At 65.6% G+C, this 57,671-nt stretch carries 42 protein-coding genes and 3 pseudogenes (1 of these 45 running past the window's edge); 12 read left to right on the top strand and 33 right to left on the bottom strand.

From position 1 onward, the window contains the following. The 23 genes and pseudogenes from QTI17_RS31405 to QTI17_RS31295 all read right to left on the bottom strand — a co-directional run. Nucleotides 1–3,128: the 5' portion of an eCIS core domain-containing protein gene (locus QTI17_RS31405; RefSeq protein WP_286537792.1), read on the bottom strand. It extends 133 nt beyond the left edge of the window; 3,128 of the gene's 3,261 nt are visible here — the first part of the coding sequence; it begins with the start codon at nucleotides 3,126–3,128; the stop codon falls past the left edge of the window. A gap of 5 nt (nucleotides 3,129–3,133) precedes the next feature. Further along, complete coding sequence (locus QTI17_RS31400; protein ID WP_286537790.1) at nucleotides 3,134–3,970, bottom strand: hypothetical protein; 837 nt, start codon at nucleotides 3,968–3,970, stop codon at nucleotides 3,134–3,136. 12 nt (nucleotides 3,971–3,982) lie between these two features. Next, a complete protein-coding gene (locus tag QTI17_RS31395) occupies nucleotides 3,983–5,407 on the bottom strand; it encodes a hypothetical protein (RefSeq protein WP_286537789.1) in 1,425 nt (474 codons plus the stop codon). 8 nt (nucleotides 5,408–5,415) lie between these two features. Beyond that, nucleotides 5,416–7,518, bottom strand: a complete 2,103-nt coding sequence (locus QTI17_RS31390) for a phage tail protein (protein ID WP_286537788.1) — start codon at nucleotides 7,516–7,518, stop codon at nucleotides 5,416–5,418. After that, nucleotides 7,515–9,446, bottom strand: a complete 1,932-nt coding sequence (locus QTI17_RS31385; RefSeq protein ID WP_286537787.1) for a putative baseplate assembly protein — start codon at nucleotides 9,444–9,446, stop codon at nucleotides 7,515–7,517. The genes QTI17_RS31390 and QTI17_RS31385 overlap by 4 nt, the downstream gene beginning before the upstream one ends. After that, the gene (locus tag QTI17_RS31380) at nucleotides 9,443–14,680 is read right to left on the bottom strand and encodes a baseplate J/gp47 family protein (RefSeq protein WP_286537786.1); all 5,238 of its coding nucleotides are present in this window, start codon (nucleotides 14,678–14,680) and stop codon (nucleotides 9,443–9,445) included. The genes QTI17_RS31385 and QTI17_RS31380 overlap by 4 nt, the downstream gene beginning before the upstream one ends. Further along, nucleotides 14,677–15,096: a GPW/gp25 family protein gene (locus QTI17_RS31375; protein WP_286537785.1), complete on the bottom strand. Its 420-nt coding sequence runs from the start codon at nucleotides 15,094–15,096 to the stop codon at nucleotides 14,677–14,679. Before QTI17_RS31375 ends, QTI17_RS31380 begins: the two co-directional genes overlap by 4 nt. Nucleotides 15,097–15,100: 4 nt before the next feature. Continuing rightward, the gene (locus tag QTI17_RS31370; protein WP_286537784.1) at nucleotides 15,101–15,397 is read right to left on the bottom strand and encodes a PAAR domain-containing protein; all 297 of its coding nucleotides are present in this window, start codon (nucleotides 15,395–15,397) and stop codon (nucleotides 15,101–15,103) included. Nucleotides 15,398–15,410: 13 nt separating this feature from the next. Then, entirely contained in the window at nucleotides 15,411–16,055 is a 645-nt protein-coding gene (locus QTI17_RS31365; protein WP_286537783.1) for a phage baseplate assembly protein V, read from the bottom strand. Beyond that, nucleotides 16,052–17,164 (bottom strand): phage late control D family protein, encoded by a 1,113-nt coding sequence (locus QTI17_RS31360; RefSeq protein WP_286537782.1) that lies wholly within the window; start codon nucleotides 17,162–17,164, stop codon nucleotides 16,052–16,054. Before QTI17_RS31360 ends, QTI17_RS31365 begins: the two co-directional genes overlap by 4 nt. Then, on the bottom strand, nucleotides 17,142–17,840 hold the full coding sequence (locus QTI17_RS31355; RefSeq protein ID WP_286537781.1) for a CIS tube protein: 699 nt from the start codon (nucleotides 17,838–17,840) through the stop codon (nucleotides 17,142–17,144). Before QTI17_RS31355 ends, QTI17_RS31360 begins: the two co-directional genes overlap by 23 nt. A gap of 3 nt (nucleotides 17,841–17,843) precedes the next feature. Next, entirely contained in the window at nucleotides 17,844–18,722 is an 879-nt protein-coding gene (locus QTI17_RS31350) for a hypothetical protein (RefSeq protein ID WP_286537780.1), read from the bottom strand. After that, nucleotides 18,719–19,150: a phage tail protein gene (locus QTI17_RS31345; protein ID WP_286537778.1), complete on the bottom strand. Its 432-nt coding sequence runs from the start codon at nucleotides 19,148–19,150 to the stop codon at nucleotides 18,719–18,721. Before QTI17_RS31345 ends, QTI17_RS31350 begins: the two co-directional genes overlap by 4 nt. Before the next feature lie 10 nt (nucleotides 19,151–19,160). After that, entirely contained in the window at nucleotides 19,161–19,334 is a 174-nt protein-coding gene (locus tag QTI17_RS31340; RefSeq protein WP_286537777.1) for a DUF6760 family protein, read from the bottom strand. Beyond that, nucleotides 19,334–19,723 (bottom strand): hypothetical protein, encoded by a 390-nt coding sequence (locus QTI17_RS31335; protein WP_286537776.1) that lies wholly within the window; start codon nucleotides 19,721–19,723, stop codon nucleotides 19,334–19,336. Before QTI17_RS31335 ends, QTI17_RS31340 begins: the two co-directional genes overlap by 1 nt. An 11-nt stretch (nucleotides 19,724–19,734) precedes the next feature. After that, complete coding sequence (locus QTI17_RS31330) at nucleotides 19,735–20,178, bottom strand: phage tail protein (RefSeq protein ID WP_286537775.1); 444 nt, start codon at nucleotides 20,176–20,178, stop codon at nucleotides 19,735–19,737. Between the two features lie 12 nt (nucleotides 20,179–20,190). Next, nucleotides 20,191–21,633 carry a phage tail sheath family protein gene (locus QTI17_RS31325; RefSeq protein ID WP_286537774.1) on the bottom strand — a complete coding sequence of 481 codons (1,443 nt, stop codon included), beginning with the start codon at nucleotides 21,631–21,633 and terminating at the stop codon, nucleotides 20,191–20,193. A gap of 150 nt (nucleotides 21,634–21,783) precedes the next feature. Then, nucleotides 21,784–23,049 (bottom strand): hypothetical protein, encoded by a 1,266-nt coding sequence (locus QTI17_RS31320; RefSeq protein WP_286537772.1) that lies wholly within the window; start codon nucleotides 23,047–23,049, stop codon nucleotides 21,784–21,786. A 24-nt stretch (nucleotides 23,050–23,073) separates the two neighbouring features. Further along, entirely contained in the window at nucleotides 23,074–23,763 is a 690-nt protein-coding gene (locus QTI17_RS31315) for a hypothetical protein (RefSeq protein WP_286537771.1), read from the bottom strand. Then, a complete protein-coding gene (locus QTI17_RS31310; protein WP_286537770.1) occupies nucleotides 23,760–24,344 on the bottom strand; it encodes a Pvc16 family protein in 585 nt (194 codons plus the stop codon). The genes QTI17_RS31315 and QTI17_RS31310 overlap by 4 nt, the downstream gene beginning before the upstream one ends. After that, a complete protein-coding gene (locus tag QTI17_RS31305; RefSeq protein WP_286537769.1) occupies nucleotides 24,344–26,884 on the bottom strand; it encodes an ATP-binding protein in 2,541 nt (846 codons plus the stop codon). The genes QTI17_RS31310 and QTI17_RS31305 overlap by 1 nt, the downstream gene beginning before the upstream one ends. Then, nucleotides 26,881–27,075, bottom strand: a complete 195-nt coding sequence (locus QTI17_RS31300) for a hypothetical protein (protein WP_286537768.1) — start codon at nucleotides 27,073–27,075, stop codon at nucleotides 26,881–26,883. Before QTI17_RS31300 ends, QTI17_RS31305 begins: the two co-directional genes overlap by 4 nt. Before the next feature lie 58 nt (nucleotides 27,076–27,133). Continuing rightward, nucleotides 27,134–27,577, bottom strand: a pseudogene (locus tag QTI17_RS31295) (Tn3 family transposase); the annotation flags it as partial. 187 nt (nucleotides 27,578–27,764) lie between these two features. On the opposite strand from QTI17_RS31295, the gene QTI17_RS31290 reads away from it, so the two are divergent. Continuing rightward, entirely contained in the window at nucleotides 27,765–28,925 is a 1,161-nt protein-coding gene (locus QTI17_RS31290; protein ID WP_286537766.1) for an IS30 family transposase, read from the top strand. 89 nt (nucleotides 28,926–29,014) lie between these two features. On the opposite strand, the pseudogene QTI17_RS35155 reads toward QTI17_RS31290, so the two are convergent. The 3 genes and pseudogenes from QTI17_RS35155 to QTI17_RS31265 form a co-directional block, all read right to left on the bottom strand. Beyond that, nucleotides 29,015–31,951, bottom strand: a pseudogene (locus QTI17_RS35155) (Tn3 family transposase). Nucleotides 31,952–32,314: 363 nt separating this feature from the next. Continuing rightward, nucleotides 32,315–34,264 carry a sensor histidine kinase gene (locus tag QTI17_RS31270; RefSeq protein WP_286537762.1) on the bottom strand — a complete coding sequence of 650 codons (1,950 nt, stop codon included), beginning with the start codon at nucleotides 34,262–34,264 and terminating at the stop codon, nucleotides 32,315–32,317. Further along, nucleotides 34,174–34,917, bottom strand: coding sequence for a response regulator transcription factor (locus QTI17_RS31265; RefSeq protein ID WP_286537761.1), 744 nt, complete (start codon nucleotides 34,915–34,917; stop codon nucleotides 34,174–34,176). The genes QTI17_RS31270 and QTI17_RS31265 overlap by 91 nt, the downstream gene beginning before the upstream one ends. Nucleotides 34,918–35,013: 96 nt before the next feature. On the opposite strand from QTI17_RS31265, the gene QTI17_RS31260 reads away from it, so the two are divergent. The 4 genes from QTI17_RS31260 (at nucleotide 35,014) to QTI17_RS31245 (ending at nucleotide 44,949) form a co-directional block, all read left to right on the top strand. Further along, complete coding sequence (locus QTI17_RS31260) at nucleotides 35,014–36,057, top strand: serine hydrolase (protein WP_286537760.1); 1,044 nt, start codon at nucleotides 35,014–35,016, stop codon at nucleotides 36,055–36,057. After that, nucleotides 36,057–42,299, top strand: coding sequence for an autotransporter outer membrane beta-barrel domain-containing protein (locus QTI17_RS31255; RefSeq protein ID WP_286537759.1), 6,243 nt, complete (start codon nucleotides 36,057–36,059; stop codon nucleotides 42,297–42,299). The genes QTI17_RS31260 and QTI17_RS31255 overlap by 1 nt, the downstream gene beginning before the upstream one ends. A 197-nt stretch (nucleotides 42,300–42,496) precedes the next feature. Beyond that, a complete protein-coding gene (locus QTI17_RS31250) occupies nucleotides 42,497–44,071 on the top strand; it encodes a serine hydrolase (protein ID WP_286537757.1) in 1,575 nt (524 codons plus the stop codon). A gap of 530 nt (nucleotides 44,072–44,601) precedes the next feature. Next, entirely contained in the window at nucleotides 44,602–44,949 is a 348-nt protein-coding gene (locus tag QTI17_RS31245) for a hypothetical protein (protein WP_286537755.1), read from the top strand. Between the two features lie 236 nt (nucleotides 44,950–45,185). Here QTI17_RS31245 and QTI17_RS31240 read toward each other — a convergent pair whose 3' ends face one another. From QTI17_RS31240 to QTI17_RS35270, 6 genes and pseudogenes are all read right to left on the bottom strand, one after another. After that, complete coding sequence (locus QTI17_RS31240; RefSeq protein ID WP_286537754.1) at nucleotides 45,186–46,037, bottom strand: toll/interleukin-1 receptor domain-containing protein; 852 nt, start codon at nucleotides 46,035–46,037, stop codon at nucleotides 45,186–45,188. Next, complete coding sequence (locus QTI17_RS31235) at nucleotides 46,025–46,609, bottom strand: hypothetical protein (protein WP_286537753.1); 585 nt, start codon at nucleotides 46,607–46,609, stop codon at nucleotides 46,025–46,027. Before QTI17_RS31235 ends, QTI17_RS31240 begins: the two co-directional genes overlap by 13 nt. Nucleotides 46,610–46,694: 85 nt before the next feature. Continuing rightward, nucleotides 46,695–47,657 carry a transposase gene (locus tag QTI17_RS31230; protein ID WP_286537751.1) on the bottom strand — a complete coding sequence of 321 codons (963 nt, stop codon included), beginning with the start codon at nucleotides 47,655–47,657 and terminating at the stop codon, nucleotides 46,695–46,697. Between the two features lie 296 nt (nucleotides 47,658–47,953). Continuing rightward, the gene (locus tag QTI17_RS31225; protein WP_286537750.1) at nucleotides 47,954–48,196 is read right to left on the bottom strand and encodes a hypothetical protein; all 243 of its coding nucleotides are present in this window, start codon (nucleotides 48,194–48,196) and stop codon (nucleotides 47,954–47,956) included. A 121-nt stretch (nucleotides 48,197–48,317) separates the two neighbouring features. After that, nucleotides 48,318–48,716, bottom strand: a pseudogene (locus QTI17_RS31220) (transposase); the annotation flags it as partial. Further along, the gene (locus tag QTI17_RS35270; protein ID WP_503011149.1) at nucleotides 48,694–48,774 is read right to left on the bottom strand and encodes a hypothetical protein; all 81 of its coding nucleotides are present in this window, start codon (nucleotides 48,772–48,774) and stop codon (nucleotides 48,694–48,696) included. The gene QTI17_RS35270 and the pseudogene QTI17_RS31220, both read right to left, overlap by 23 nt. Before the next feature lie 571 nt (nucleotides 48,775–49,345). Here QTI17_RS35270 and QTI17_RS31210 point away from each other — a divergent pair. The 6 genes from QTI17_RS31210 (at nucleotide 49,346) to QTI17_RS31185 (ending at nucleotide 56,540) form a co-directional block, all read left to right on the top strand. After that, nucleotides 49,346–50,581, top strand: a complete 1,236-nt coding sequence (locus tag QTI17_RS31210) for an IS4 family transposase (protein WP_286537746.1) — start codon at nucleotides 49,346–49,348, stop codon at nucleotides 50,579–50,581. A 473-nt stretch (nucleotides 50,582–51,054) separates the two neighbouring features. Next, nucleotides 51,055–51,231, top strand: coding sequence for a hypothetical protein (locus tag QTI17_RS31205; RefSeq protein WP_286537745.1), 177 nt, complete (start codon nucleotides 51,055–51,057; stop codon nucleotides 51,229–51,231). After that, entirely contained in the window at nucleotides 51,228–54,032 is a 2,805-nt protein-coding gene (locus QTI17_RS31200; protein WP_286537743.1) for a CHAT domain-containing protein, read from the top strand. The genes QTI17_RS31205 and QTI17_RS31200 overlap by 4 nt, the downstream gene beginning before the upstream one ends. Before the next feature lie 17 nt (nucleotides 54,033–54,049). After that, on the top strand, nucleotides 54,050–54,829 hold the full coding sequence (locus QTI17_RS31195) for a hypothetical protein (RefSeq protein WP_286537742.1): 780 nt from the start codon (nucleotides 54,050–54,052) through the stop codon (nucleotides 54,827–54,829). 194 nt (nucleotides 54,830–55,023) lie between these two features. Further along, complete coding sequence (locus tag QTI17_RS31190; protein ID WP_286537741.1) at nucleotides 55,024–55,878, top strand: 4a-hydroxytetrahydrobiopterin dehydratase; 855 nt, start codon at nucleotides 55,024–55,026, stop codon at nucleotides 55,876–55,878. 224 nt (nucleotides 55,879–56,102) lie between these two features. Then, on the top strand, nucleotides 56,103–56,540 hold the full coding sequence (locus QTI17_RS31185; protein WP_286537740.1) for a hypothetical protein: 438 nt from the start codon (nucleotides 56,103–56,105) through the stop codon (nucleotides 56,538–56,540). Between the two features lie 244 nt (nucleotides 56,541–56,784). On the opposite strand, the gene QTI17_RS31180 is transcribed toward QTI17_RS31185, so the two are convergent. Then, nucleotides 56,785–57,072: a hypothetical protein gene (locus tag QTI17_RS31180; RefSeq protein ID WP_286537737.1), complete on the bottom strand. Its 288-nt coding sequence runs from the start codon at nucleotides 57,070–57,072 to the stop codon at nucleotides 56,785–56,787. On the opposite strand from QTI17_RS31180, the gene QTI17_RS31175 reads away from it, so the two are divergent. Beyond that, nucleotides 57,059–57,421: a peptidoglycan-binding domain-containing protein gene (locus QTI17_RS31175; RefSeq protein WP_286537736.1), complete on the top strand. Its 363-nt coding sequence runs from the start codon at nucleotides 57,059–57,061 to the stop codon at nucleotides 57,419–57,421. The genes QTI17_RS31180 and QTI17_RS31175 overlap by 14 nt on opposite strands. The last annotated feature ends 250 nt before the right edge of the window (nucleotides 57,422–57,671 follow it).

Here is a 57,671-nt window from a genome sequence, read left to right as displayed (position 1 = left end):
TTGGGATCGCTGGCTACACTGCGCATGGCCGCTACGTCGGCCCTCAACTCGGTCTTGAGCAGACTGACCACAGCCTTGCGTTGAGTGGGTTTCGCATCGCTGCTCTTGACCTCTTTCGCTGCTGCCGCGAGGAAGTCGTTTTTGGTTTTCGTGCCTTTACCTGCGTAGGTTCGCCCCGCCATGTGACGGGACTTGTGGAGATTGATGGAGTAGCCCCTCTGCGCGCGTCCGGCGGCACGTTCCAGCATCTTGCCATTGGGCTCGACGCTGTCGAACTTCGCGGCTGCTTCCAGGATCGCTGCCTGCGGCTGATGGTCGGCGGTGAAATCGTCGCCCGGCGGTTTCGGCGTCGAGCCGTAGGTGCCCGCCAGCCCTTCGAGCAAATACTTCTCCTTCAGTTTGCCGAAGTCGCGGTCGTCCCCAATCAGCAGGCGCAAGGCATCCGAAACCGCCACGTTTCGTTCCAATAGGTTTTGGTACCGCCCCGAGAGCTGTTCTTCTGTCTTGCCCGCCGCGGTTTGAGTTGCGATGTCGTCGATGATCCCTTGCGCAGCGTCCATTGCGGCTTTGCAGTTCTCGATCTTCTTGGAGTTGTTCTTTTCGAACTCGGGGCCCTTCAGCTTCACGTACTCGTTCAGGAAGTCGCGAGCGGGTTGCGGTGCACTCTCGATGGTCAGGCGAGGTTTCCCGCCCTTGTCGGTCACAGTAATGGAGTGCGACTTGCCCTTGTCATCGGTGAACCCAGCCTTTGCCTTGGCCCAGCCCAAAAGAGCCTTGGCACCCTTCTTGATGCCACCCAGCAACTTTTTGCCCGCATTCACGATCCAGTTGATCAGGAAATCCAGCGCCTTGTCGATCGGTGCTCGGATCTTCTTGATGATCTCCATCACCTTGTCGGCGATCTTGCCGAGCCCGAGGAAACCGGCGAGGAAGCTGATGGCGAGCGTGAGCAGTCCGGCCAGCACGCTTTCCACCTTCTTCGCCGCACCGTCGATCTTGCCGGCCACGATGTCCATCATCGAGTCGAGGAAGGCCTTGGCGACCTGGATGATCTTCGAGAGCTTGTCGATGAAGACCATGATGGTGTCGTAGATGCTGATGATGGCTTGGATGAACGCGCCGCCCGGAATCAGGAGGCTGATCACTTTCAGGACTGCCTTCTTGACGATGGTTTCGACCACGAAGTTCGTGATGGCGCCGATGACCATATCCTTCAGATTGGCGAGTTGCTCCTTGATCTTGTCCCAGGCAGCCGCCGGACCCTCGGTGACCAGCGCCATCACGATGTCGAAGCCGCCTTCGAGCACCTTGACCGCAGTCTCTCCAATGGCCTTGACCAGTTTCACGCGGATACTCGCCCAGGTGAGTCCGAGCACCGACAGCGCAAACTTCAGGATTTCCTTGATGTCGAGTTTCTGCGGGATGTACACACCGGGCAGCGAACCGGTGAGCCACTCGATGAGCGCCTTCTTGAGGTGCGTGCCGATGTTGTCCGCGAATTTCTCGAAGCCGAGCTTTCCCGCCCTGACGAGATTGCCGACGAAGGCGATCGGATTCTTGAGAATCTGCTTGAACGATTCGCCGACTTTCTGTAGGTAGGGAACCGCCGCCGGCGCGAGCACTTCGAAGATAATCTCGAGCAGCTTCCATGCGGCCTTGCCGGCCCAGCCTAGGAACTCGAGCACGAAGCTGCCAAAGACAATCGCGATCTTCGCGAATGCGCGCGGCACGAGGATCATGTCGATAACCTGCAGCGCCTTGAAGGCAGCGACGAAGGTACCCGGAATGGCGCGCACAAAGCCCATCAACTCGTTCATCGCGCCCTGGAACCAGGCCCAGCAACGCGGGATGGCATTGGCCTTCTTGATGTTCTCCCAGATCTCCTCTTCGCCGATCAGTTTCATGAAACCGCCGATCAGCGTCTCCGCATTGCGGGGCACCGCCTCGCCAGTCACGGGGTCTTCGCCCAATACTGCCTTCAGCAGGTCGTATCCCTTGGTGCCCTCCGCAAGCGCGGCCAGCGGCAGCAGGATCGCTTCGCGAATGAACTGGACGATCTCGGTGGCTAGGTCGGCGACGAAGGTCTTGATGCGTTCGATGGGCTCCGTGAAGATGCGCCTGGCGCTTTCCCACAGATCGCCCCAGCCCGGCACCCAAAGAATGTCGGTTGCGGAGATACCGTCGATGAACTTGCTGATCGCGCTCTTGAACGCGCCGCCCACCATGTTGAGCGTACGCAGCTTCTGATCCACCCAGCCGCCGATCTTCTCGAAGATGCCGTGGCTCTCGAGGGCATCGCCGATCATCTTGCCGCCGGGGATGAACTCGATGACCGCGCGTAGCACATTGCCGGCGCTGCGATCGGCGGCTGCCAGATTGATCGGGTTCATGCCGAGCACGATGCAGAACATGCGGAAGCCCGGGATGTTGTTGGCCTTGTCGGCGAACCAGTCGAGGATGCCGCCGGCGCGATGCCGGGTCGCCGCGGGGCGCTCGCGCACAGCGGGTGTTGCCGGCGTCGCGGACTTCGGTGCCTGAGAGACCGCCCCTTGCTGGATGGTGTGCGTGAGCTCGTGCGCGATGAGTTCCTTGCCGGCCGGAGTGTCCGGCTGGAACCTGCCCTTGCCGAAGTGGATGTCGCGGCCCGTCGTGAAGGCCGCAGCGTCCAGCTTCCTCGCCTGGGTCGCGGCGGCTTCGCCGGTGTGCACGCGTACGCCCCCGAAATCGGCGCCGAAGCGCGGTTCCATAAACTTGCGCACGGGCGCAGGTAGGTTGCCGCCACCTCCGCCGCCCGGTGCCACAGCTTGGGCCGGCTTGGGATTCAGCGCGGGCGAGTTGGCCGCCGAGGCGCGGTGAATGGTCGTCGTGGAGCGCGCACTCACCGGCGCGGTGGACACGGGCGTGCCCATTCGCATCACGGCGCGAGCGGTGCTGTGGGCTTCGACTTCGGCGCGGTCGTTGGGCGATGAGACGTTGGCGAAGCGCTGGATGAACGCGCCCGCTGAGAGAGAAAGGCTCGGCGCATGCTTGATGGGGGACGCGGCAGGTCGCGGCGCACGCGTCGGCGAGGGCGCGGGTCTTTTGTCGGCGAGCGCCGGCGCGAGTTGGGGTGCGCGTGCGAACGCCACGGTGATCAGGCTCCCTGTCTCACCTCACGCAACAGCGGATCGCTCATCAGCACCGGTCGCACGAAACGCCGCACGCTGTGGTCGACCTTCCAGATATTGCCATCGGTGCTTGCCTTCGCCAACACGATCCACTCGCATTCGCAGCAATCGCAGGGGCATTCACCCAGATAGTGCTTGTCATAGCACGCGCCTGTTGCTGTGCGCTGGTTGCACAAGCACGGCGTGTTCGGAAGCGGCCATGTCTCCTTGGTTGGCTCGGTCGATGTGGGGGGTGTGGCGGGTGCAGCGGTCGCCTTGGCGCCGGATTTCTTGGTAATCGGCGTCGACTCGCCCGTCGCGGCAGGAGGGGTGAGCGCGGCGCAACCGCAGGAGCAGGGGGGGCGATTCGAAAAAACACACAGCTCATACTGGTCGCGTTCTCGCGTGCAGACCGACGGCGGGTCGTCCTCGTCGGGCGTACACACCGCGGTGCGCGGTGCGCAGCATTTCTCTTTCTGCTTCAATGCGATCCACAGCTCGTTCCCGACCGCGACCTTGCACACGTCGATCTCGATGGTCACGGACTTGGGCAACTCGACCGGGTCGCCCAGGCAGTCGAGCGCGAGTCCCTTGTCCACGTCGATCTTGAGCTTGCCGCATTCGAGCTTCGGCGGCTTCACTTCGAGGCCGCACAACACCCCGCAGCCGAACAGCGTGCGAAACATCATCCGGCTCAGCGCCCGCGTGTACGTCACGCCGGCGGTGAGGTCGTCGTCCTGCAAAAGAAGGCCTTCGGTGAAATGCGGGCGAATCAGGCTCGAAAGGCCGCGCTGGCAATCGCCGAGTTTGAGTGTGTCGTTCATGATGGCCTGCCTCTAGATGATGTTGGAGTTCTCGGAGTCCGTGACCTCTTTCCTGGCGATCAGGAACGTCGAGAAGAAGGTGTCGCCGGGCGTTCCGTTGCCGGTGGGCGCGCTCTGCAGGCCGCGGGCATTCGCGTCGACCATCTGGCCGTTGCAGTCGAGCAGGTAGTCACCGCGTACCGTGATCTCGAAGCGCGTGATGCCGGAGCTGAACACCGAGTTTCTGTCGAAGGCGCCTTTCGCCCAACTCGCATCGACCACGATGCGCGCCTTCGTCGAATAGCCCGTGGATCCGGCCTTGTCTGTCTCCACGTCCACGATAGGCACGCGCAGCGTGCGGCCCCAACCGTCCTCGTCGTCACGCGCGATCAGGGTCATGGTGAAGCAGTCGGGCTTGATGGTCGCGACATCCACCGGGCGCGAGAACTCGACCCGGAAGTCGGTCATGCCTCCGTCACCGAACTTGGTCGTGAACTCATCCAGACCGACGATTCCGTTCTTGTTGCGATGCCAGTCGGACCAACTGATCGAAGAGATGTGCGTGAGATCGCATCCGCGGATCAGGTCGAACAGCAGATCATTGCGTTTCACCAGTCTGCGGGGTCCGCACACGTCGGTGATGTCGCTGAAGGTCCAGTCCGCGCATTGGTCGCGGCCGAGTTTCAGACAGGCGAGTGGCACGCCATGTCGAAGGTCGACCCGCAAGCCCTTCGAGATCGTGGTCAGCGAGCAGCACTCTGGCGTGGGGTCGAGCTGGAGCAGGTGCTCGCACAGGCAACGGCAGCCGCCGCGCTCCGTCGGCTTGTGCTCGCCTTCCGGGCAGCACGGGCCGCGGCTGCAATCACACTTGAGTTCGCAGCGCTGTTGGCGACAGCATTCCGCGCAGTCGACAGGCGTGAGCGAATAGCGGATCGTCTCGCAGACCTGGTCCCACTCCTGGCCCTCGCATTGGCAGGGATCGCGCACCGCCACCGGCGCGATCAAGCGCTCGGCGTAGTGGGCGTGCAGAAGAAAGTGCTGCTCGCCGGGTTGAGATGGCCACGGAAAGTTGGGGTCGCGCTTGCCGCTGTGTTGTTTGGGTGGCTCCAGGTAGTGGCCCTTGGCATCGAACGCTAGGCAATCGGCGACTTCCAGCGGCAGCTTGCCGACCTGCAGCAACTCGCGGCCGCAGGGGTCGAGCGCGAATCCTTCATCGGCGACCAGGCGCTTGCCGCCGTCGCCGCTGCATCGGTCGTCGTCGAGCAGGTCGAGCTTGAATCCGTACACCACCCCCCAGCCATGCATGGCGCGGTTGAGCAGCCTGCGCCGCTGTTGCTGGAAGTCCTGTTCGACCGTCCAGGTGTCGGGCGTGGTCCGCTTGTTCGGATAGAAGCGGTTGCGCCGGCCCGAGTCGCAAGTCTGATCGCAGCAGCCATCGTCGGTTTTGTCAGTGCTCATCTCTCACCTCATGACCAAAGTGTTGGCGAACGCCCGGCGGGCAGCCGCGCGTGTCCGGTAATGGCGTCCCTGCCCAGGCGCGGTTGCGGCGCCTCCACGAGAAGCTGTCCCTCGGGGTCGGCATCGAGCGGCTGAGCGTGCCAGCGCAGCTCGACACGCAGGTTCCCCGGCAGCGTTGAATCCAGCAGCCGCGTGAGCCAGGGCCGGGATGCGCGCTGCGCGGCACCGTCCACGTACAGATCGATGCGCAGCCGCCCGGCGAGATCGCGCGTGGAACTGGGCATTGCGCCGGCGCAGGGCAGGCGGGCGGTGCCGAGAATGGCCTTGCGAGACAACACCGTGGCGCTGCGGGGCAGGCCGGCGAGCAGCGCAGGCAGCGCGCTGCCCCGGCGCGCGCCGCCGCCAAGGGTCACGAATCCGAAGTCCACGTCCAGGTCGGAGATGCGAAAACGCGGTGGCTGCCCTGGGAACAGGCTCTGGAGCAGCAGCGCCAGTCCGCCGCGGGTACCGCGCTCGGCGGCGAGTTCACCGGCATGGCTCACGATGGCGCGCTTCTGCGTCGGCGTGAGTGCGTCGTCCCAGGGCAGGCCCAACCATTCGGCCAGCTCGTCGAGCCATTCCGGCGGCGCGGTGTCCGGGTGCACAAGACCGCCGAGCGCGCCGATGCGCCGGTCTAGCTCCTGGGAGGTAGCCTCCAACGTGCCGACCAGCGCGCCGAGGAAGTCCCCGGGCTGAGCGGCGGTACGGCGATAGATGGCGGGGAGCTGCTGCAGCATCGCGCTCCCGGCGTAGGAGACGCTCATTCGCGTGAGCGCGGGCAGTGCGGAGCGCGGCGTGGCGCGCAGTGTCACATGCACCCAAAACGCGCCAGCACGCGCATCCTGCAGCGGGAAAGCCATCGGTGGCGCCTGGCTGTCGAAAACGGCGCGTCGCGCGCTGCCCGCGAATGACACCGGCGTGCTCCAGTGATCGAGCGACGCGCTGAGCCACGCAAGCCGTTGCGATGGCGGTATGCGCGCGTCGCGGGTGATTCTGAGCGCGCGTTCGGCGAGCTCAGGGTCTTCCGTCCAGCCGTAGCGCAGCTCCAGCGTGGTGCCCTCGGGCAATGTCGCCCAGGCGTCGACGCGTTGCCACTTGATCTCCGCGTCGCTGTCCGGCGCGCTCAACAGCGGCGTGACGAGCTCGGCCGCGACCGCGGTGGAATCTCCGGCGACCGTTGCGCGATCGTGCACGTCGACGCCGCCGACATGGCTCACGGCGAGCACACCGTGTCCGCCCGCGATGCCGGTGCCGGGCTGCGCCAGCGGCAGACTGTCGATGAGCTCGGCTTCTGAATCGAGCGCGAGCGCATGAGGCGCCGAGCCAAAGTCCGCCCCGTCGACGCCGACCAGGAACACTCGGCCGCGGCCGTCCGAAGACAGAGCGCTCGCGACGAAGCACGGGCTGAAGGCGCCGAGCTGCCGTGTCCACGCCGGCGTGCCTTCGCCGCGCTCCAACGCCACGAGCCGCGTGCCGCCCTCGTCAAGCAGGAAGATGCGCCGCTGGGCCGGTAGATTCGCCATCAGCGTGGGCGCGAGACCCGCGTCGATCCGTGCCAGCGTGGTTGGCGTGCCGCCACAGCGGACCTGCAGAATCTCGCATCGCTGCTGGCGCTCGATCAGGACCAGCAGGCCGGTGCTTTCGTCGGCGGCCAGGTCGATGACGCGGGCGTCGGGAATGTCCAGTACCTGGCGACGCGTGAGTGTGTCGAGCTCGAAAGACTCCAGGGTGCCGGGCGCACTGCCTGCAACCCATATCGCGTCCTGGGTGACCACCATGCGCATCGCCTGCGCGATGGCCAGCGGTGCGGTGCGCTGCTCCGCTGCGGCGTCGCTCGGGAGTGCGCGCAACAGCCGCCCGCCGGCATCGCGCCACAGCAGTTCGCCCGCGCGAGTGAGCATCGGTGCGAACGCGCCAACCGAAGCGAGCGTGCGCGCCGTGCCCTGGTAGGGCGCCTGCGGCCTCAAGCCCGTGCGTGCAGCGCGTGATTCCCGATCGGCGCTCGCGAAGAGGCAGGCGTCCCATTGCGCGGCAGTGACAAAGGAATAGGCGGCGGCGCACGTGGCACTCATCGTGTGCCTCCGGGCGAAGCGCGCACCGCGTCGATGCGGCTCGCGACAAGGTCGAGGCGCGGCAGCTCCACGCGTTTGAGCAGCAATTGCTTCACATCCTGGCCGTCCGCCGACATCGTCAGCGCGACGATGCGACGCACGCCGGGCACGGCGCGAATCATCGCGGCCAGATCACGCGCGCTCACCGGCGCGCCGAAATCGCGCGGCGTGTGATGGGGTCGCGGCACCAGCGTGAAGGCGTCGCGCAGCTTGTTCGTGACTGCCGTCGCGATCTCGTCCGGGTCGCGGCGCGGCAGCACCTCGACGCTGGCATGCAGGCTGAAAGCGCGATAGCCCGGTGCGCGTACCAGCAGGCGTGTCCCGAGCGGCATGCGAGGCAGCAACGCGTTCCGGACCGCGGCCAGCCAACGCGCCGTCTCGGGAGGCTGCGCAGGCTCTTCGGGCATGGCGCGTGCGCGCATCACGAGCAGCGCGATCTCGCGCTGCGCATCCGTCTGCGGCTTGATTGCCGGCACTTTGGCGCGCGCGACCTCCAGGTCCGCGAGCCCAAGCGCGGCCACCTCGATGTCGCCGGCCGTGACCAGCGCATGCGACTCGCGCAGCCGCCGGCGTGCTTCGCGACGCAAATCCGAATCGCTGTTCGCGTCGCTGCCGCCGTCAATGGCCTCGGGGTTCACGCCGAACACGCCGACGATGCCGCGCACCATCCAGTGCTGATTGCGCGGGGTGTTCGCGCCGACGCCGTCACAGTAGGGGTAGTCGATGAAGATCTGACTCTCGAACGGCGGCAGGAACCCGTTGACGCCATTGCCGAACAGCAACGATTCGTCGGCGGTGTCGAGCTGGTAGTCGCGATCTGCAGGTCCGCTCGACGCCAGGTCGTCGACGCGCCGCCATGCGTGCCGTGCACCCTGTTCGACGGTCACCACTGCGAGCGGCGAGACGCCGGCACCGAAGCGCAGGCCCGGCTGCGCGAGGCGAAGGCGTTGCGACGGGAGGCCGAGCGCGGCATGTGCTTCGTTCTTGATCACGCCACCTTGAACGATGGGCAACACACCGGGCTCGATGCGCAGGATGCGCGGTGGCCGCGCAAAGCCGCGCACCGCCGAGATCTCCACGCTGAAGACAGCCGGCGAGTCTGGCACCTGCGAGACGTCGAGCAGCAGGACGCCGCTTTGCATGAAGCCGCGCGTGCCGTCCTCGATCACGGGCAGTTCGATGCGCTCGGTGCCCGCGCGGAGCGTAACCGCGAGCGCGGCGGGGCCGAGCCGTGGAGAAGCGTCATTGGCGGCGCCTGCAGCCGGTGCGTCGACGCGCACGCCGATGGGCCATGCGGCGCCCTGCGCGAGCTCACGCCGCGAAGGGAACAACCCACGATCGCCGTTGCTGGCGAATTCGAGTCGCAGCACGTCGCCAGGCCCGGCGGCCGGACCAAACGGTTCGAAGGCGCGATCGCCATGTTCATTGGTGCGCGTCTGGTCGACACGCTGTCCGTCCGCAAGCCGCGTACGCAGCGCGACGACGCGGCCAGGCGTCCAGAGGATGCGTTGCGTGGGATGAAATGCCGGCGTTTCGCTGTTCGTGGTGCGCACCACCGACTCCGGTTCGAGCACCATGGCCTGCTGAAAACCCACGAAAGGTGAATCGGGGTCACTGCGCTGGGGCCACAGGCTGCCATGGGCGGGTGCCGGCCCGGTGGCGCGCACGCCCAGCAAGGCGGCGTAGCCGGCGCGTTCGTCGCGCCGCATGCGCGCCAGGGAATACAGCTGCGCCTCGCTCACCCAAGCAAGGAGCTCCATGAGCGTGATGCCGGGATCGTGCGCGTTGTAGTCGGTCCAGCGCGGCGCGAGGCTGGGCAGGCGTGAGCGGCCGGCTTCGAGCAGGTCGTCGAAGCGGCGATTGAAGAAGTCGGGTGCGAGCCGTCTCATATCGGCAACTCCAGCGGCTCGAAGTGGATGCGCAGCGCGTCGTCGGCCAGCATCACGAGCTCATCCGCCCGCCATTCCGAGCGCCACGGCAGTTCGTTGCCCTGCGCGTCGATCTCGACCATCTCGATCTGGTCGATGCCCGCCAGATCCGGGGCACTCTCGAGTGCGAACGCGACGTCTTCTTCCGTCGGCGCAACGCCGAGCGGCCATCCGGATGCCGAGACGCCGCCGGTCGCGGTGTCGAACAGTCGCACCAGCGATTGCTTCGCGTCCGCGCCGAGCCGGCCGGCATCGTCGAGGCTCGCGACGCGCAGCGCCAGGCGCAGCCGCAGGCGCCGCACGTGCGGCGCGACGATCGTCACCGCGTCGTGGCCGCCCAACAAGGGGGTGGCTGCGCTCTGAAGCAAGCGCTTGAGCTCTCGACGCTGCGCCGCATGGGGCGCCGGCTGCGGCCCGCGCATGACCACCACCAGCTTGAGGCCCTGTGCGCTGCGGAAGGCGCGCGCCTGCGCGATGTCGGGTGAACTCTGCAACGCCAGGTCTTCGAAGTCGGACGGTGAGAGCGCACGCTCGCGATGGCGCAAACGCGCATTGCCGAAGCGCAGCACGCGCTCATCCGCTTCGGGTGGTGATCCACCCGCAGCGCGGTCGGCGGCGAATGCCGCCTCGACGCTCTCCACAGGCGTGATCAGTTGCAGCGCGGTGCGCGCGGTCACCTTGTTGGCCGGCACTGATTCGCCGCCATCGGCCGCAGGTTCGGCGCGCCGATAGCTGAAGGCCACCACCGCGTCGCGACCGATGGGTGGAATCATGCCGTGCAGTCCGTCGCCGAACTGGATTTCGCCGGACTGCTCGTCGAGCGAGTAGACGCGTTCGCGTGGACCTGCGTCGTCCGAATCAGGCACTTGTCTCCACAGTACCCAGTCGCCTTTCAGGTCGGGTTCGTTCGACTTCACACTGGCGCCGTCCTGGTCCACCAGCTGCTGGCGCTCCTCATCGTCGAGCGGCTCCCGGACCCGCAGTTCGAGGGTGTCCTGGAGCAAGGGCGGCCGCGCGACTTGCACGGTGAGCTTCGGCCGCCCATCGGATGAGCCGAGCGGCTCGCGCGTCAGTGTCTCGGCGGCGGTCGCCCACGCTGCATTGAGATAAGCGCCGCGAATGACGGGTTTCCAGTCGATGTTGGCGGAAGTGCGCGAAGGACGCAGGCGAATCCAGCTCAGCGATCGGCCGAACAACTCGCGCGGGCTGGGCTTGACGGGGAACGACATCGACAGTAGGCCGTTCTCACCGAGCGCGCGCGTCGTATCGCGCACAGTGAGTGGTTCGAAGCGATCTTTCCCCAATGCGTGGACGGCGAGCGGTGCGAAATCGTCATGCGAGCGCTCCTCGACAAGCAGCAGCAGGTTGATGGACTCGCCCACCAGACTGGCGTCGAAGCCCAGCAACAATGACGGTCCGTCCGGGGCCGCGACGGAGGCCGCGGCGGCGCCGGTGCCTTTGACCGCAGTTTGCACGAGTGCCCGCTGGGTGGTGCAGTCGCAGGTGCTCGCGATGGCAGCAGACGCGGAACTGACCGGCGGCAACTCACCCCGTCCTTGCAGGCGCTTCGTCAGCAGGGCGAGCGGTACGAAGGCTTCGATGCTTGCCCCCGGAGTTCTATTGGCATTGCTCTGGTCGCGCAGCGAACCACTGTCCACTGTGAGCACCGCCTCTGGAAACTTCGCTTCTTCCAGCGCGTAGCGAATGCGCATGGCAACCACGAGCGGAGGATGAAAACCGCTTGCATCGCGCTTGACGGTCTGTTCGGTCGAGCCATTCGCATTGGTCGCCGTCACTACCGTGACCTTTTCACGGCCGTAGTCCCCGCCGATCAGGCGCGCGCGGATCCAGTGATTGCTCTTGCCGGACACCTCGGTCGATGCCAGCGTGGGTGGCACGGTGAATTTCAGTCGGCCGGTGCTCTTGAGATTGGAGGTTTCGTCGACGTCGAGCTTGAGCTTCGCCCAACTTGTGCCGTTCCAGTATTCCCAGATGAGTTCGGGGTTCGTACTGGTCTCGCGCAACTGCCGGGTCCACGCGGCAGTTGTCGCGTCCAGCAGGAAACTGACTGGATTTGCCGTGGTGGGTCCAGTCATCCAATTGTGTCTGAGCACGATTCGGCTGGGATGGCCGCCTGCGCTGATGCTGAAGGGATCGCCGACCTGCGCGTTCGGTACGAGGCCATTGAAGGCGAACGACGCAGCGGTCAAATCCGTCACAGTGAGCTTTGCCGTGGTCGCAGCGCTCAACGAAAAGTAGGGCGCAATTTGCGCCGCCAACGTGACGCCGCGGAAGTATTCGATCGGATCGTTGATCGCACCGGGCAGATGCGGATTGGGTGCGAGCGTGGCAACATCGGGATTCGGCCCAAGCGGGTCGCGCGTGACTCGACAGAAGACGCGATTGCCGCTGTTGCCATCAACGACGGTCAGCCAGTCGCCGGTCGCGGTGATGTTGTCACCTGGCTCCAGGATCAATTCTGTCGTCGACTTTTTCTCCCCGTTTTGTCCCGTGCCCGGTACGACACTTCGAAAAGCGCGCAGATGCGGATCATCAGAAACGCCAAATCTTGCGATTCCGTTCGACGTCACAAGCGAGAATAGGAATTTGCCATTGAGACTTGCAACGTAGCCTCCTACCCGCGCGGCCTCAACCGGCGCTGCGCCCGCATCGATCAGGACGAAATCGTTCGGGCTCAGCAGGGAGAGGCTGTCCGTGACTAGCCCTATTTCGAGCGTCGCCGAATCAGAGATGCGCAACTCGGGATTCCAGGGACTGATCCATGCGTCCGCCTGCGTGCCAGGAACGACGACGAAGCGATCGAGAACCACCGGTGCGCCTCCAAACGGCCCGACGTCCTCGGGTGCCATGGATTCGGAGTAGGTTGGCACGGGGGCGCCGTCAAATGGCGTCCAGCTCAGCAGCCAGCTTTGGTCGGCCGCCGCGGCGCTCACCACCAGCGTGACGTTTGCGGCGGCGCCGGTCAGCGTCGCGGGTGCGAGCTCGAGCGATTCTCCCTTGATCTCCGCACTTGCCAGCTGTGCGCTCGCTGGCGGCCTCAATGGGGCCGCAGCCGGTGTGACGGTGCCGTCGGATCGCACTTCGACTGCGGCAACAACGGCAGGCGAATCGGATTCGTGCCAGAACACGCGTACGGCAGTCACTCCCATCCCCACGTCGACCTTGCCGGCGACGGGGACGGTGGTGGCGATGGCACCATTGGTGTGCGGCACACGTCGGCACGTGCCGTTGGCAGCGATGAAATAGACGTTGCGATTTCCGCCGTTGACCACCACTCCCACCAGCCCGTCCGCCGAGTTGCCGCTCCAGACTCCGCCGGCAACTCTGGAGCACACCGGTGCTATCGAACTCAGCTTGCCGACCAGCGCCGCGCCGCCTTCACGTAATGGCACTGCCGCCCATGGCGTGCTCAGAGTGCCTTCGTCGGCGCCGTGCGTGAATAGCGCGCCGTTGAGCAGGGCGAACAGGGTCGCCGGTGCGACGAGGTGCACCAGCCCATCCAGCGACGCGTCGGTGGCGACATTCGCATTGACCGGGCCGAAGGAGATCCAGCCGCTGCTCTCGGGATGAAAAATGCTTTCTTTCCAAACCCACACTGTCGCGTGTGCCGAGACGCCCGTGAAAATGGACTGCGTAAAGAAGCCCGCCGAAGATGCTGTCCACACCGCCGGCCGCCAGGGCGGCTTCTTCGTGAGTGCGATGGGCGCGCCCTCGGCGACCATCGAATTGGCGCGCGGCCTGGGCGGTTGCAGGGGATCGCGGTCCCGAAACTTCGTGATGGTGCCCGAAGCCCCGTTCACGAGATACAGGTGCAGAGCGGAATCCTGGCCGACTCCGGCAACGAATCTGTTTGCAAGAATGCCGGAACGCAATACGCCGAAGGAATTCACAGAGGGATCGGCGAGCTCAAAGCAGATTGAGACCTTCGCGCTCTTCTTCGAAAACGCATCCGCGCATCCGAGCGAGAACGCGTCGAATTGCTTCGGCTCGCGGCCCATCGGGTAGAAGAGGCTGGTGAGCACTAGCGGAATCGCGTTCGTGAATCCTTCAGCCTGGGGCAGTGATTCAGTCGGTGTGCCATCGTCGGGGCAAGGTTTGTCGCTTGCGTCGTGATTGATGATGAGTTTGAGTTCCTCGACGTCGAGCAATGCCTCCTCGCCATCGATGTTGGCTTGCCGTGCGCGGATCCAGCGATTCGCGGCGCTGTCGCCGATCTTTCTCGACTCGATCGATCCGGCCGGCTTTGTCAGCACCACCGAACCTGGCCGTTGCTGGTCCGCGAGTGCCATTTCCACCCAATCTGCGTCGGCGTCGGGCTTCAGCGCGCTCTTGCCCCAGTACTCGAACTTCGCGTCTATGAGGACAGCCGCGTTGGTGATCTCAATGGTCGCCGGCGCTTCGATATCGAGCGCGTCGTTGTCGCCGAGGTAGATCTCATGCGTCTGCCAGTTGCGAGCCTTGCCGAACACATCGAAGCTCGTGACGCGAGTGGCTTCGCTACGGGGTGCCAGACCTGCCGTCGATTGGATTCCTGGCTCGATCGTCACCAGATCGCCTTCGACCGACTTCACCAGATACTGGCTGCCGTCCATCTCAATGAGCACATCAGGCGCGAGTCCCAGTGCGGGGTCTAGCTGCAAGCGCGTGTCGCCGGCATTGGCGAAGTTCTTGAGCGTCCAGCGATCGGGCGAAGGCTCCAGCGGGGCCAGACTGCTCAGACCGCCCGGTGGGAGGAAGTAGCTGTCATGGACCGGGTCGACACCAACCAGTAACTCGAGCCGGCCCGGCACCAGCTTCACATCGCTCTCTGTTTCGAACACCACGCTCGCGCCGTCGACATCGGCCTGCAGCCGCACCGGGTGCGGTGCAAGTACCGCATCGGTGGCGTTGTCCGCCAGCTTGAACGCGACCGGCATCCGCGCCGGACGCGCCGCCTTGCCGCGCAGCGCCAGCCAGTCGAGCAAGCCCAGCGACAGTTTCTCGCCGGCGCGATCCAGCCGCTCCGCCACCTGTGCGCTGAAGCGCGCAGCCACATCGATCAGCGCGGCACCGAAGCCGCCGCCCGACTCGTCGATGTTCCAGTCGCGCACCCAGGCGTGCGCGCGCTCGGTAAGCTCGCCGCGAAAGTCGTCGGCGCGGCGCGCATCGAGCCTGGGGACTTCGCGATCGGTCACCGCTGGCCTCCCTCGCGGAAATAGAACGGGAACACCAGGTTCCCCACCTGGTTGGTCTTGCGGATGCGATAGTCGACTTCAATCGTGAGCCGGCCGTCGGTGAGTTCAGCCGACTCATCGACGTTGACTTCCATGAGTTCGATGCGCGCCTCGCAGCGGCGAAGCGCGTCTTCGATCACCGAACGCACGCGCTGCAGCGTCTCGCTGTCCATGGACGCGAACACCAACTCGTGGATGCCGCAGCCGAAGTTCGGGCGCATCACGCGCTCGCCGGGCACGGTCTCGATGATGATCCGGATCGATTGACGGATGTCCTCCTCGTACTCCGCTTCCGCCACCTGCCCGGTGCGGTGGTCGAGCTTCACCGGCATCCACCAGCCGCGTCCCAGGAAGGCTTTCTGTTCGTTGAAATCCATGATGTCACCCGATGAGCACGGTGAACGCGCCGGTCACGATGGCGTTGGGCGCACCCGCCTCGACGATGCTGTCGCCGACACGCGCCGCGGGCATGCCGCCGATTAACACGGTGGTGCTGCCGACCGCGACCATCCCGCCAAGATGCGGCTTGGCAACGTCCACCAGCGGGCAGGCGTGCGTGTCGATACCCGCGCGCCACGCCGGCATGCCGCCGATGAGCACCGTCGGGCAGCCCGGCCCGGGGCCGAGCGGCGTGCCGTGTGAGCTGGTGTCGCCGACGCGCGCGGCAGGTTGTCCCATGGCTGGTTGCTCCTCAGTTGATCATTACGGTGGCACCGTTGAGCGCGAGCTTGCCGCTGGCCTTCACGTCGCAGGTGCCGGTGGCGGTGAGCTCGATGGACGCGGCCTTGATGGTCAGCTTGCCGCTGGCGCTGATCTCGATGGCGCCGCTCCGGCTGTCGATCTTGAAGTGATTGCCCTTGTCGTCCTGCACCGCGACGCCGTTGTCGTCGATGAGCACCTTCTTGCCGTCCTTGAGCGACAGCTCGAGCGATTTCTGCGATCCGTCGTTGAAGCTCAGGTGATGGCCGGCGCGCGACTGGATGACGCGCAGGTCGTTCTTGCCGTCGCTGTTGGCGAAAGGGGTCTTGGCCTTGCCGCCGAACAGGGCGCCCAGGATGATAGGGAAGCGCAGATCGCCGCGTTCGAAGCAGACCGCGACCTCGTCTCCCACCTCGGGAATCATCGCGAAGCCCCGGCCGTCGCCGGCCATGGGCTGCACGCAGCGCGTCCAGTCGCTTTCGCGCGGCTGGTCGAACCAGGTGTAGCGCACCTTCACTCGCCCCCAGCCCTGCGGGTCCTTGTTCTGCGTGACGATGGCGATGCCGACACCTTTCACGTAGCCGCCGTCTTCGACGCCGGTTTCGGGGGGCGCGGTGCTCACGGCTGCCAGACTCATAGCGCGGTCTCCTTCACCTTAAAGCGGGTGCGATAGCCATTGCCGTCGACCTTGTGCGTCGCCTGCTGGATGTAGTAGACCTTCGAGAACAGCGCGCCGAGGTTGTCCAGCTGCACGTTGCGGTCGGGTCGGATCTCGGGGAGCCCGAGCGCGTCGGCATCGCCTGTCAGGAACTGCTTCGCGCGCTCGTTGAGCGCAGCCTTGGCGCGAGCGTTCGCCTCGGCCTGCGTGAACACGGGCTGGCGCAGGCGCAGCGTGGGTTGCTTGGAGGAATCCTTGACGAACGTCTTGAGCCGATCGCCAGCGCTCCGGGATTTGCCGTCGAGTCCCGATTCCTCGCCCGCCTGCGCCTTGCCGACGATGGTCTCTTTGGTCTTGGGATTCCAGCCGCGCACCTCGACTCGGGTGACCTGCCCTGCGAGGTTGGCTTCTGGCTTGAAGGACAGCAGGCCTTCGCCCCAGGCGAGCCTCACGACCGCGTCCGCCTTGTCCTTCGGCTTGTGAAAATGCAACGTGCGCTGTTCGTCGACATAGATCTCGAAGTGATTGCGGTCCGCGAGCTTCTTCAAGAACTCGAAGTCGCTCTCGTTGTTCTGCTCGATCTGCGTGTGCTGCTCCTTCGTGTCTTCGACTTCGGCGTTGAGGTTGTGGAAGCTCGCGATCTCGTGCACCGCGTCGCTGTCTCGCGACTTGGTCCAGGTGCGAGAACTCTTGCCATTGGTCAGCGGGAAGGAGTTGTCGTAGCCGGCAATCGACAACTCCGGGGTGCCCGACTCCGGGAAATTGGTCGTGATCTCGGTGATCAGCCCGCTCACGATGCGCGGCATGGTGCGCGCGTCGCCATACCCCATGTAGACGTCGACCTGCGCGCCGAAGGTCAGCAGGTCGAGCAGGTTCTTCCCGCGACCGGTGTAAAACGCGCGCTTCTCGATGCTGTAGGCGTCGACCACCGTGAAGCTGAAACGGCTCGCAGCGCCCAGCACCAGGTCCGCCTCCACCTGCGAAATCGCGACGAGCGCGTCACGAATCAGGTCATCCGCGCCCACGCGGATCGAAAAGGCCGGCGCGTAGAACTCGCCGTATTTCCTAGAGAGGGTCGCCAGTTCCACCAGGATTCTCCATGAGAGGGACGATAAGCCAGTCACCGGGAGCGATTTCTCGCGGGTCGTCGAGATCGTTGGCCTTCGCGATGCGGACCCATTCGTTCGGGTCGTCGTACTCGCGCGAGGCCAGCAGCCACAGGCTGTCGCGCCCGACGATCACACGACGCTTGCTCTTGTCCGCCGACTCGCGCCGCGGCTCTTCGAGCTGGCGCCGCAGCGTGCGGTATTCCTTGAAACTCACAGACAGGCTGGCGCGAGCCGGCGTGCCGTCGGGATGGAATCGCGTCACCTTGCGGCCCAGCTTGTCGATGACGGCGGTGAACTCCATCGGACCCCAGTTGAAACGCACCGGCGACGGCGCGTGCAGGTCGCGATCAATCTCGAGCAGCTTGGAAATGGCCTTGAGCCGTGCGAGCAGGGGCTTCTGTTCCTTCTTCTCGCGGGACGTGGGACCTTCCGGATCGGTGTAGTCGTCGAGGAACAGCTCCATCGACAAGGCATCGAGTTCGCCGTTGACGAACTGCATCAGCGGCGTCCCGAGGCCGGGGATCGGGAGTGCCTTGTAGGCGTTGGTCCGCTCGAAGCTGTATTCGGCCGGATTGAACAGCACGCCGATGACCTTGCCCTGGTCCGAGCCAGCGAGGACGGTGATGGTGGCCTTCTTAAGTTGCTGCTGCGCCATGATTCAGATTCCCCGCCGCTCGCGCTCGATTCGCAGTCGTTTCTCCACGCGCCGGATCACGTCGTCGGCCAGCCGGTCGGCGATCGCGGGGTCCAGCAGATTCGCGCGCACCGCTTCGCGTGCCTGGCTCGCTGTGACCGGAGCGGCGACGGGCGGCGCAGCGCGTGCGAAGGCGGTCGCGGGTGCGGCTGTGGACGCTGGGACGCTGATGTCCGTGCCCGCCGTAGCGTCCGTGACCGTGACCGCCTCAGGCAGCGCAACACGCCAGACCAGCGGCGCGACGGTCGATGGCCTGCGTGAGCGGTCAAGAACTGCCTGCTCGGGTGCGGGTGCACGCACGATGAGCGTCGGCAGCGCGATCGCAGCCCGACCTGGACGCCGTGCCGTGGAGGTCGCGGCATCGCGACCTGGAACGGCGGTAGGCGAGGGCGCCGCAGGCATGAGAACCGAGCGGTCCGTGTACGTCGATTCCGTGCGTGCAGTGCCGATCAGCTGCACGCGCTCGCTCCGCAGGATTGAGAACCCGGTCCATTGCCGATACAGATGCGTGTCGTGGATGCGCATGTGATGCAGCGCCAGTTCGCGCCGATCGGTGTGCTTGACGGCGGTGCTGCGGCCGATGAGCGGCGCGGCGGTGGGGCGGGAGGTGGCGGCGGCCACGCGCGGCGTGCCGGGCGCCGTCGCCGCTGCGTAGTGAAGGTGCAGCACCAGGCTGTGGTGCCGATGAACGGCGTGCGCGGAGACGCGCGCAATCTCCGTTTCGGGGCGCCGCGTGCTCCGCGGCCAGCGCAGCAACAGCGGGCGCCACGAGGTGACCGGCGCCACGTGCAGGGCGAGCCGCAGACGTCGCTGCAGGCGGGTGCGCAGAAGGCGCGGCCTCATAGATCCCTCCGCAGGCCGTGGTGCGCAAGTTCGACGCTCTCCATGAGCACCTGCGACGAATACGCGTCGAGATCCGAGCAACTCCACTTCACGGGGAATGCGCTGTCCGCATGCCAGGCCAGTCCCGTTGCCGGCACGCCAGCTTCGGTTTGCAGGCGGATGGATACCTTGCGGCGCACGACATCGCCGTTGGCCACGTCCTGGGTCCATTGCCACAGGTTGGTGAACGCCAGGCCGCGCTCCAGCACCAGCGGCGGGTAGGAGATTTGCGAGACGAGCTTGTGCTCGTAGTCGTTGACTCCGCCTTCGCGAAACGATTCATGCTTGATCTCGCGCGACAGCCCCTTGACGCGCGCGAATGCCGCGCTCGCGATGCCCTCGATCTCGACGAGGAAGCGAAAGCCTCGGAGCGGGTCCAATCGTGCCATATCTGTCTCACTAATCGAACGGGTTCGCAGGCGTGCCGTTGCGCGCACGGTTGACGGCGGAGATTTCCGCGCACCAGCGACGTCGCTCGCGGTGCTCCAGCCGCATGAGATCGCCATGCGACCAGTGGAAATGCATAGCGATGAAGGCCATTTCCTCGTAGAGCGTCTTCACGGGATAGGCCATCAGACTTCCCCCAGCGCGGTCATCCTGCGCAGCGCCGGGCCGCCGCCGTTGACCGCAGGCTTGGGGCTGCCCTGCGCGGTCTCTTCATCGCCGTTGAAGTGTTCGTACAGACGCTGCAGATAGGCCAGGTCGCCGGCGAACAAGCCTTCGATGACGCCGGTGTGAATATCGGCGAGCGAACCCAGGCGCACGATGACGCGCGACAGCACGATGACCGTGAGGTAGGCCTCGTTCTGCGTCACGCGCGGGTCGCGCAGCGGGAGGATTTCGTCCGCGGCGGTGGCGAGCCGCATGACGCCGCGACGGTGGAGGGTGCCGGCGTTGTCGACATAGCCGCGCGGCAGTTCGAACTCGATTTCGGTCTGGAAACCCGGGTTGCCGGTGTTCATGACTGGGTACCTCAGTTCTTGCGCTCGATGCCTTCGTTGACGAATTCGAGCAGTTCGATCATCACTTCATTGCCCTTGGCATTCAGGTCGCTCGGGTCGTACTTGACCGGCCACGCGTCGGTGACGACGAAGCGGGTCTTGTCCTGGCCGGCCTCGTCCTGGACCACGATGGTGATGCGCTTGCGCTGCTCCAGGACCTGCCCGGCCGACACCGCGGCGTGCCAGTTGAACAGGTCGAGCGAGCCGGTGCCGATCGAAATGCCGTACTTGAGCGTGATGTTTCCGTACTTGGTGAGCCCGGAGAGCTTGCGCACGTGCGGCGGATCGGTGCCCTCGCGATAGTCGATGGCCTCGACCATGGTCTCGGCGATGGCGACTTCGCTGAATCCGGCAATGGCGAGGTTGTCGATCTCGAGGCGGAAGCGGAAATTTCGCAAAGGATCATTGCGTGCCATGGTGGCTCCCCGTTAGCGCGGCGCTTCCGCCGTGTTCTGGAAGATGCGGAAGATCACGAACTCCGCGGGACGTACCGGCGCGATGCCGATTTCGCAGATGAGTTTTCCGTTGAGGATGTCGTCGCGCGACATCACGGTCTCATCGCAGGTGATGTGAAACGCTTCCTCTTCCTTGCGTCCGAACAACGCACCTTCGCGCCACTGGGTGCGCAGGAACAAGCGGGTCGTATCACTGACCCGCGCCCACAGCTTCGGTTCGTTGGGCTCGAACACCACCCATTGCGTGCCTTCGTAGATGGAGCGTTCGATGAAGATGAACAGCCGCCGCACGGGCACGTACTTCCACAGGCTGTTGGAGGCCAGCGTGCGTGCGCCCCAGACGCGGATGCCGCGGCCGGGAAAGCGCCGGATGGCATTCACTCCCCGCGGATTGAGCGTCTCCTGGTGCGCGTCGTTGATGTCGTATTCGAGATCGAGCGCGCCGCGCACGATCTCGTTGGCGGGTGCCTTGAAGACGCCGCGCTCGACATCGGTGCGCGCGAACACCCCCAGCATGTGACCGCCCGGCGGGACGATCTTGCGCGCCCCGGTGCTCGGATCGGAGATGGCGAGCCACGGGTAGTAGAACGAGGCGTAGCTGGAGTCGGTGATGGTGGTGCGCGGATCGAGTCCAGTGGGATTGGCGCTGCCCTTGCTGGCATCGATGACGGCGAAGCGGAAGCGCATGCGCTCGCAGTGTCCGATGATCGCGAGCCGCGTGGCCGGGTCGACATCCGGCGCGTAGACCAGCGCGACTTCGCGGTATGGGTCGAGTTCGAGCGCCGCGAGACCCTGCTCTTCGGCGCGTTGCCCCGCAACGGCGCCCGCATAGTCGGTGACGTCGAGGTCACCGCCGTCTTCGCCCTGGTCGGCCAGCAGGCCGTTGAACGCAGCGGGCGCTACTCCCGCCGCGACGCCCGACTTGCGCACCAGGACAATCAGCGCCGAGGCGTCCGGGCCCTGGTTCTTCGGGCCCTTGTCCATATCGATGAAGTTGAGCCGCTTGCCGTAGTAGTCCGGGAGCTTCTCGTTGACGACGAGATCGTTGTAGTCTTCAACGTAGGGGCGCGGCGAACGCGCATCGTTGGCGCTGTCGAAGGGATCGTATATCTCGTCGCCCTCGGCGAAGTACGCGACTCTCAGCCGAAAGCCCACGGGGATGTTGTTCTTGTCGCGCGTGATGCTCTCGCCCACCCTGGCCCACACGCGTTTGCCCCAGCTGCCGGCGCCGGCTGCCCGCAGGAAGAAGTCACCGGCGTCCGCCTGCGCGGGCGTCGCATCCTGGTCGACGAGACGACAGACGAACAATCGCTTGCCGCCGTTCTCGAAGAATCCGCTGGCGGCGTAGGGCAGGAAATTGCCTTCTCCGAACACCCCGCCGAAGTAGCGGGAGTACTCCTTGTAGCTCGTCACCATGAGTGGCTTCGTGGGGCCTCGCTCCGCCGCGCCAAGGAATGCCGCGGTGCTGGTCGGCACACCTTCGATCGGGCGCGGTCCACGCTCGATCTCTTCGATGAATACGCCGGGTCTTAGGTATTCGGGCATGAGAGTTCCTCCGCCTGGTCGTCAGGACGCTGAATTGGGATTGCCGGTGGGCGTCGCTGTGCCCGCGGGTGGCGTCTGGGCCGTTGCGCCGCCGTCGCCGCAGCACTTGGTGGTGGGCGTGCCGCCACCGCTGCCACTGCCGCCACTGCCGCCGCCGTTGGTCTTCGGCTGGTAGTCCTTGCACTCGATCGGCTTGCCAAGGCGAATCTTCGCGTCGGCCGGCAGGCTCTTGATGCGCGCGTCGATGCCGGCCTTGAGGCTGGTGATTTCCGCGTCGACGGCGGCGAATTCGGCACTGGCCTTGGCGAGCGCCGCCTTGGCGGGGCGATACGCATTGGTCGCCAGGCAGCAGATCAGGTCCGGGAACAACTCGGGCTTGATCAGGAAGGGCTGCGGCCCGACCAACCGCTCCCGGATGTTTGACAGGCCGATGTTGGGGCCGCAGCAGTCGTCGCGGGAGTTGGGCTTGTCGCAGCCGCACAGCGCGACGAACTTCTTCTGCACGCAGGTTACGGCGACGTCAGCGGGTGGCGCGATCGCCAGATGCAGCGGCACGATCCTGAAGAACACGTCGTACAGCAGCTTGTTGAGCTCCGGGCCCAGCATCTTGCCCGTGTTGGCCGCGGTGGCGTCTGCCAGGTTCGCCTTCAAGGCGGCGTCGATGGTGGTGAACGGGTCCTGCCACGCCAGCATCACCTTGTTGACGCTGTCGAACGCGTCCGCCTGGATTTCGCGCTCGCGCCACCACCAGTAACGCTGGTCGTAGAGGCTGTTCGTGGTGGTGTAGAGCACGTTGGTGCCCTTGAGGCGCCGCTCATCCGCAGCGATGGTGTTGATGAGCGGGCAGATCTCGCACTCGATTACGCACCACCAGCAGGGCACATTGCAGAGCAGTTTGCGAATCACTTCGCAAATCAGCTTGTCGTTGTCCTGCCAGCGTTTGAGGAGATCCGTGTACGCCTCCGGGGTGTACTTTGCGCTCGCGGCCTTCATCTTGGCCAGGAAGCCTTCGAGCTCCGCCTTCGACTTCTTGGCTTCTTCGCCGATGGCCGCGGTGGCGGCTTCGGCACGGATCAGGTCGTCGAGACAGCCCTTCTCGGGCTCGGGCGCCGGCGGGCAACTGCAGCAGGTCTCGCAGGGATCGGGCGGCGGCGTGAGGGGCGGGGGCTCGTTCTTGTACGGCGGCTTGGTGCAGTCCGCGTCGGGAGCCTTGCCGTGGGGCTGCGGCGCGGGGTCCTTGCCACACTTGGGGTCGGTGTTGGTGTCTTGCGACGAATCCTGTGTCATGGCGGTGTTCTCCTCGAGCCGGTTTCAGACGTTCGTGAACTGGTCCCACGCGAAGCTCGGCACGTCCGCGACGTAGCCGGGGCGGATCTGATGTTCTGGCGAGAACATCGTGACGCCGCCATGGGTGGCGGCGACGCGCACGCGCATGCGACCTTGTGCGTCGGTGCGCGCGACCTGATTGGGACCGAGCCGCACGATCACGGCGAAATCGCCGGCGGCATCGGTCAGGGATGGAACTGGAGCGTCGTTCCAGGCGGGTGGGGGTTGGTTGTCGTCCTGCCACTGCAGCCAGATGCGATCGAAAGGCAGGGCCACCATCGGCAGTGCCGCAGCGGCGCGGACGAGCGTGCCGCGTACGCCGGTGGTGCCGGTTTCGAAGGGATAGGCCGGCGTGGGCGCGAGTTCGACACGGACAACGTCGTACTGTTTGGCCGGCGGCGGCCCGGGCGGCGCGGGAGCGGCCACGCTCGCCGGCAGATAGGGCAGCGCCTTGGGATCGACGCTCACCTCGGTGGGGACGGCGCCGGGCTCGGCCAGCCACACGAAGCGGCCTCCGAAGTTCACGACGGGCTTTCCGGCGAGGCCGGCCACGCGCACTTCGATGCCGTCGCGAATCAACTCGCCGTTGACTGCGTCGATGGCTTCCACCACGAAACGGAGGCGGCGTTGCCAGGCCGTCTCCGGCGGGGCTTTGAGCACGAATGGTGCGGTCATGGCGGGCCTTCCGTGCCGCCCGGCGCGGTGCGCACGCTGTCTTCACCGACCGGCGCGGCCTCGGCGGCCGGCTGAGCGGGATCGATCCACACCGGTGACGCCACGTAGGCCACCGAAGTACGGTAGTTGGCCGCCGGGAACAGGTTCCAGACGCGGCTGATTTCATCGGTACTCAGCGGCTCGAGGGAAACGTGCACGGTTTCGTGGTTGACTGCCGGCCCCGTCAGGTCGGGATCGACTTGAAGCTCGCGTATCGCGTAGCCGAGCGCGCGGAGCAGAGGTTCTTCGCTCTGGCCGGGTCGGGTGCCGACGGTGATGAGGAAGTACAGGTCCAGCGGCAGCGAATCCCGGTAAACGACGATCTGCGGCGGTGTCCTGGCGTCAAGCAGGCGCCTTTCGCGATTGCGCAGACTTGCATTGGGCATGACGCGATACAGGAAAAGAATCAGCGCCGCGCCCGTGGCGTCCGGGTCGTCGAGCGGTCCCACGAACACCGTGCCGGGGACCGTGGATGCGGTGAGCGCGACCTGCAATCGCGCTGTCAGCGCCTGGGTCGTATTGAAGATGGCATCGGCGCTCATCACGCTACCCTGTTGAGCACGATCGGCTCGATGGCAATCGGCGGCAGGCCGAGTTTGGCGAGCTCGGCGCGACTTGCCGCGGCGATGTCTGCCAGCGTGATCTTCCGGTCGGCCGCGGCGGCGAGGAATGCGGCCTGCAAGGCGATCTGCCGGATGTGGCCGCCGGTCAGGTCAAGCTTGCGGGCGAGCTGACGGTAGGCGGCATCATGAAGTTCGTGACTGCCGGTTCCCAGGCAACGACGCCAGATGTCTTCGCGCGCTTCGGCATCGGGGCGCGGAAACTCGACGATGAAGCGAAGGCGTCGCAGGAACGCGGGGTCGATGCTTTGGCGGGCGTTGGTAGTGAAGACCGCCACGCCGTCATACGACTCGATGCGGGTGAGAAGATAGGAGACCTCCTGCGCGGCATAGCGATCGTGGGCATCCTTGAGCTCGCCCCGCTTGCCGAGCAGCGCATCAGCCTCATCGACCAACAGAACGGCACCGCACTGCGACGCATCGCGGAACACCGCGTCCAGGTGTTTCTCGGTTTCGCCGATGTACTTGCTGACCACCTGCGAGAGGTCGATTCGGAGTACCTGACTGTTGAGAGCCTGGGCAATGGCGAGTGCAGACATCGACTTGCCCGTGCCGCTCGGCCCGTGGAAGAGGGCACAGACGCCACGGCCGTAGTTGAGCTGCTCGCCGAACTTCCACTCATCGAGCACCCGTCGCGCGAATTTCACGCTGTCCACGATCTGCCGTAGCTGCTGCTTGCGCTCGTCCGGCAGCACCACGTCATCGATCGTGCAATGGGGCTGGAGGCGGACTGCCATATCCGAAATCGTTGCCGCGGCGACGTCGCGGCAGGCTGCGACGAACCGCTGCGTGCGCTGCGCCGGGCTGTCGTCCGGTTGACCGCGGGCACGTGTCAGTCGCAGCGCTCGCTCCCAGCCGTCGGCTTGCAGCGGGACCTGCTGCTCTAGGGAATCGAGCAACTCTTCGTCAAGGGCGAGGCCCATCTGCTGCGTGGCCGCCTGCAAACTGCGGCGCCGCGCGAGTTGCGGCAGGCAGCTGTCGGGCACCACTTCGATGCGATTGCCGCTCAGCAAGCCGATGCACCACGACAGGTTGGTGCAGATGATCCCTGCGCGACAGCCCATCGCCGAGAAAATGGCCACCAGATGTCGCAATGCGTCTTCGCTATCGGCGGTGGCCGTCACCGTCGTGGCATCGAGCAGCAGCGGCCGACGCGTCAACTTGGCCAGGCGCAATAGTCGCCGCGCGGTTTCGCCGTTCTCGGCAACGTCGAGCGCCGCAATGCGATGGGCCTGTACCCGAAGGAGTGGGTGGTGCAGCAACACTGCGGCGCGTTCGAGCGTCGCGTGCCAAGTGGCAGTCTGATCACCGTTGAACAGCAGCCAGTGCGGATCCCGGCCTTCCGCTGTCGCGGGCAACTGCAGACGCTGCAGCAGGCGCGCGACCGGCAGGACGTCCGGGTCGCTTGTGATCAGGCTCGCACCGGGCCACGCCGTCGGTCGCAGCACGCGGTGCAGACGGACGTCCTGCTCTAGCGCGTCGGGATCTCCCAGCAACCAATCGACGACGGAGCCGTCCAGGCGCAGCGCCTCGTCGGCGCCGGGCAGTGCCGGTCCGCTTTTGGTGTCGAGCAGCCGCCAGCGCATGAGGTTGCCGGACTTGGCGAGATGCTGACGCACCTGCACCGGGTCACCCAGCAAGGCCGCACAGAGGCCCAAGGTGCCGAAACGCCAGGCATCCTGATGCAACAGCCTTGCCATGAAGTTCTGGTAGGCCGAGTCGAGTTCCGGCGCCAGGGCCAACAAGACAAATCGGAACTCGATCGGCGTGAGCGCGAGACGACGCGAAAGGGCTGCAATCGGCTCGGACATGATGTCGGCGTGCGCCAGGGCATCGGTGAGTGCCGCATCGGCCGTCGCGACATCCGTCTCGTTCGGCAGTGCAATGCGCGTCGTGGCGGGTTCGGCGCGCTGCGCATCGACGAGCGGGCCTTGGGTCATGCCATGGGTGGCCATCTCGCCGCCAAGCTCGAATCCGGCACGGCGCATGAGGGCCTGGATCCAATCCAGCGCGGCGGCCAACAGAGGGCGGTCGCCCGACGGTGTCATCGCAGTGACGGCAACGGAGGCATCCGGAAGCTTCAGGCGCGCGACGCGATCGAGCGGAGCGCGTGCGGCGCGTTCCACCAGGTCGCGCAACAAGTCGATCAACGTAACGAGCCCGGCATCCCTCAGGGCCAACCGCACGACGTCACCGGCGACCTCCACGCACATCACGACAAGTCGCATTCGTTCGGTCAACCAACGCAGCTCCTGCTGTCGCACGGTGGCTTCGGGGCCGACGAGGATCAGCGCGCAGACCTGCGAGTCGGGGATGGTCGCGAGCGCGGCGGGCACGTCGGCGAGCTTGAGCACACCGCCGCCGACGACCGCAATATCCGGATAGCTCCGAAGCGCGGCTTCGATGCCGTCGGCCTGAACGTCATGTGGACTGGCCGCCACGATCACACTGATGGTTGTCACTCGATGTCCGGATGGATTCCAAGAGCCATCAGTAAGCCAGCTTGCGCGCAGCGCGCCAATGCTCCGCAAGGGATCGCTGAAGGATCAGTGCCGGGGCGATCCTCGATGCATCCAAAGATGGTTTTCGGGAAGTGGTACCAAAGTAGATCCTCCGATCGATTGACGCGGTCGACCGGCAATTCATCTGACATCGCTCGGGTTTCATGCGAATCACTTCGCGGTCGGCCAGATCGAGGCCGCCGCATGCCTGGCGCGCAGATTGTCGACCTGAGGATCTTCATCGTCCGCCGGGAGCGCCGAGAGGTGCAGTTCATCGTCGATGCGCAGCCCGCCGGAACGAGCGGCGACAGCCACGGCTTGGACGCCGGCATGCACGCGCATCAGGAGCGGAACAAGGAATTCCTCCGGGGTTGGTCGGCCGCGACAGCCGAGCGTAGTTCCGCTTGGCTTCGGCTTGCCAGCGATCGGCGGGCAGGAATAGGCGCTCTCGGCCACGAAACGTCGGGCTATGGTCGATCCACACCGAGCCGTTGCGCACGGACGACGCAGCGCCAAAAGCGTGGCCACTTCCAGCGCTCGAAAGGCGCGCTCCCGGTCGTAGCCCGAGATGGCATCGCGCCAGACCGATCCGAGCTGAGGTGACACGATGTCTGGCAGGCTCCTGGCGTTTCTACCGTACAGATCGTGCACCTTGGTGCTGGAAACCTGCGACGACTCGCTCAAGGGGGTGATCGTATCTTCGGTGCAGATTGATACGGTTGCTCAAAAAAACCTCAATCGCGACAACCCTTATGAAAGCGCCCAATGCCCGCTCTTTGTTGCGGATTCAACCGGTCGATGCAACACACTGAAGCTGCCGTAGGCAGAAGGAGTGTTGCAGATGGCGTACAGGACAAGAACCTACTACACAGACAGCCAGAAGGCATTGATGTGGGAGCGATGGAGGCAGGGATGGACCCTCCATCAGATCGCTCAGCTGTTCAATCGGTCTCACACGTCGATACAGGGAATCCTGTCGCGTACCGGCGGCATTCGGCCGCCGGAGCGAAGCCGTTCATCGATGGCACTGACGCTCGCCGAGCGCGAGGAGATCTCGCGTGCCATGGTGGCTGGCTTCTCGATTCGCGCGATCGCCGTGATCCTTGGTCGAGCCGCGTCCACTATCAGCCGCGAGATCAAGCGCAATGGTGGTCCGGGATGCTATCGGGCGACCCAGGCCGACCAGGCAGCCTGGGATCGGGCTCATCGGCCCAAGCGCTGCAAGCTGGCCGAAAACCGGATCTTGGCGCGCATCGTCACGGACAAACTTGGCCTGCAATGGTCTCCGGAGCAGATTGCGGGGTGGCTCAAACACACTTACCCTTGCGACGAGACCTGCCACGTGTCACACGAGACCATCTACCGTAGCCTGTTCATTCAAGCCCGCGGGGCCTTGAAGAAGGAGTTGCTGCAGCACCTGAGACGAACGCGAGGCATGCGCCGCTCGCGCCATCACACGCAGAAGACCGACGCCCACGGGAGAATCGTCGACGCCGTCTCGATCAGCGAGCGACCGGCCACGGTTGAGGACCGAGCAGTCCCTGGTCACTGGGAAGGCGACTTTCTGTTCGGAAGCTCCAACAGCCAGATCGCCACGCTGGTTGAGCGTCAGACGCGCTACGTGATGCTCGTGAAGGTCACCGGCAAGGACACGGAGACCGTCGTCAACGCGCTGATCAAGAATGCTCGCAAGCTGCCGCAGGAGCTCTACAAGTCGCTCACCTGGGATCGAGGCAAAGAGATGGCGGGCCACAAGCAGTTCACCTTGGCGACCGACATCCAGGTCTTCTTCTGCGATCCTCAGAATCCTTGGCAGCGCGGAACCAACGAGAATACGAACGGGCTGCTGAGGCAGTACCTTCCCAAAGGCATCGATGTCTCGGCATTCTCACAGGCCAAACTCAATGCATTGGCGCGGAAGTTGAACGAGCGTCCCAGGAAGACTCTCGACTTCCAAACACCGGCTGAGATGTTCAGTCAGATCGTTGCATCGACCGGTTGAATCCGCAGTGCTTTCCGTGCGGATTGATACGCCAGCGTCTGAATTCCGGAGCCAACGCCGCGGCTAGGCAAACGGCTCACAGTCGTTGGTCACTGCAGCGTTTTGATACGCGCCCTGCCAGGACGCGGATGTACCAGCGCATCGGCGTAGGGGCCGAGGGCGAAGCTGAACGTGCCTCGGAAATTGATGTGCCCAAAGTGGGCTGGCCCGATGCGGCGCAGCCAGTCGTCCTCCATGGCCACGCCATCCTTTCGCAGCTTGTCGACGACGTCGTTCATGCGACTCGTGTTCCAGGCCAGCACGATGTTCGTCAGCAACGCGTGCGAGCCGGAGATCGCCATCATCTCGTCGCGTCTACGGCCACGCTCGGGCGCAACCTTGCCGGTGTAGATCGCCCGCTGCAACTGGTGAACCGACTCGCCCCGGTGGAGCAGCGTGTGGATCTCCCGACGAAACGCGTCGATGGCTAAGTAGTCGCACAAGAAGAGAGTGCGCAGCAGTCGCCCCAGGTGCTCGGCCGCGCGGTGCAAGGGATCACCGATCGCCGCCGAACCGAGGCGCTGGATCGCCTGTGCCGCCGACACCTTGCCGGTGCGAATCGAGGCGACCAGTCGCAGCAGCCGCGCTCGATCGCGGTCAGCGATACCTGGCGAACAGTTACTGCCTCAAGCTCCTGTGGAACCGCCCAGCCGCGAGGCATGAACAGCTTGCGCTCGCTCAGATTGCGCAATCTCGCGCACAAGTCGAACCCCAGGAGTTTTGCAATGGCCATCGCGACGCTCGTGAAACCGTGCGTGTCGACAGCGATCAGGGAGATACGGATGCGGTCGTTGGTCCGGTTCTGCGCTTCGACACCCTCGACAGCGGCGCCGGCCTGTCGCTCGTTGAGCACGATGGGCTGGTCATAGAAGATGCCCCAGCGGTCGCGCACGTGGGTGTAGATGCCGGCGGCGTAGGTGCGTCGGCGCGGATCGGCCCGTGACGTCCACAGTTGCCTGCTTGCAGCCAGCGCCATCATGTCGGCAGAACCCTTGTCGCCGTCACCCCAGTACGCGGCGATGGGCACGCGGCTCTGGAACTGCGTCACGCAATCGTTGGCTCGACGCAGGCGGCCGGGCTGCTCCAGGGCGCGCATCGCGACTGCGATCTGCGCCACGTCGATCCCGGGAATCATGGTGCTGACGCCCTTGGCGTCGTTGTCAGTGCCGTGGGCCAAGAGTGCGCCGTACAAGGCGAACAGTTCGTCGGCGGAGTCGGCACGGCGGGCGAGCAACGCTTCGCTGAAATGGGTGGCCGCATCGACTTCCATCAGGATGTCGGGCAGTTGAACGTCGCCGATGCGCTGGAACACGGCCTCGCGGGTCTTGCGCGGCTCGATGTCATCGGGCAGAGCGCTCAGCGGCGGAATGTGCAGCAGGCGGTCGCCGCCGATTTCGACGCGTCCGCGCTGGACCGCCTCGGCCAACACGGAAAGGCCGGCGGAGACGGCTGCCAACAACGGCCCGATGAACTCCCTGGGATCCGAGGGGTGCCCCAGGATCTGCAGGTGCTGATCGCGTTTGCCGTCCATTCGTCGTCGCTGATCAGCAGAGCCTTGCGGTCCCGGAAGACCATCGAATGATCGACCCAGACGCTGCCGCGCCGCAGGCTGCGGCGCAACGACATCAGGGCGCAGGCCTCGAAGGCGCGATACCCGGACTTCGGATCCAGATCGTGTATCAGAGGGCTCCAAGCGGCGCCAACTGGTGGGGTCGGCACCGCGTCTCCGAACGCGTCGGAAGCGCCTGCGCTTGCCTCCTGAAGCCTGGACCAGGCTTGCCATTGCGCGAAGCCCCGGTCATCCGGCTTGCCCGCGAAATCAAGGGCGCGCAAGCCGGCGAGGCAGGCATGGACCCGTCGGCTGTCCTCGGCGAGTGACCGACGCACCTGCGCCGCAAAGCTGCCTACCGTCGCGTCGCCGATGTCTGCGAGCGCCGCGCGGGCCTGGAGCACGCGCTCGCGCCAGTCCCTGGCGTCGTCCGCCAGAATGGCTTTGGCCTTCACGGCGCTTCGCAACAACGACGCGTTGTGGCTGGACCGCCTGGCCTGCACGCGCTCAGCTGCTTCCCGAAATAGTTGCTGGCTTCGGCGGGTGGCCTGCAGCAGGGTGGTGTCGGTGAGTTCGAGCAGCGTCACCCGCAGGAAGCAGACGATCTCTAAGTCCTGCCGGTTCCGCTCAATGCGCAGGGTCATCGACGGGCGCCGCAGTTGGACATGGGCGGCATAGGCCTGCTGCTTCGCCAAGGCGATGGCATCGAGCGCCCACTGGTGCACTTCGAGTTCCTTCAGGCTGCGGATCTTCGCCAAGGTTTCGGCCAGGGTGCTCGGTGCATGCCGACCAGGAGGGGCCTTGAGCCACTCCAGGTTCGTCATTTCCTCGCCCTCACGGGCCGTGTACGCCGACTCCCAGCATCGCCGGATAGCAGCCGCTCCGACTGCAGTCCAGATTGCGGCCAACATCCTGGATTCGGCGACCGCAAATGCGGCGCGGGCCCAGTCGACGAGCCTGCGAAAACCAGGAATCAGGATGCAGCGTTCGTACAGCCAGGTACGCGCCGTACCGATGAGGTCGTCCGGTGGGCCGCATGGTCGGACGCGACTGCGAGTAGCTCTTGTAGTTCGACGGTCTTCGTGTCGTCGAGATCCTGCAGGCCCGGGTGGTCCTTGGCCCACCGCTCATGCTTGTAGAGGGTAGGGCGACGCTCGTAGAGCGACCGTAGGCTGGCGATGGTCAACGTGTGCGCGCCCAGGGCGTCGCTGACCGTACGCAGGAGGTTTTTGGGAACGACGGCGACGCGGTTCAGGGGTCGGCCGCTGGCACGCAGATGCAGAAGCAATATCGCCGCCGGCACGCGCCGGTCGGCGCGAAACCGTTCGCACAGCGCCGAGACGTCCGCCTTGGTGAGCGTGAAGTACTGCTCGACGTCAAACTCGGACAGCCTGGCAGGCAGGCTGTCCGCTCCGACGTAGCGATGTGCGAAGGTCATGGCGCAGTCCAAGCCTGTCCGGGAGGAGCGTCAATTTACGCCAACTACAGGTGCTGGACGAATCGCCCACACCTCAAGCGCTCGGAGATGCTCCGGCGCGCACCGTATCAATCTGCACCAAAAATACGATCACCCAGAAGGCGACTGCGGCGCCGAAGCCGCGGCGATCAGCCTGCAATAGGCTCACCGCCAACGACGAGGCTCATCACCCAACTCGCGTTGGGGTTCGGCGCGGCCGCCACGCTGGGAAACGCAGCCCATGCTGCGGATTTCGCACCCGACGATGATGCCCGACCATGGCGCTTCACGATCAGCCGCTACCTCGCGGCCTGCTCACTCCTGGTGGGTTTGCACTTCCAGAGCCTACTTGCCCGCATGTTCCTTCTCTGGCTCGACCGCAACGACGCGCATGCGCAGCACAAGCTCGGTCAGGCCCGGATGCGACTGCACCAGCAAGTCACCGCCGAGACGACGCGCCCGTGCGTGCATGCTGCGAAGACCAGCGCCGCCGACGCGGTCGGGTGCATCGACCATGAAGCCTGTTCCATCGTCACGCACGCCGATTCGGAGCTCGGCTCCCACGCGCGACATCGCGACATGGGCTTGCGTTGCGCTGCTGTGCTTGAGCACGTTGGTCAGCGCTTCCTGGAGGAAACGCAGGAGGTCAAGGTTCTGCGACGGCGGAAGGACAAGGCTGTCGATGCCCGATATCTGCCAGCGGCATTCGATGTTATTTGCCTCCAGAAGACCCGCGAGGCGGTGACGCACCGGCGCCAGCAACTCCCCCAGGGCGTGGACGCGGTCATCGTGGCCGCGGACGTCGATGATCAGCCGAAGGTCGTCTCGCAGGCTCTTGAGCAGGCCGAGCAGTTGGGGCGTCGAGAGGTTCTCGGGCGTGCGCTCCAGCGTCGCGATGCTGCCGACCAGTATGCCGCCGAGGCCGTCGTGCAAATCGCTCACGAGGTTGACGCGTTCGCCATGACGCGCATGCGCGAGCTCCAGCGCATGCCGTTGCGCCAACGTGGTCGCGAGCTCGGCCTTGGCGGCATTGACCTCCTCGATCAGCTCGGTGTTGAAGTTCTCGATGCGCTGTAGGTTGGTCACGAAGTGCCCGGCCTGGATCAGCGCCATGCCGAGCAGCAGCGCATAGGACGACATCGCGGCGTAGTAGACGTTGCTGTCGATGACCTGCGTGTAGGCCAGCAGGTCGTGCCCGGCCGCCACGACCGAGACCGCCATGAACGGGGCGAGCAAGACGACGGCCCGCTCGCGCGTACGCCAGGCCTGCACGATCGCGCCGCAGCCAACCGCCATCGTCAGGAGCCCGCCGACCAGTGTCCATGCCGCGCGATGGGTCGCGAGCGTCGCCGGCCCCAGCGTCCACAGGTCGATCCAGCCGAGCGCCACCACGATCAGCGCCGCGATCTCGAGTCGAGGCTTGCGGCGGTTGCAAAAGCGCAGCGTGAAGACCATGAAACAGAGGCTGAACGCGAGCAGAAGCGACGTGTTGAGCGCCTGCCAGCCATGGTTGCTGGCGAAGGGCCAAGGGCTGGTTGCCACCTGGTTGAAGCCGAAAAACAACCACAGCACCGACATCAGCGCAAACCAGCCATAGGCCGTCTCGCGGCGGCGCATCAGCCACAGCGCGGCGAAGAACGCCGACACCGCGGCGCTGATCGCCAGACCCAGGAACTGAAGGTCGCGCCGCAGGAGACGCTCGCGCTCGTACCGCGCCTGCATCGCCGCCGGGGCACCGAGACTCACCGGGCCCAGGCCCGCTTGGTAGGCGGCGAAACCCGACACCCGAATCAGCAGGGTGTTGGCCCCCGGTCGCAGCAGCGGCGACGCCAACAGCCAGAAGCGTGGCGTGTTCCAGGCCCGCGTCAGCGGCTCGACCAGACTGTGGTCGCGCGCGATCGGCGTGCCGTTCAGCGATACCTCGCCCGCCATGTTAAGGTAGTCCATCAGGAGGCCCGTCTCGTGCGCCTGCGCCGGCTGGTCCCAGCTCAGGCGGTACCAGACCACGCTGTCAAAGCCGGGCCAGCGCGCCGCCCAGCTGTCGGGCAGCGTGACCGGCGTCCAGCCGTCCGCCGGGGGGGCCGGGTCATGCCAGCCATTGCCGCGCGCCGCCTCGACGTGGACCACCGGCATCGGCATCGAGGCCGGCTGCGCCTGGGCCGTGCCGATGGCGATGGCGATGAGGAAGACGCAGCAGGCGCCGATCAGTCCAGCAAGCCATGCTTGCGCGCCTGGTAGACGGCCTCGGTCCGCGAGTTGACGGCGAGCTTGCGGTAAATGTTCTTGGTATGGCATTCCACGGTCAGTCTGGAGATCGAGAGCAACTCGGCCATGTCGCGGTTGCTGAGGCCCTGGGAGACCAGCTCGAGGATCTTGCGCTCGCGCGGGGAAAGCGCCGCCGTGAGCGACGTCGGGACGGGGTCCGCTGCGCGACCAGCCTCGGACGGCGGCACGGCCTCGGGCTGCGGCGAGCCAGGTTGCGCGGTCACCCACGAGAGGATGCGGCGGGCGATCGAGGGATCGATCGATGCGCCACCTTGCTCGATGCTGCGCAGCGCGACGCCGAGCTCGGCATCTTCACGCTCCTTGAGCAGGTAGCCGATGGCGCCCGCGCGCAACGCCGCAAAGATCGTTTCGTCGGTCCGCCAGGCCGAGATCACGACCGCCGAAACGTCCGGGTGACGGTGCTGCAGCCAGGCGATGAGGTCGACACCGCTGCCGTCAGGCAGGCCGATGTCGACCAGCGCGATGCCGAAGGGCTGCTTGCCGAGCAGTTCCCGTGCGGCGCCGACGCTGTCCGCGATGGCGATCTGCCGGGCGTCGACGCCAATCCCAGCCAGAACGAAGCGCAGGCGCTCGCGCATCGCCGGGTCGTCCTCCACGATCAAGGTCGGACTCAGGGCAACGGGGTGGACAGCCTCGATCGAGGCGAATGCAGCGGAAGTCATAGAGAGGCGAGGGCGGCAGCTTTTACCTATTCTCGGGGATTGAAGGCAAGTGTGACCAATCGTTACGCTTTGGGGTTTCCCGTTTCCCGTAGACAGATGCAGCCCCTCTCCGAACCCCCAACCTCACTCTCGCCTTCACGCCGGCTCACGCTGAAGCTCGCGGCCTCGGCGTTCGCCGCGCAGGTCATGTCCGGCTGCGGAGGCTCCGACGCCGTGGCGGGTCCGGTCGCGCCAACCACTCCGATCGCTGTGACCGAGGCGGTCAACGGCTTCGGGGCACTGGCACCCGACGCCACACATTGCCTGGTCCAGGTCGAGGGCCCCGCCGGTATGTGGAGCGCCAGCTGGCAGCCCGATCGCCAGTTGTTCGTCGGCAGCGCCGTCAAGACCTTCATGTTGGCGCAGACGGTCCTGGACATGGCTGATCTGCGCAACGGCCTGAACGGCGCCACGCAGCAGCCCGTGAGCGACAAGGTGCGCTCTCCGGGCAGCCCGGTGCTCCAGTATCTGGACGGCACGCTGTCGATGCGCAGCGTGCTCGAGGCCATGATCGCGCACAGCGACAACACGGCAACCGATATTGCGCTGGCGGCAGCGACGCCAGCCCGCGTGCGTCAACTGATCGCGCGGGCCGGGCTCGCGAACACGCAGATCCCGGATTCGACGCGGCAACTGTTCTCGTACCTGGCCGGCGCGCCCGCCGGCGTCGACCTGGGCTGGGCCGGACTCATGGCGACCCCGGACCCGAACCCGAACGCGCGTCCGGCGGTCAACGATGTGCAGTCGATGCGCAGCACGGCCACGGAGCTGGTGAACTGGTATCGGCTGACCCTGGCCGAAGGCTTCTTCCCGAACGCCGCCGCGCTCACCGAGTACAAGCGCATCCTGGCCATGGCCGATGCGATCGCGGTCATCGTGCCGCCCGACATCGCGGCCTTCGGCAAGGGCGGCAGCATCGACTGGGAAGGCTTCCACGCGCTGTGCTTCGCGGGCCGCATGGTGGTCGACCGCACGCCCGTGACCTTCTGCTTCACCTACAACTGGAGCGGCGCCGAGATGAGCACGGGCGCGCCGTTCGAGCGGTTCGCCCAGCGTTCGAGCGCCGTGCTGAAGTCGGTGGTGCAGGCGCTGCGCAACTGATGACCCCCCTGCGCCGCGCCAAGGCCTGGACCGGTTTCCTGCTGGCCGGGGCTGCGGCCTTGCTGGCGCCCGGCGAGCAGGCCTCGGCCCAGAGCGGGCCGGTCTTCTGGGACCGGCGCGGCGCAACCGGCGGCTGCTGCCGCGACAGCAACGGCCACGATGGCGCCCCCGGCACCGACGACTTCGTGCTCCAGCAGTCGGGGCTCGACATCCGAGCCAGCGGCGACGCAGTGAGGATCGACGTGAGCGGCGGCAACGGCGGCGACGGCTCGGACGTCGACAGCCGGAACCACTGGGGCGGCAACGGCGGCATCGGCCGCATCATCGTCTACACGCTGGCCAAGAGCAGCCTGTACAGCACCGGCGGCGCGGGGCTCGTGGGCATCTCCAAGGGTGGCGACGGCGGCCACTGGGGCAACGGCTCGGACTGGGGCAATGGCGCAGACGGGCACGCGGTGTCGCTCACGCTGAGCGGCACGACCCTGTTCGCGAGCGGCTACGGCGTCTCGGCGATGTCGCTGGGCGGCGCGGGCCAGTACAGCGCGATACCGAACGGCTTCGGCGCCGAGCGCGATGCCGGCACCGGCGGCGGCGCGGGCGATGTGCGGGTGACGCTGGGCAGCGCCGCGATCTCGGTGCAGGCCGCGGCCGTGGGCGGCTTTCCCAACGAACTGGGCGCGGGGGTTCGTGCGCTGTCGATGGGCGGTGACGGCGGTGCAGCGTTGCACGTCGGTGATTTCGGCGGCCACAGCACCGGGGGCCGCGGAGGTTCGGGCGGCAACGTCACGGTCACGGCCGAGGGCGACAGCAGCATCACCACTTCGGGCGACCGCAGTGCGGGCATCCTGGCCCGATCGGTCGGGGGCAGCGCGCGCACGTGGGACGGCGGCGCACCGCCGGACACCCGGGCGGCGGACGGCGGCAATGCCGGACTGGTCTCGGTGACCAGCGGCGCGCTGATCGCGACCGCGGGCGCGCGTTCTCCGGGCATCCTGGCGGCCAGTCTCGGCGGCCACGGCTCCGACGGCGGTGGCGGGACATGGGGCTCCGGCCATCCGGGCGGCGCGGGCGGCACGCCCGATGGCGTCGCGATCGTCCACTACGGCGAAATCTCGACCCGCGGGCCCGATTCGCCCGGCATCGTCGCGATGGTGGTGGGCGGCAGCGGCGGCGCCGGGGGAGCCAGCGGCGCCTCGGGCCACGGGGGCAACGGCGGCGCGGGCGGCGGCACCGGCGCCAAGGCCGTGTCGATCGAGCATCGCGGCACGATCTCGACCTTGGGGCAGTCCTCGACCGGCATCCTCGCCCATGCGGTGGGCGGCGGCGGCGGGGCCAGCGGCGACAGCCACGGCGCCTTCTTCGTCGGCGGCGGCAACGGCGGCAATGCCGGCACCGGCGGCGTGCTCGGCCTGGTGTCGAGCGGCGCCATCACGACCAGCGGCGACCACAGCGATGCGGTCCTGCTGCAGAGCATCGGCGGCGGCGGTGGGTCGGGCGGCGATGCCGACAGCACCGGCGTGATCGTCGCGATGGCGGTGGGCGGGCGCGGCGGTACGGCCGGCGATGGTGGGAACATCACAGCCGAGGTCTCGGGCCGTTTCTCGACCGCGGGTGCCGGCTCCACGGGCCTCACCTTGCAGAGCGTCGGCGGCGGTGGCGGGCGCGGCGGCTCGGCCAAGGCGGCATCGGTCGGGGTGCTGGTCGGCATCGGCATGAGCGTCGGCGGCAACGGCGGAGCCGGCGGCTCGGCAGGCGGCTTGGCCGTGACGTTCGACCCCTCGGCCAGCATCAACACCCAGGGCGCCCTGAGTCACGCGCTGGTGGCGCAGGCGATCGGCGGCGGCGGCGGCAGCGGTGCCTTCGCGGATTCGGCGCAGGCGACGATCGCGCCACAGCTGGGGCCGGACCTGCCGACCGGCACCGCGAGCATCGATCACACGGTCGGCGGTGCGGGCGGTGCTGGCGGCAACGGGGGCACCATCTTCATCGACAGCAGCGCCGGCCTCACGACTGCGGGCGCAAGAGCCTTCGGCATGCTGACGCAGAGCGTCGGCGGCGGAGGCGGCAATGGCGGCACCGCGGCGGCACCCTTGCGGCCGACTTCGGTCGGACCTTCGGACATCAACATCAGCTACGGCGTCACGGTCGGCGGCAGCGGCGGCGCGGCCGGCAACGGGGCTTCGGTATCGCTGACCCAACAGGCCACGGGTTCGGTCGCCACGACCGGCGATCAAGCGATCGGCATTCTGGCGCAGAGCATCGGCGGCGGTGGCGGCAACGGCGGCCTGGTGCAACAGGAAAGCGCGTTCTCCCTCTCGCCCGCGCTGGGCTCGCCCACCGCCTTCCTCGGCGCCGTGACGAAGGTTTCCGAGTGGCTCGAGAAGGCGCCCACGGGGCTCAAGCTGGGTTCGTTCACGAACGCGGTCGACGCCCGCGTCGGCGGCAACGGGGGCGGCGCCGGCAACGGTGGCGACATCACGATCGCCAACTTGGGCGCGGTGCGCACGGGCGGCACGAGCGCGCCAGGCATCGTCGCGCAGAGCATCGCGGGCGGCGGCGGGCAGGGCGGAGCGATCGATTCCACCGGTGTCTCCAGCCTGTTGTCGAGCATCGACGGCATGCTCGCGGCGGCGGCCGGCGGGGTGGCCAACGTCACGGCGTTGTCGCCCGACATCGGGCTGAACGTGACGGTCGGCAGCAGCGGCGGCGACGGCGGCAACGGCGGCAGCGTCTCGGTCCGCAACAGCGGCACGGTGGCCACGAGCGGGCTCGCATCGCCGGGCATCGTGGCCCAGAGCATCGCGGGTGGCGGCGGCAACGCCTCGGTGGCGGACCAGAGCCTGGCCGACGTGGTGCGCGAGCGCGGCGGCGACCAGGCGCCCGCGATCCTCGACAGGATCACCTCCATCCTCTCGTTCATGGGCAGCAAGGGCCTGTCGATGACGCGCGGCCTGGCGATCGGTGTCGGCGGCAGCAACGGTGGCGACGGCAACGGCGGCACCGTAAGCGTCGACCTCTCGGCCACGACGAGCAAGGTCTCGACGAACGGCGCCTTCTCGCCGGCGGTGTTGGCGCAGAGCATCGGTGGCGGCGGTGGCACTGCCGACGTCGCGAGCGACCGTTTCGGTGCGAGCGGCTTCGCGGCCCTGCCCCATGGCGGCGCGAATGCGCTGTCGATGACGCTCGGCGCCACGCGGACCTTCAGCGGCTCGGCCTTCGGTGCCCAGCCCCACATGGACGGCGGCTCGGTGGTCGTGAACAGCGGCGGCACGATCGCCACGCAGGGCGCGGCTTCGGTCGGCATCCTCGCGCAGAGCGTGAGCGGCGGCGGCGGGGTCGCCGTGCTGGCGCTCGACAGCAGCGCCGCCACCAGCCTGGCGACGGGCCGGCAGGCGCAATCGCCGGGCATCTCGCTCGGCGGCAACCTGAACCGCAATGGCGGGACCACCCGGGCGCCGTCGATCCGGGGCGGCGATGTCACGGTGAGCACGCAAGGCAGCCTCTCGACCACCGGCACGCTGGCGCACGGCGTGATCGCGCAGAGCGTGGGCGGCGGTGGCGGCGTCGCGGTGCTGTCGGCAACCCCGCGCATCGACGGCTTGCTGGCGGCGTCGGAAGTGGGCCTCGGCGCGATCGGCGGCCAGTTCGGCGTGGCGGCCGATGGCGGCAACGTGACGGCGCACCTGAACGGCAGCGTCACGACGCAGGGCAGCCTAGCCTTCGGCGTGCTCGCGCAGAGCGTGGGCAACGGCGGCGGCTACGTGGCGCTGACCCGCGGCGATCTCGCTGCCACCGCGCCCATGAAACTGCGGCTCGGTGGCAGCGGCAACTCTTCCGGCCTGGGCGGCAACACGACCGTCAGCGTCGACGGACAGGTGCGCACCTCGGGCCTCGGGGCGCATGGTGTGGTGGCACAGAGCGTGGGGGGCGGTGGCGGCATCGCGGGCCTCACGACGGCGGCGGGAACCCTGACCCTGCGCGGTGTCTCATCGACCGGCCTCGACGATTTCCAGTTCAGCCATGGCGGCACGGTGCATGTCACGGCCCGCGGCCGCGTCGAAACGAGCGGCCAGGGTGCGATCGGCATCCTCGCGCAGAGCGTGGGCGGCGGCGGCGGCATCGCCGGGGACACGGCTTCCGTGAGCTACACGCCGGGCCTGGTGCAGCGCGCTGGATGGGCCGGCGGCCAGGGCGGCGGCGGCCTGGTGACGGTGGAAGTCGGCTGCGCGCCCGGCGCGGGTTGCCCCGGCGCTGGCTCCGTCGCGACCACGGGTGCGAACGCACCCGCCGTGCTTGCCATGAGCCTGGGCGGCGGCGCGGTGTTCAAGGATGGCGGCATCTTCCTGAGCAACCCGAATGGCTTCAGCGACTCGTCGCCCATCGATGCCGGCGGCGCGGTCACGGTCAATGTCCACCGTGGCGCGACGGCGGCGGCGATGGGCGCCGCATCGCCCGCGATCGTGGCGGTCAGCGCGGGCAGCACCAACGCCGGCAACGGCACGCAGGGCAGCCGCATCGCGATCAACGTGGCGCAGGGCGCAGGCGTGAGCGCAAATGCCGCATCGGGCACCGGGATCCTGGGCATCACGACCGATGCGGTGGCGATCATCAATGCGGGCAGCATCGCCGCCGGCACGGCGATCGTCACGCCGGGGCAGGGCCTGATCGACAACAGCGGGCGCATCGCCGGCCATGTGGACATCGGCGGCAACTCGAGCCAGGCCAGCAACTTCGACAACCGCGCGGGTGCGAGTTTCGAGAGCGGAAGCCAGCTCGCGGTGCACGGCGGCGCGCTGAACAACGCGGGCGTCATCAGCCCGGGCGGGCCCGGCGTCTTCACGACCACGCGCATGAGCGCGGGCAGGTTCAACCAGACGGGCACGGGCAGCTTCGCGGCCGACCTCGACTTTGCCAACGGCCGGAGCGACCAGCTGTCGAGCAGCGCGGTCTCCTACTTCGGCGGCAGCGTGGTGCCGCTGACGCAGAACCCGGTGCGCGGCACCGTGCTCACCCTCATTCACTCCGACCCGGTGCTGCCGGTCGACTCCGTCGAGCTGAGCGTGGCCGACGCTTCGCCGGTGTTCAGCTATCCGTTGCGGATCAGCGCCGACAGGCACGACGTGCAGATCGCAGTCGACGCCAACTTCAAGCCGGCGGGCGTCGCGTTGAACAAGGACCAGGGCGCCGTGGCGACCCATCTGCAAAGCCTGTGGGATACCGGCAGCGTCGCGGCCGCGCCGCTGTTCGGAACGCTGACGCCCCTCTCGGGGGCCGGCGCCTACGTGCAGGCCTTGGGCAGCATCGCATCCGACGTTGCCCTCTCGCGCGCGAGCCGACGCGGCCAGGAGAACTACGCATTTCTCAACCGGCTGATGAGCTGCCCGTCGTTCGTCGGCGGCGGCATGCGCCTGGCCGAGGGCGAATGCACCTGGGGCCGCGTGGTCGGGGGCAGCGCCGACCGCTCGACCACCCACGAGGACAGCGGCTATCGCAGCAGCCAGGTCGCCTACCAGGTCGGCACGCAGAAGCGCGTCGCCCCCGACTGGTTCCTCGGCGCCTCGATGAGCTACGCCGACACCGACACGCGATCGGACGATCGGACCGTGTCGGCGACCAGCAACGGCGTGCAGGGCGGCATCACGCTCAAGCACCAGGCCGGAGACTGGCTGTTCGCGGGCGCGCTGCTGGGCGGCTACGAGAACTCGCAGCAGAACCGTCGGATCGTGCTGCCCGGCTTCTTCGCCACGGCCAACGCCAGGCCCGACGCCTGGTTCTTCGGCGGCCGGGCCCGCATCGCGCGCCAGCTCGAGTTCGACACCTGGTACCTGAAGCCCTTCGTTGACCTCGACGTCACCCGTGAACACGGCAGCGCCTATCGGGAGACCGGCGCCGGCCCCTTCGATCTGGCCTACGGCTCGACCGCGCGCACGACCTGGATGGCCACGCCGAGCATCGAGATCGGCGGCCGCATCGACCTCGATGCGGCGACCTTGCGGCCCTATCTGGCGTTCGGCGTCAGCTCGGTGATGGGCGGCGACCACCGGGCGAGCCTCAGCCTGGCCGCGTTCTCGATGCAGCCCTTCCAGATCACAACCGAAATGCCGAAGACCTATGGCGACCTGACAGCCGGCGTCGAATTGCTGAACCGCTCGGGTTGGGAGTTCAGGGCGGAATACCGCGTGCGCGTCGCCAGCGGCTACGTCGACCAGAGCGGCATGCTGAGGCTGGCCAGGCATTTCTGAATGAGTCCACGGTCTTGCGTATCGCTCGCCTGCCGCCTTCCTCTCACCGGTTCTCATTCGAAAACGCCATCCTCTTGATCACCTCCTTCCTCACGCCGGCGCCTTCGCGTGGCGCATCGAATCCCCGCGGCCCGACCCCCGCTGCCCGTGCGCTTCGCAGGTGGGCGCCGGCCGTCACGTTGATAGGCAGCCTCGCGATGTCCGCTTGTGGCGGTGGGGGAGGCGCCACGGTGTTCGTGCCCGTGTCGGCGCCCGCCAGCGGCCCGGTCCTCGGCGCATCGCCGGCGCAGGATGTCGCGGTCGCCATCCCGCCGGGACAGGTCGATGCCGCGATCGCCAAGCTCGACGACCTGGCGGCCGACATCATGCATCGGTCGAACATTCCGGGCATGGCCGTGGCCGTGGTGAAGGACGGCAAGACGGTCTACGCCAAGGGCTTCGGCGTACGTCGCATGGGCTCGTCCGAAGCGGTCGATGCCGACACGGTGTTCCAGCTCGCGTCCATGTCCAAGCCGATCGGCGCCACCGTCGTGGCCGGGCTCGTGTCGAACGACACCGTGTCCTGGAACACGCCCGTGGCGACGCTCCTGCCCGGCTTCAAGCTGTCGGACGACTGGGCCTCGCAGCAGGTGACGATCGGCGACCTGTACGCGCACCGCTCCGGGCTGCCCGAGCATGCCGGCGACCGGCTCGAGGACCTGGGCTACGACCGTCGGCAGGTGATCGAGCGTCTGCGCCATGTGCCGCTCGACGGTTTCCGGATCAAGTACGCCTACACCAACTTCGGGCTCACGGCCGGCGCCGAGGCGGCGGCAACCGCGGCGGGCCAGGATTGGGCCGCGCTGTCCGAGCGCATCCTCTACCGGCCTCTGGGCATGACGGCGACGAGTTCGCGCTTCGCCGACTACATGCAGCGCGGCAACCGTACCTATCCCCATGTGAAGCAGGACGGCCGCTACCAGGCGCTCTACCAGCGCGAACCCGATGCGCAGTCGCCGGCTGGTGGCGTGAGCTCCAGCGTCAACGACCTGGCGCACTGGATGTCGCTGGTGTTGCAGGACGGCAGCTACCAGGGCCTGCCGGTGCTCAAGGCCGAGGCCCTGCTGCCTGCGATCAGCGCGCAGATCGTGAACGCGCCCGCCGACAGCGCCACGGCGCGCGCGGGCTTCTACGGCTATGGCTTCAACGTCGGCACTTCGTCGTCCGGGCGCGTGAAGCTCTCGCATTCGGGCGCCTTCCTGCTCGGCGCCGGGACCGCCTTCTCGATGATTCCCTCGGCCGGCGTCGCGATCGTCACACTGACCAACGCCTCGCCCGTGGGAGCGGCCGAGGCCCTCAACGCCTCGTTCGACGACCTGGTCGAATTCGGCAAGCCCACGCGCGACTGGTACGCGGCCTACTCGGAGCGGATGGCGAGCCTGTTTGCCCTCGACGGCTCGCTCGCCGGCCAGCCGGCGCCGACCCAACCAGCGCCCGCGCTGGGCAACGGCGCCTACACCGGACGCTATGCGAATGACTACTACGGCGATGCCGTCGTCGAAGTCTCCGGCGGTGGCCTGCTGCTCAGGATGGGGCCGACCGGCACGAAGATCTATGCGCTTCGCCACTGGAGCGGCAACACCTTCGTCTTCGACCTCTCCGGGGAAAACGCCGAGCCCGGATCCCTCTCGAGGATCGATTTCAGGCCCGGCGCCCCGGGCGTGTCGCAAAGCCTGCAGATCGAGTACTACGCCGAGGACGTCGCACGGGGCGTGTTTACTCTAAAGCCATAGCGCGGTCACGGCTCAACGACCCTGCCCGTCCCGGAGATGCCTCACGGTGTCAGGCGACACGACAAACCGCCCCCCTGGGGCAGTTCCTGATGTCGCTTGACACACGGCCCCGAGGTCATTGCGCGTCCTGTTTGAGCGCCGGCAGAACTGGATGTCGCTGGCGGCTTACTGGACGTGGCTGTCGGTCGACGGCGTGTGCGCAGTGCTGTGCTGTATTGCAGGTCGGGATAGTCGAGAGCATCCACGTCGCCCATGGCCCGGCCACGGTCCGCAACCAGCCCGAAATTATCGAAGCACAATTATGTTTATCGACCTTCCGCGCCCGATCAAGGGTATGGGGAAAGGGCGGGGAGGGTAGTGGAGGGGTTCTATCCGGCCGGGGGGGTGGAGGTTTTTGCGCGCTCTTTCTGACCGGATAAACCCGCATGGCATAGGAAAAAGAGAAAACAACGGTGCTGCGACAAACTGTCATGGCCTCGCGAGGTCGGCATCGCTGGCGCTCGCACTTGCACCCTTGCAGGAGCCTTGCCATGCCCTTCCTCGCCCCCTCGTTCGCCCGCCTGCCGCCCTTGGTTTACCTGCTCGACGACCAGGTTGAATCACGAGAAAAAATTGCTCGGCATCTGGGGGTGAGCTTTCGGACGCTGCAGCGCTACCAGGCCAGCGGCAACGCGCCCCGCGCGGTGTACCTGGCCCTTTGGTTCGAGAGCCGCTGGGGCATGGTCGCCCTCCACACGCAGGCCTACAACGAAGCCCAGCATGCCCGCGCCTGGGTCGCGGCCCTGGAGCGCGAGTGCGAGCTGCGTGGCGTCATCCGTGCGTACGAGGACGCGCAGGCCCATCCCGCGGCCAACGCGCCCGCCTATCACTTGATTTGAAGCGCGAAGCGCGCAAGGTTGCGACTTGGCGCCGTGGCTCCGTCGCGCCAGTTCCGGCCGCTGGGACCGGAAAAGCGCCAAGGTCGAAATCCAGATCGGTGCCGTGCGCTGGAGGCTGCCTGTTGGACCTCGCCGCTATCACATCAGAATCCGGAACTTCGGTGAAATCTCAGTGGAATCAACGAGTGCCTCTGCCCGCTATACGTGGTCGCGCCGCGAAACGTTCTGAGGGAGGTTCAGTCCTTGATAAGGGAAACGATCGACGTCTCTGAAATCATGTCGCGCAACGCCTGTACGCTCTGCGCGAACTTGGCTCTCCGGCGATCGAACTCTAATTCGTAGGCCGGTTCGAAGATACCGAGGCCCGAACGATCTAGGCTCCCGCGCAGGGACGCCATGAATCGATGATTCACCTCGGCGAGCTCGGTCTCTCCCATTAGGTCAACGTGAAGAAGATCGTCGCGCAAGGCGGGCGTGGCGATTTTCAAAAGGACGTTGCGTCGCGCCAGCTGCACACTGAGTTCCGCAAATGCACCCGAGCGACGTCCGAGGACGAACCATTCGGCAAGCAACGATCTAGAGATATGTATAACCTCGCGCTCGGTCAATGATTCAATCCCGATCGCGACCGCTGGAGTTGATGGGGCCGCCGAGTCAGATTTCGCAGGCCGTGCATCGCAAATCGCGTCGTCGCCCTTTATGCTGGCCGCTATCGTAAGAGCGGCTGCGTCAAGATCCGCAAGCGAGACATGCCGAAAGGTTTTCAAGAGGGGAGGGAGCACAACGCGATCGTCGACAGTTGCCACGAAGAAGGGCTTGTCTGCGTCGCCGATATGCTTGTGGAGAATCGCGCGGTATTCAAGAAGAGTCCATTGCTTCTGGAAGTACGCGTCGGAAGCGACGATGAGCGAAAAAGCATTGTCACTGAGCGCCTGATCAATCCACCCAATGATGGATCTCCCGACGGGCAAGTTCTCGCTGTATAGGTCGGGCGCGATGCCGTTGGCACGCAATGCTGCGGCAAGATCCTCCACCTTGGACAGGTTTTCGGAGGCAAAGCTTACGAAGAGGGTTGTCAGGTCGGACATTTCTTCGATTCGGTTGGCGTTGGACGGAGGATTTCGTCTGGCGTTGGGGTCCGGTCACTAAATGAGGCGACTTGAATCAAATCAGACAGATCCAAATGCAGATCCGGATGCGCCTTCACGAAGCGCAACAAGGCAGCGATTTCTGCGTATCGCTGGAGGCGGCTCAACGCTGGATAGGATTTCTGAAGAATTCCGCTCTCAAGCACACGGTTTACTTCCTTCATGGGCGGGTTCAGATCGCGAATCTTGAAACTCGCATCAGTCTCTCGCGCAGCAAGAACTTTGCCGTTCTTGATTATACGCTCGCGAGTTGCGTACCGCCACTTCAGCCGGCCATTGATGCGAATCGAATCAGCAAGGACATTCAACACAGGATCTTCGTCCCAAAGAATCGCCAAGGTGTCTGAGGGCATCATTTCTAGTATCGTATACGCGGCGTTTAGCTGTCGGTGGGAGGCCTCAGCATTCGAGATGCCGAAAAGTCGGCGCAACGTACTCGCAATCTGGTCGAGCTCGCCGGGACGAAGTTGTTCCGCGTTATGCGCCGCGAGCAGCGCGGCGTTGCGAGGCAACGAGTCAGTTTTCAGCTGCTCTCTGGCCGACCGCAGAACAGCTTGCCGCCACCCCGCATCAAGCTCTGAGCAACCGTCTTTCGTGTCAAGTGGTGTGAAGCGAATCCTCCCAATGTTTGCCCGACTTTGCGATGGCATTGAGCACCGTGAGCATCTTGCGCATGGCCGCCACCAGTGCGACCTTCTTGAGCTTGCCGGCGGCCAGCAGGCGTTGGTAGAAGGTCTTGAAGACGGCGTTGTGGCGCACGGCCACCAAGGTAGCCATGTACAACGTTCGCCGCACGTCAGCCCGCCCGCCCCAGATCGAGCGCTGCCCGCGCATCTGGCCGGAGTCGCGGTTGATCGGCGCTACGCCTACCAGCGCGGCAATGCGCCTGCGGCACAACGAGCCCAGTTCGGGCAACTCGGCCAGCAGCGTGGCGACGGTGGCCGCGCCGATGCCCTTGACGCTGCTCAGGGCCTGGGCCAGCGCGCCATGGTGGGCCTGCACATGGCCGGCGCACTGGCCCTCGATACCGTCAAGCTGCTTCTTGAGGAACGCGATGGTCTCCTCGATGCTGGGCCTGGCGCTGGCGTGGGACATGCGCAGGCGCTGGCGCTCGCTGGTGAGCATGCCCACGATCTGGCGCCGGCGCAGGACCAGAGCCTGCAGGCACTGCAGTTCGGCGTCGGCCAGTGGCTTGACGAAGCGCTCGCGCTCGGGGTGCTGGTGCAGCACCCGGGCGAAGGCAGCCAGCATGCGCGCATCCAGGCTGCCGGTCTTGGCCAGGGCACCCATGGCGCGGGCGAAGTCGCGCGCCTGGCGAGGGTTGACCACGGCAACAGCCAAGCCGCTGGCCTGCAGTGCGCAGGCGGCCTCGAACTCGTAGCCGCCGGTAGCCTCCAGCACGACCAGGGCCGGGGCCAGGGCCAGGGCCGCCAGCTCCGCGCAAAGTGCCTCGATGCCTGCGGTGTCGTTGGCGCGCCGCCAGGAGGCGGCCTGCGCGGAACTGGCCACCTCCAGGGTGTCACGCGAAACATCGATGCCGATGAACATAGCTTCGGACATGTTCTTCCGATCCCATCCTTGTTTATGCGAACTCGAAGATTCCTACAACCGTTCGGGTTACAGGAAGAACGGTCCGACGCACGCGCCCAGAGCTCAGAGACGGGCTCGAAGGCCCAGAGGCAGAACGGGCTGCGTGCGCCGGTCCGAAACCAGCACTGCGGGCGGGCAGGCTGTGGATTTGTGGACGATGCGGCTGCGCCGCACCGGCGGGCTTGCCGTGGACAACGCTGCGCGTTGCCCACCGCGCCCACCTTCGCCCACAAGCTCCACAGCCTTCTACTACCTGCAGTTAAGACTCAAAGATACAAGGCTTGCAAGTTCGGAGCCTTGCTATTGGCTTTGACCAAGGCTTGGTGCGCTGCTTCAAGCTCTTCCGAAGGCGGTATCTCGCCAACGAAGTTGATCAGCTCGATCAAGAATGCTCGGTCAGATGCCAACTGTTCTTCAGATTGCCTGAAGAAGACTGGGCAGAGTTGGTCGTATGCCGGGTTGTTGGCGCCGTCCGGCAGCGTTGGTTCGCCTAGGGAGATGCTGATCAATGAACGACGCCGTCGTGTCTGAGAGCATCACGACGCAATGTGGTCGCGATTCCGGTCGACTTCGCGCGGTGAGGCCCGCCAACCGGGCGCTTTGCGCCTCTTGCGAGGCTACTTTCGATGTTCAAGACGCACCTCGGCCATGCGCGACCAGCAACGACCTCTTGGCGATGACCGGATTGGCCAATCCGAACAGGCTGAACAGCTGTGCCTCGTTCTTCGCCAGGCCCTTGTAGCGGGTCTTCTTGTGACGAAACAGGTTCTTGATCACGTGGAACGGATGCTCGACCTTGGCCCGGATGCTCGCCTTCAACTGTTCGGCCTTCTCGAGCAGGCGGGCCCACTTGCGCGTCGGGTCGAGTTGTCGGCGCTTGCCCGGTTGCATCGCCACGTGCCACTGCGGCCCTTGCGCTTCCTCGCGCTTGTCCACGCCCCGATACCCAGCATCGCCGAAGGCCGCCGTTTCCTCGCCGTGCAGCAGCGCGCCAGCTTGCGTCACGTCATTGACGTTGACGACGAATCCAGGCGCTCAACTGATTCGCGTTGATCCCGCACTCGCGAGCGATCCTCGCAATCGACATCCCCGGCTCGCGGCACGCGAGTATCAGATCCCGCTTTGCCTGCGCGTCATAGACACACCGCCCGTCGCGTTTGCGCCCGACAACGAGGCGCTTGCCCAACTCCGACAACCACTCTGACATCACGTTCCCATGTTGCTGTACATGGGAACGTAGCTTCATCGTCCACGGCGGCCGCCGCAAGGACGTGGTTTATTGAGCGCTTACGATCAAACCACCGATTGCTCAAGCGAGCATCAAGTGATGGCAACACAGGTTAGACCGTGGTTGGCAAAGCCCGATGTATACGAAGCACGTAAAGTGCGACACAGCCGTTTGGGGCGCCAACCAGCACATCCCATCAGGGACTGCGACGACAACGTCGCGCTGAAGTCCGAATGTACGGGTGCAATCTTTCCTTCGAGCCATCAAGATGAGAACTTGGCAAACCGGGGGCGTCCATGTACGTATACATGCATGCAGACCGTTTCACGTCACCATCGAAAAAGAGCTTGCAAAAGGCGCCGGGTCCCAATACTGTTCGGATAAGACAATTTGATCCACAATGACCACCGTCGCAACGACGGAGTCGGGCATGGCACGAACCAAGGCGATCCTGGGCACTGGTGCAAGGTTGGCTGACTTTCTGAGCGCCAGTTTGCTGGCGCGAGTCGCGCCGGCTGAGGTGGTCAATGCAGTATTGGACGCCCACGCCTGCAATTCGCAGCGCGTGCGCAGCTTTCCGGCGGTGGCAGGGACGTACTACTGCATGGCGCTGAGCCTTTATCCCGAGGCCGCCTATGAGGAGGTCTTCGCCGCTGTGTCGCAAGGGCTTGCCTGGGCCGCTGGCGCTGCGGAACCACCTCGGGTGACCAAGTCCTCGATCAGCGAGTTGCGCAGCAAGATCGGCGCGGCACCTTTGCAGGAATTGGTCGAGCGATGTTGCGTGCCACTGGCCGATGCTCTTACGCACCCTCACGCGTTCTATGCCGAGCTGAGGCTTGTCGCCATTGATGGGAGCTCCTTCGAGTTGCCTGACGAGGCCGAGAACGCGGCGCATTTCGGTTACCCGGGCAGCAGCAGTGGGCACGCCGGCTACCCGCAGGCGCGATGCATGGTGCTGGTGGAGTGCGCCACGCATGCGATTCTGGGCGCCAACCTGGGACCCTTTCGCAGTGACGAGTGGGCGCTGTTCCAACGGCTGTTGCCTCTGCTGAAGCCGGGCATGCTCTGCATGGCCGACAGGGGGTTCAACGGCTTCGAGCACTGGCGCCAGGCGCAGGCCACCGGGGCACAACTGCTGTGGCGCTGCGTAGGAAACCGTCAACTGCCGGTGCATCGCATGCTGGAGGACGGCTCCTACCTGAGCGCCATCCACCCCATCCGTCTGGGTCGAAAGAAGGCGGCAGCCCAGGCCATAGTGGTGCGCGTCATCGAGTACGCCTTGCCGGGGCAGGAAGATTCGCAGCCACGCTACCGGCTCTTGACTACCCTGTTAGACCCGCTGGCTGCGCCGGCGCTGGAGCTGGCGGCGCTCTATAGCCAGCGCTGGGAGATCGAGGCTGTCTTTGACGAGCTCAAGACCCATCTGCGGCAGAACCGACGCGTGCTGCGCAGCAAGACCGCCGAGCTGGTGCGTCAGGAGTTCTACGGCTGGGTGCTGGCGCACTACGCGGTGCGCTGGCTGCTGCACCAGGGCGCCACACGACACCGACTGGCGCATGCCGAGCTGTCCTTCACGGGGCACGTACACCTACTTCGCCGCGCACAGCCCCACTCCGGGGCCTTTCCCCCCAGCGCACCCGAGACGCCGACGACGATGGTTCAATGAACTGCTCGACGCTTGCGGCCAAATCCGCGCCACCCGTACGCTGAACAAGCGCTCGCCACGGATGGTCAAGCGGCGCCACTCGAGGTATGCCCCATTTGATCGCCGGGCAACGACCCGAGTGCCGATGGATTGCACGCCCGAAATCATTGATCCGCCTCAGCCCCGATCCACGTCACCAGACTCTCACATACCGTATCGATTTAGGAGCTTCATGCCATAACCGAACAGTATTGCGCCGGGTCCATACATGCACGAAAAGTACGACAACCCCGGATTACACCCCGGAGATCTTCGCCGAGCAGGAACGTCACGTACGTGAGACACCTCTCGCCCGACTCGATCACTCAAAATGAGGATGCATCCGAGGGCTGAGGCATCTACCCTCGCGCACAAGCATGTCGAAAGCAGTTTCCGACAAGGGAGCGCGTTAGAGCATCCAGGCCCGGGCCCCAATCAAGCATGAGAGAAGTTCCATGGCAAACACCATCGATGTTTGGTTCACTCTTGATCGGGTCGGGTCCGCCCTGCGGCTTGCCGGTGCGCTGGCCAAAAACAAGCTCGATAATTTGAAGGGTTCGGCGAGGGTCGGAGCGTATCAGTACCAATTTGAGCCAGAGCCGCATCGCTCCGATCCACAGGGCCAAAAGTGACGCTGACCGTATCGCTCATCAACGGTGACCTCGCCTTCATTTCGGGGGCCCTACTTATCGGTCACTACACTTCGCTCGGTTTAACCGGATCGGAAGCGGCGATCGATCGACTCCTAGCCGGGAAGCTTCAGCGTTCTTTGCGCGCTGGCGACTATCCGGAGGAGCCGGGCAGCACCAAGATCTTTCGCAATACCAGGCTTCCTTCGGACAATCCTTGGCAGTTGCCTCGGCCAGCCGCGGTGATTGTCGTGGGACTTGGCCAAGAAGTTTCCCTTCAGGCAGATGGGCTGAAGAACGCGATTGCCGCCGGTGCTGTTGCCTGGGCGCTGTACGCCGAGGAGCAGAAATCCAAGGCTGCCGCGGGCATCAGCCTGGCAGCCACGCTGATTGGCAGCGGCGGCTTGAACATCTCTGCGGGGCAGTCAGCACAGTTGATCGTTCAGGCCGTGCTTGATGCCAACGCCCGTCTGGCGGCCGTCGACGTGCCTGAAGATGCCAATCGTCCGCCGGTCATCGAGAGCCTGACGCTTGTGGATCTATACCTTGATCGCGCCGGCGAAGCGTGGCGGGCCTTGACTGAGCTCCAATTTAGTAGCTCGGCAGACTTCCATCTCGAACCGCGAATCGCCAAGCGCGATGCCGCACTCGACCGTCCGCTGGAATCGAGCTACCGTGGCTCCAGCTACGACCTGATCGTCGCCACCTGGGAGGAAGCAGGCGAGGACAACGCCTCGGTCCGCTACCGGCTCGACACTCGGCGGGCGCGCTCGGAGATTCAGGCGCAGTCAGCCCAGGTTTCCCTGCTTCGCCAGCTTCTCGCCGATGGCTCCAATCCCGACGCCCTGGATCGTGTTCTCGGCCGGACACTATTCAGGCTTCTCGTCCCGGTCGAGCTGGCACCTTTCATGGCGAGCAGCACCGAAATGCAGATCGAGGTGGATGCGCACACAGCGGCCATTCCATGGGAACTGCTGGACACGCCCAAGGGTTCGGCAACCGATCAAACGCCATGGGCGATGCGCACGAAGCTACTGCGCAAGCTGCGAACCGTTGCGTACCGGCCCAAGGTCGACGAGTCACCGGAGGATGCCGGTGTGTTGGTGATTGGCGAGCCGGCCTGTCCTAAAGGCTATGCCAGACTTCCGGGCGCCCGCCGAGAGGCACGGGCCGTGCAGGCGATGATCCGCGAGTCGGGCTGGACTGGCACGATTAAGGCACTCATTGCCAGCGATGCCAAGGACTTGGTCGGTGCTGACGGTCGGACGATCATGCGCGTCCTGCTCGACCGACCCTGGCGCATAGTTCACATCTGCGGCCATGGCGAAGCTGCGACCCAGACAAATCCGCGCGGCGTAGTCCTTACCGATGGAGCCTTCCTTGGCCCGCGCGAGGTTGCCAATATGCGGCCAGTACCCGAGTTGGTAATTGTGAACTGCTGTTTCGCCGGCGCGCATAGCGCGGGCGACTTTGCTGGCGCCGCAACGCCGCCTACCGGCGCGTTGGCCAACAGCCAGCAATTCGCCGCTAACGTCACAGACCAGTTGATGTCAATCGGCGTTCGATGCGTGGTTGCCACCGGCTGGGCCGTTGACGACGAAGCGGCCGAAGCCTTTGCGTCTGCGTTCTACAAGAGCCTGCTGCGAGGGTCCCGATTCATGGACGCCGTGGCCTCAGGCAGGGAAGCCGCCCGTGCTAAACACGGAAACACTTGGGCGGCCTACCAATGCTATGGTGACCCTGACTGGCGTCTACGGCTAGGCCCGGGGGATGCGCAGGCGCCAACCACGCCGCTGGCCATGGCCTTGACACGTGTTGCGTCCGTTCCTGGTCTCGTATTGGCGCTGCGCACGCTATCTGTGCGCGCCAGGTACCACCATGAGCGCGACGAGGCAGCACCAAACGCGCTTCGCGATCTCGAGCGCCGATTCGACCATGCCTGGGGGCACCAAGGCGATCTGGCCGAGGCGTTTGGCAATGCATGGCTGGCCATGGGCGACAGGAAAGCGGCTGCGGCCTGGCTCGAGCGGGCCGTTGCATCCGAGGATGGTGCGGCCACCTTCAAGGCGGCCGAAAGTCTTCTCAATCTCCGCGTTCGAGTCGCCTTCGATGCATTCCAAGGCACGCTCCTAGGATTCGGCAAGAAGCCGGAAGAACTCACGCAGGAACAGTCAACCTTGCTTCGGGAGAGCGCGACGGAGACCAGCGAAGCCATCGAGGGAGTGGTCGAAGCGCTGTCGCAACTGTCCACGGTTGCCGAGACTTCGGAGCGTTCCAATCTGTGCGGCTCCGCTTGGAAGCGCCTTGCGATGATTAGTTGGACGATCCGCGAGCATGAACATTCTGCCAACTGCGTTGCGCGCATGCGGGAGCAATACGCTAGAGGCTGGCAGCTGTCGCAGGGGAAAGCACATGTCGATCGCTTCTATTCGGCGATGAATGTGCTCGCCGCTGCCGTCGCCTCGGGCGACGAGTGGGACCCAGCAATTGCCGACCAGGTGAGGCGGTTGGTCGACGAGCACCATCGCTCCGCACCGGATTTCTGGAACGCGACAGCGAGTGTTGAGATCGCCTTCTGGGAGGCACTTGCGGTGTCCCAGGTGACGACGCGACGCGACGCACTCGCGGCCTCGCTCGCGGACTTGCATGACAGGGTGAGCGATCCGTCGATGTGGAGTTCGGTGTTGGATCAGACTCGCTTCGTCGTGACGGTTCGCGGACACCGGTTTCCCCCATTGTCGACAGAGCAAGGGGCTATCAATGCCCTGATGGCAGTTCTGTCGACCTTTGCGCAGTGCCCCTAGGAAGCAAGGAGATGATGATGAGCCCAAAGTATGTTGAAGACGCCCTGAACTACGTCGATTCTGCCGATCTGCCGGAGCCACGAAGTGGCCGCCGCGGGAGCCCCGAAAGCAAGACCGTGCTGGACGCGCTGGACACCACGCGCCAGCAAGCGGCCGTAGTCGGCTCGGAGGTGGTCGCATTTGCGGAAGGCGTCCCAGGTGTCTTCCGGCAGAACCTCGCCAACAGCACCTTGCTCGCCCAGCTTGTGGCCACCAAGAAGGTGCCGGACAAGGCCCGTATCTTCGATTGGTACGACGCGTACTTCGACGCGCTGGCCAATATCGGCTGGACGGTGCAGGAGCGCAACTTCGCGGTCTACGTGGAAAGCGGTCAGAACTTCGAGGCGCACAAGGCGATCATCGCGGTCCTGTCGATGGCATTCGGCCCAGGTGCGACCGCCGTGGCCATGCTCACCGGCACGCTGGAGGCACTGCAGTCGATGGACGCGGACAGTCCATGGATCACACTGTTTTCCAAGGAAAGCATGGCTGCTGACACGGCCACGTTTCAAGTCAGCGCGGTCGAGAAAGGCCCGGACGGCGAGCCCTTTGTCACGCTCGCTGCCTTTGGCCTGCACGCCACGAAGGACTTGACCCAAGTCCTGTTCTTCAAGGCGCGTGCCAGCGATGTGACGCTTCGCCACTGCTCAAGCAAGATAGCCATCGATGCCGCGGTGGCTGCTGCCGTGCAACAGCCGCTTCGCGACAAGCTCGCCGCGCACGCAGTCGACTTCGTCAAGACATTGCCGGACCTATAAGGTCAACGCGAAGCCGGCGACCACCGCGCAATGACTGCCCATCGCAGACGGCACGGTGCGCAGCGTCATGCCGCCGTCGCCCAATGCCTGAGACCGTGTTAGGCGAGATCCTGGCAGGCGTGGAGTCGGCGAGGGCTGCGGGACCCGACGCGACGGAGATTACTTTCATTCGTGGAGACCTCAGGGAGATCAACATGGGCACCCCCCTCGCTTTTGTGAGCTATCGCCGTGCGGACAGTTCGGCGGCCTCGCGCTGGCTGGCTAATAGCATTGCCAGGACCTTCGGGGACGAGACGGTATTCATAGACACTGAGTCAATCCGCATGTCGGACGACTGGGCACTGCGAATCGAGAACGCGCTAGAGAGGGCAACATTACTCATTCCGGTCATTGGCCCTCACTGGCTCAGTAGCGATCACAATTTCGGTCGCCGACGGATAGACGACGAAGACGACTGGGTTCACAAGGAGATAGTATTTGCTATTCGGCAGAAAAAACGCATCTTGCCTGTGCTTCTTTCTCGCACACCTCGCCCCCCGCCGGATGCTCTTCCGACACCCTTAGCCTCACTTGCCCGGTACCAGTCATTTGAGCTCCGCGATGAGCGGTGGGAATCTGATCTGGATACTCTCCTGAATGAGCTGGAACGCTTTTCCTTCAATCGAGTTCCGGGTGTCAAATTGCGTTATCCCACTCCGATGGTCTCTCTGAGAGAATTGGCTGTCGAAGAGTTGCAAGAGCGGCTAACTAAGCTTCCAAACTGGCGGATAGTTACATCTGCAGCCCCAAGGTCAAGTGCGGCTGCTCGGGTAGAGCTCGTCAAGACTTTTGAATTTGCTAGCTTCAAGGACGCAATTGGCTTCATGAACGACGCGGTTCCGAAAATTAATGAGATGCAGCATCATCCTCGCTGGGAGAACGTCTGGCGCAATGTCACCGTTTCTCTCTCCACCTGGGACATTGGGCATCGTCCCTCTGAAATCGATATCGAACTTGCACGGTTCCTCGAAATACATCGATCGAAGTTTGCAGAACCGAAAGGTTCTTGACGGAGGTGACAAGAGGTCAGTACCAACTTCCGATCGTGGCTTGGAACTCTCGGGCGGCATTGTGACGTTGCCTACGGCTCAAGTTTCCCGAACGCAACACGCCAGACGATTGCGCAAGCGCTGCGGTTGGCCCACACTGTCCGACATGGAAAATCCCGCGCGGGTGCTACGACTCGCTGCCTGTTGTGTCGAAGCCGTACTCGCGGCGGCACACCCGCCTGCGCATGCCGAGCCCACGATGTGCCCGCAGCCGCAGCGTGCCGTTCTCATGCGCCGTTGGTGCCAAGCAGATTGCAGTCTGCGCCTCGGACCCACTGACGGAGACGACGGGGACGCTGCAGTACCGTTTCGGCCGGCCGGCGAAGGTCGAGATGGCCTATCCGCCGATGACTGCGGACTGGCGCGAACTGACGCGCGCCGGCACCTTGATGTTCTCCGGCGGTGGCGGCGCATTCATTGCCTTCGACAAGCGCCCCTATCGCTACGTCGTGTACAGCGCCGTCGGCCACGGCTGGGCCAGCAAGGCCGGAGTCACCGTCGAGCGCTTCGGCAAACGGGTGGCTAACCTGATTTGCACGGAGGGCACGGGTTCCGAACTCGGGCCGGCGTTGTTCTCCGCGGCCGGCATCAAACCCTTCGAGGGCAGCTTCGAGCTGCCGTGAGCGGCGATGGTCGGGATGTCGACAGTCTTGGGGATGAACAATAGCCCGTAGGGCGCTAGATTGCATGCTGGATACGTGCCTCGACAATCCATGGGGGAAGCACATGATCGAAGTTGATGCGCAAACCATGCGCGAAGTAGCGCCGAGCTTCAGCGGTGCCAACGGCCAGCGGCAGAACTCCATCATCACCGCCGTCGGCGAGGTGCTGGCCCGGACCCTGCAGGTCTATGCGATCGACACCCGGCTACGCATCGCCCACTTCCTGGCCCAGACCTGCCACGAGTCGGCTGGCTTTCGCACCACTGAGGAGTTTGCCAGCGGTCAGGCCTACGAGGGCCGCGCCGACCTCGGCAACGTCAACCCCGGCGATGGCGTCCGCTACAAGGGACGCGGTCTGATGCAGCTGACTGGCCGCGCCAACTACCGCGATTTCGGATCGAGGCTCGGCATCGATCGCCTGCGAGTTCTGGAAGAAGAAGGGCGTCAACGCGGCCTGCGATGCCGACGATGTCGTGCGCGTGACCAAGATCATCAACGGCGGCAACAACGGCCTGGACGACCGCCGCGCGCTGACCTCAAAGGCGAAGACAGCGATAGCGCGGCTAGAAGGCTTTGTACTCAGCGGCGTCGCGCCACCGAATGGAAACCGACCGGTCCTGCGCCGAGGCTCCAGGAGCGACATCGTCGGCGAACTACAGCGGCGACTGCGGGCGCTAGGCTTCATGATCGCCGTCGACAACGATTTCGGCGCCGGTACCGAGGTCGCGGTTGCAGCATTCCAGACGCAGCACGGACTGGCACCGGTGGACGGCATCGTCGGCAACGACACCTGGACAGGTCTGGACGACCGCTCGCCGGCGAAAAGTGACGCCAGGGACTGAGGCCCGGTGGTAGATACACGGACGCCCCCTCGGGCAAGCACTCAATTCGCGGCGGCTCGAAGGTAAAGATTGCCCCCTACATCCGACTCTGACGCAGCACGAATATGACGGACTTCATTCACTACTTGCATCGCCCCGTCCTAGTGCAGTGCGCTCGAAATAGCGGAACTTAATAGATGCGGCACACTCCGACCTCGATGGAGGTCGCAGCCATGCGCATTGCCCCAAGGATCGAACTGGATGCTGCTGT

Origin of the sequence: Variovorax sp. J31P179 (assembly GCF_030316985.1) — a bacterium.
Lineage (GTDB): Bacteria > Pseudomonadota > Gammaproteobacteria > Burkholderiales > Burkholderiaceae_C > Variovorax > Variovorax ginsengisoli_B.
Note: the sequence above shows the minus strand (reverse complement) of the source record. Positions and strands in the feature narration are given on the sequence as shown.

Coding starts and splice junctions, on each gene's coding strand:
- QTI17_RS31190 (WP_286537741.1), top strand. CDS start 55,024: ATGGGCACCCCCCTCGCTTTTGTGAGCTATCGCCGTGCGGACAGTTCG.
- QTI17_RS31345 (WP_286537778.1), bottom strand. CDS start 19,150: ATGGCACGATTGGACCCGCTCCGAGGCTTTCGCTTCCTCGTCGAGATC.
- QTI17_RS31355 (WP_286537781.1), bottom strand. CDS start 17,840: ATGGCGCAGCAGCAACTTAAGAAGGCCACCATCACCGTCCTCGCTGGC.
- QTI17_RS31365 (WP_286537783.1), bottom strand. CDS start 16,055: ATGAGTCTGGCAGCCGTGAGCACCGCGCCCCCCGAAACCGGCGTCGAA.
- QTI17_RS31320 (WP_286537772.1), bottom strand. CDS start 23,049: ATGACACAGGATTCGTCGCAAGACACCAACACCGACCCCAAGTGTGGC.
- QTI17_RS31315 (WP_286537771.1), bottom strand. CDS start 23,763: ATGACCGCACCATTCGTGCTCAAAGCCCCGCCGGAGACGGCCTGGCAA.
- QTI17_RS31340 (WP_286537777.1), bottom strand. CDS start 19,334: ATGGCCTATCCCGTGAAGACGCTCTACGAGGAAATGGCCTTCATCGCT.
- QTI17_RS31210 (WP_286537746.1), top strand. CDS start 49,346: ATGGCACGAACCAAGGCGATCCTGGGCACTGGTGCAAGGTTGGCTGAC.
- QTI17_RS31290 (WP_286537766.1), top strand. CDS start 27,765: ATGGCGTACAGGACAAGAACCTACTACACAGACAGCCAGAAGGCATTG.
- QTI17_RS31375 (WP_286537785.1), bottom strand. CDS start 15,096: ATGGATTTCAACGAACAGAAAGCCTTCCTGGGACGCGGCTGGTGGATG.
- QTI17_RS31260 (WP_286537760.1), top strand. CDS start 35,014: ATGCAGCCCCTCTCCGAACCCCCAACCTCACTCTCGCCTTCACGCCGG.
- QTI17_RS31300 (WP_286537768.1), bottom strand. CDS start 27,075: ATGTCAGATGAATTGCCGGTCGACCGCGTCAATCGATCGGAGGATCTA.
- QTI17_RS31180 (WP_286537737.1), bottom strand. CDS start 57,072: ATGATCTTGGTCACGCGCACGACATCGTCGGCATCGCAGGCCGCGTTG.
- QTI17_RS31325 (WP_286537774.1), bottom strand. CDS start 21,633: ATGGTGACGAGCTACAAGGAGTACTCCCGCTACTTCGGCGGGGTGTTC.
- QTI17_RS31385 (WP_286537787.1), bottom strand. CDS start 9,446: ATGAGACGGCTCGCACCCGACTTCTTCAATCGCCGCTTCGACGACCTG.
- QTI17_RS31390 (WP_286537788.1), bottom strand. CDS start 7,518: ATGAGTGCCACGTGCGCCGCCGCCTATTCCTTTGTCACTGCCGCGCAA.
- QTI17_RS31350 (WP_286537780.1), bottom strand. CDS start 18,722: ATGAGGCCGCGCCTTCTGCGCACCCGCCTGCAGCGACGTCTGCGGCTC.
- QTI17_RS31330 (WP_286537775.1), bottom strand. CDS start 20,178: ATGGCACGCAATGATCCTTTGCGAAATTTCCGCTTCCGCCTCGAGATC.
- QTI17_RS31395 (WP_286537789.1), bottom strand. CDS start 5,407: ATGAGCACTGACAAAACCGACGATGGCTGCTGCGATCAGACTTGCGAC.
- QTI17_RS31230 (WP_286537751.1), bottom strand. CDS start 47,657: ATGTCCGAAGCTATGTTCATCGGCATCGATGTTTCGCGTGACACCCTG.
- QTI17_RS31245 (WP_286537755.1), top strand. CDS start 44,602: ATGCCCTTCCTCGCCCCCTCGTTCGCCCGCCTGCCGCCCTTGGTTTAC.
- QTI17_RS31265 (WP_286537761.1), bottom strand. CDS start 34,917: ATGACTTCCGCTGCATTCGCCTCGATCGAGGCTGTCCACCCCGTTGCC.
- QTI17_RS31255 (WP_286537759.1), top strand. CDS start 36,057: ATGACCCCCCTGCGCCGCGCCAAGGCCTGGACCGGTTTCCTGCTGGCC.
- QTI17_RS31400 (WP_286537790.1), bottom strand. CDS start 3,970: ATGAACGACACACTCAAACTCGGCGATTGCCAGCGCGGCCTTTCGAGC.
- QTI17_RS31205 (WP_286537745.1), top strand. CDS start 51,055: ATGGCAAACACCATCGATGTTTGGTTCACTCTTGATCGGGTCGGGTCC.
- QTI17_RS31185 (WP_286537740.1), top strand. CDS start 56,103: ATGCCGAGCCCACGATGTGCCCGCAGCCGCAGCGTGCCGTTCTCATGC.
- QTI17_RS31240 (WP_286537754.1), bottom strand. CDS start 46,037: ATGTCCGACCTGACAACCCTCTTCGTAAGCTTTGCCTCCGAAAACCTG.
- QTI17_RS31310 (WP_286537770.1), bottom strand. CDS start 24,344: ATGAGCGCCGATGCCATCTTCAATACGACCCAGGCGCTGACAGCGCGA.
- QTI17_RS31250 (WP_286537757.1), top strand. CDS start 42,497: ATGTCCGCTTGTGGCGGTGGGGGAGGCGCCACGGTGTTCGTGCCCGTG.
- QTI17_RS31370 (WP_286537784.1), bottom strand. CDS start 15,397: ATGGGACAACCTGCCGCGCGCGTCGGCGACACCAGCTCACACGGCACG.
- QTI17_RS31335 (WP_286537776.1), bottom strand. CDS start 19,723: ATGAACACCGGCAACCCGGGTTTCCAGACCGAAATCGAGTTCGAACTG.
- QTI17_RS35270 (WP_503011149.1), bottom strand. CDS start 48,774: ATGTCGATTGCGAGGATCGCTCGCGAGTGCGGGATCAACGCGAATCAG.
- QTI17_RS31195 (WP_286537742.1), top strand. CDS start 54,050: ATGAGCCCAAAGTATGTTGAAGACGCCCTGAACTACGTCGATTCTGCC.
- QTI17_RS31270 (WP_286537762.1), bottom strand. CDS start 34,264: ATGCCATACCAAGAACATTTACCGCAAGCTCGCCGTCAACTCGCGGAC.